Source organism: Limnohabitans planktonicus II-D5, assembly GCF_001270065.2.
Classification (GTDB): domain Bacteria; phylum Pseudomonadota; class Gammaproteobacteria; order Burkholderiales; family Burkholderiaceae_C; genus Limnohabitans_A; species Limnohabitans_A planktonicus.
This window is the reverse complement of sequence record NZ_LFYT02000032.1, coordinates 1-48354: the sequence shown is the minus strand read 5'-3', so window position 1 is coordinate 48354 and position 48354 is coordinate 1. Positions and strand designations below refer to the sequence as shown.

Genomic DNA, 48354 nt, shown 5'->3' with positions numbered 1-48354 from the left:
CGGCTTTAGCCCCGACATGCAGCCTGTGCCGGAGCGAACAGATGTCGGAGCTAAAGCTACCGACCTACAAGGCAAGGCCTGTGGTTTTCCGTAGGTCGGCGGCTTCAGCCCCGACATGCAGCCTGTGCCGGAGCGAACAGATGTCGGAGCTAAAGCTACCGACCTACAAGGCAAGGCCTGTGATTATTCGTAGGTCGGCGGCTTTAGCCCCGACATTGACTCTATGCCGGAGCCCACAAATGTCGGAGCTGAAGCTACCGACCTACAGGGCGCGGCCTGTGATTATTCGTAGGTCGGAGGCTTTAGCCCGACATGCAGCCTGTGCCGCAGCGAACAGATGTCGGAGCTGAAGCTACCGACCTACAAGGCAAGGCCTGTGGTTTTTCGTAGGTCGGCGGCTTTAGCCCCGACATGCAGCCTATGCCGGAGCCCACAAACGTCGGAGCTGAAGCTACCGACCTACATGGCCAGGCCTGTGGTTTTCCGTAGGTCGGCGGCTTTAGCCCCGACATGCAGCCTGTGCCGGAGCGAACAGATGTCGGAGCTAAAGCTACCGACCTACAAGGCAAGGCCTGTGGTTTTCCGTAGGTCGGCGGCTTTAGCCCCGACATTGACTCTATGCCGGAGCCCACAAACGTCGGAGCTAAAGCTTCCGACCTACATGGCCAGGCCTGCGGTTTTCCGTAGGTCGGCGGCTTTAGCCCCGACATGCAGCCTGTGCCACAGCGAACAGATGTCGGAGCTGAAGCTACCGACCTACAGGGCGCGGCCTTTGGTTTTTCGTAGGTCGGCGGCTTTAGCCCCGACATGCAGCCTGTGCCGGAGCGAACAGATGTCGGAGCTGAAGCTTCCGACCTACAGGGCGCGGCCTGTGGTTTTCCGTAGGTCGGCGGCAACAGAGCCGACAGGGATCAGCCAAGCCATTTGATACAGAACACAAGGAGACAGTCATGACAAACAACACGACATCCAACACCGCCCAACTCGCCGCCTTCGCATCCGCGCTGCGTTTCGACGACATCCCAGAGCCGGTGGTCCGCAAGATCGAAGACCTGTTGGTGGATTGGTTCGGCTCGGCCGTGGCCGGGCACGGATCGCGCCCGGTGGAGAGCATCACCCGCTTTGCGCAAGCCATGGGGCAGGCCCAAGGCCCGTCTGAAGTCATCATCAACGGCGCACGCACCACGCCGTATTTGGCGGCCATGGCCAACGCTGCGGCCTCGCATGTGGCCGAGCAAGACGATGTGCACAACGGTTCGGTGTTCCACCCGGCCACGGTGGTGTTTTCGCCTGCCGTGGCGGTGGCACAAGCTCTGGGCGCGAGCGGCAAGCAACTGCTGGCCGCATCGGTGGTGGGCTACGAAGTCGGTATCCGTGTGGGTGAATTTTTGGGGCGCTCGCACTACCGTGTGTTCCACACCACCGGCACCGCAGGCACCTTGGCAGCGGGCGCTGCTGTGGGCCATTTGTTGGGTCTGAACGCGCAGCAAATGCAGCACGCGCTGGGCTCGGCCGGCACGCAGTCGGCAGGCCTGTGGGAGTTCTTGCGCACGGCGGCCGACAGCAAGCAGCTGCACACCGCGCACGCCGCCGCAGCGGGCCTCATGTCCGCCTACTTGGCCCAAGACGGCTTCACGGGCGCAGCAGAAATTCTGGAAGGCCCGCAAGGCATGGCCGCAGGCATGTCGAGCGACGCCGACCCGAGCCGCCTGGTGGACGGCCTGGGCACGCGCTGGGCTACGGCCGAGACCTCGTTCAAGTACCACGCCAGCTGCCGCCACACCCACCCGGCGGCCGATGCGCTGCTGCACGTCATGCAGACCCATGGCCTGAAAATCGAAGACCTGGCCCAAGTGGTGACGCATGTGCACCAAGGTGCGATCGATGTGCTGGGACCGGTGGTGCGGCCCGTCACGGTGCACCAGAGCAAGTTCTCGATGGGAACGGTGCTGGCGCTGGTGGCGCAACACGGCCACGCGGGACTGACCGAATTCGACCGCGACTTTTTGAGTGCACCCACCCAGGCCTTGCGCGACAAAGTCAGCATGGTTCTGGACGCCGAAGTGGACAGCGCCTACCCCAAACGCTGGATCGGCAAAGTGATCGTCACCACCACCGACGGCCGCGTGCTGCACGGCCGCGTGGACGAGCCCAAGGGCGATCCGGGCAACACGCTCTCGCGCCAGGAGATCACCGACAAAGCCCTGCGCCTGGCCGCCTTCAGCGGCGGTGCCACACCCGAAGCCATGCGCCAAAGCGTGGACGCGCTCTGGCAAGTGGCCACTTGGCCCAAGGTGGGCGCTTTACTGGTCAATTGAAAGCCCCATGTCGGACTCTGCGAGTGCCGACCTACGGGCGAACCACAAGACCCTTGTAGGTCGATGGTCGAAGACCCCGACAGGTGGGAGTTCACCCCGTGGCAATTTTGATGCGGCTGATGCGCTATGGGCAAATGTCGGACTCTGCGAGTGCCGACCTACGGGCGAACCACAAGACCCCTTGTAGGTCGGTGGTCGAAGACCCCAACAGGTGGGAGTTCACCCCGTGGCAAGTTGGATGCGGCTGAAGAGCAATGGGCAAATGTCGGACTCTGCGAGTGCCGACCTACGGGCGAACCACAAGACCCCATGGAGGTCGTTGGTCGAAGACCCCAACAGGTGGGAGTTCACCCCGTGGCGAGTTGGATGCGGCTGAAGAGCAATGGGCAAATGTCGGACTCTGCGAGTGCCGACCTACGGGCAAACCACAAGACACTTGTAGGTCGGTGGTCGAAGACCCCGACGTGAGCCTTTGCCAGAGCAAGCGGCTGGCACAATCCCCCCATGTCTGTTCATTTCGATCTGGTGGATTTGCGACTCATGGTGCGGGTGGCTGAAGCCAACAGCCTCACCAAAGGAGCCGAGGCCTCGCACATTTCGCTGCCTGCGGCCAGCACGCGCATCAAAAACCTCGAAGAAAGCATTGGCGCCAAGCTGCTGAACCGCCACAGCCAGGGCGTGACCCTCACGCCACCGGGGCAAGCCTTTGTGCACCGGGCGCGGCTGGTGCTGGGCCAGATCGAACACCTGCGCGGCGACCTGCAGGAATACGCCAGCGGCATCAAAGGCCACCTGCGCGTGTATGCCAACACCACGGCCCTGGGCGAGTTCTTGCCCGAAGTGCTCAAGCGCTACCTGGCCACGCACCCCGATGTGAACATCGACCTGCAGGAAAAGCCGTCGAATGAAATCGTGCGTGCCGTGATGGACGGCAAGACCGACATCGGCATCGTGGCCGGTTCGGTGCGCACTGAAAACCTGCAAACCCTGCCTTACCGGTCTGACAGCCTGGTGTTGGTGGTGCACGATGGCCACCCCGTGGCCGACATGCCCAGCATGCCCTTGATCGACGCACTCGAATTTGACCATGTGGGCCTGCACGAAGCCAGCGCCTTGCACGCCTTCCTCAACCGCGAATGCGAACAGCTCAACAAGCCGCTCAAGCTGCGCATCCAGGTGAGCAACTTCGAGTCGGCCTGCCGCATGATTGAAGCCGGTGTGGGCGTGGGCGTGCTGCCCGAATCGGCCGCCCGCCGCCACGCCCGCAGCATGGCCATCCGCCTAGTGCCGCTGTCCGACGCCTGGGCGATTCGTTCCATGCAGATTTGCGTGCGCAACTTCGACGAACTGCCGGGCTTTGCGCGGGACTTGATTGATTTGCTGGCGGAGGATGCAAGGCTGGCGAGGGGTTGAATGGTCTGAGTGTTCAGACATCAGATGAAGCTATCGCTTGGAAGGCTTCCTTACAACTGCAGGCAGCCTTACATGAAGGCTGCCTGCAGGACTCATGACACATTCACTTAACTTGCTTGGTGGTCAGGACCAAGCTGTTATCCGTCTTGGGTAGAAAGGTATAAATCCTGCTGCCTGATAGTTGAATCTGACTGTCTGAAGAAATCCGTGCCACAAAGGTTCCTCCGATCAACGCGCTGGGGGACATCGGCCCTGTGAAAACACGATTGCCAGCAGTTCCACCCAAATCGGTGGCTGATGGAAGAGTGCCTACGGTGTGCATGGCATTGTTTGCTACATCCCACCTCTGCAGTGTTCCGCCTGTTCCTGTTGTACCTAATGTCTGTGGCACAACATAAACGCTGTCACCCCTGAAAGTGTTGTTGGACGCATCGTAGACTGTTTGATTGGAACCATAGACCATGGCGTTACCAGCGTCGTAAAGTAAGTTGTCGGTTTGGTTCAGAAAATTCAGGGACCAGCTGCCGTTGTTAGAGGAAATTCCCGTCACGGCCAATTCGCCAGAAAAGGATGAGGCCATATAAATCGTGGACGATGGTGCTTTTAAGACGGTTTGAGTACCTGTTGTCGTGTCCACTTTGATCAATGACCCTGTGCTGCCCGAGCAGACCGAGGCGTACACAGCGCCATTGAGTGTGGTCGCTGCGATCAAACTTCCGGTGCCTGTAGCCAAAGTATTGGCTGATGCGGCAGATCTCGAAACAGAGGTGATTCGCCAAGTGCCTGTGCATGAGGTGCTGGCACCAGAACTGAAATAAGCATAAGCATTCGACGCATCGTTACCCGCCAGTTTCCAGCCGGAAGTGCCTGATAACGCGGGAACGTTTGAAATACTGGGCGTCCCGTTGACCATTCGCATGGCTTTGAGCAGTCCGTTTTGTGTGTAAAGAATCAAATCCGACAAGTTGGCAACACTGGAAAATTGAGAGGTGTTTGTAGAAAAACCGGATTCAATGGCGGTTGTACCAGGCTGGTCAATAGACCATAAGTCAATTTGGCCGCCTTCTTTCCAGGTGACAAGCCAATGGGTGGGTTGTCCCGTTGTGGGTGAGCGCAAGTAACCCAAATATCGATTTTTAGATGACACAGTGGAGATGTACGGTACGCCAGTATCTGAAAACGTGATCAGCATTTGTCCGTCATCGCTGGTGTTGCACAAGCCGTCTGTGCCAGCAGTATCGACAATCATTTGACTGGCAAAAGGTTTGGAAAAGTTTCTCGCCAGTTGGCTTGTGCTGCACAAGTCGGCTGCAGGGGCAGTCGATTGGACAGGACGTGCACCATTGGCGAGCAACGACGTGACGCGCACAGTGCCATTGCGATGGTCAACATAGGCCGCATTCTGCAAATCAGTGAACTGTCCCTTGGTTGGGTTCCATTGACCTTGACTCAAAGAGACCCCCAACTGCGTTGCTGCAGCCGATGTGTCGATTTGGTATTCGGTATCTGGTGTGGATGCATGCACCAGTGAAAGTGAAGTTTGCAAGGGTGATGCTGTTGTGAAGCCGGAGGGCTTCAAGACCACTTCATAACTCCCTGATTTAGGCCATGAACTCGTGTTTGTGTCAGGTGTGTTGGGTGCACCACCACCGCCACCACAGGCGGAGATCAACAAGAAGGCCATGCTCATGGCCGACAGCTTGACAGCGGGCGTTGATGGCAAATGGAATTTGGTCATTTTTTTCCTTTACAGCAATTTTTACAGGTGCCGAAGGAAATCTTAACTCAATAAAATGCAAATAAAGTACTAATAAATTTATCATTTTAATTGTTTAATAGCAAAATTATCAAACTCTTTATGCTGAATTGACGTGTTTGAACCGCGAATGCGAACAGCTCAACAAGCCACTCAAGCTGCGCATCTAGGTGAGCAACTTCGAGTCGGCCTGCCGCATGATTGAAGCCGGTGTTGGCGTGGGCGTGCTGCCCGAATCCGCCGCCCGTCGCCACGCCCGCAGCATGGCCATTCGCCTGGTGCCCTTGTCTGACGCCTGGGCTTTGCGCGGGACTTGATTGATTTGCTGGCAGAGGATGCGCGCTTGGCGATGGCTTGAGGGCAGGCCTCAAGCAGCCAACCATTCATCCCGCAAAAGATAAGGCTGGATCAAGACTTCCGCAGGCAACTGAAGCTGGGCGACCAAGCGACGGATCATCTCCAGTGTCAGCGGGCGTGTTCTGTTCAGGATGTCGGCAACACGGCCACGAGGCCCAATCATGGGCTCCAGGTCTTTGCGAGTCAGACCACGACTTTCCATGACGTGCTCGATGAATTCAATGGGGTCAGGGTCGGCAATGGGATAGTGTGTTTTCTCGTAATGCTCGACAAGCAGCGTGAGCACATCCAGTCGCTCGGCTTGCGCGGATTTGGCGGGGGCAGACCAGAGCTGCTCGATTTGATCCAATGCAGCTTTGTATTCTTTTTTGTTGTGAATGGTGCGGATTTCCATGGGGCTTTCCTTTAAACAGTGAGCACATCAATCTTGTCGTATTGCGCATGTGTGCCGACAAACTTCACGAACAACAAGCCTTTGTCATCACGCACCAGCACCACCAATCGGTAGTCATTGCCATTGATGTTGAACACCACGCGGTTGTTGGCTGTAAAGCTTGCATGTCGATAGGCCTCTTGGATGTCAGCTGGCGACTTCCATTGCGCTCTGCTGGACAGCGCGTACCAGGCCATTAACGGTGTTTGTGCATCCGGATGTTTTGCCCAAAAAGCACGGAGCGTTGATATCGCAATGATTCGCATGCTGCATCATGATACCAATATGGTATCTTTTCAAAACAGCGAGACACCATGCGGGCCGCTGGGCTCAAAGCTCAAAGCTCAAAGCTCAAAGCTCAAAGCTCAAAGCTCAAATCAACGGTCAAGTATTACTCAAGTAAAATCAAGTAAGAATTTCAGGAGTTCGCATGAGCACCACCCTCACCGTCAAAGGCCAGGTAACCATCCCCAAACCCATCCGCGATGCCATGGGTTTGACCCCTGGCACCTCGATTGACTTTGCCGTCAACCGCAGCGGCGAAGTGGTGCTGCACAAAGCCGACAGCGGCAAGGCCACCCGCAAGGCCAAGCCCCAGCCCGACCGCTTCGAAGCCGCCCGAGGCAAAGCCGACGTGGCCTGGAAAACGCAAGACCTGATGGCCTTGCTGCGTGGCTGAGCTGAGCCATGTCGCTTCAAACAGATTTGAAAGTCATCATCATTGCCGGTCCCAACGGCGCTGGTAAAACCACATTCGCACGCGAATTTTTGCCTAACGAGGCGGCGTGTCCGACTTTCGTGAATGCCGACCTCATTGCCGCAGGGTTGGCACCTTTTGCGCCAGAGACAGCAGCGCTACAAGCCGGGCGACTGATGTTGACAGAACTGAAGCGGCACTTTTCACAAAGGCAAAGTTTCGCTTTTGAAACCACCCTTTCTGGCCGTGCTTATGCGAATGCCATCCGTCGCTGGCAAGCTGCAGGCTACAAAGTCGAGTTGATTTTCTTAAAACTGCACGACGCACAAGAGGCCATAGCGCGTGTGACCCAACGCGTATTGCAAGGCGGGCACCACATCCCTGATGAGGTGATTCGTCGTCGCTTTGAGCAAGGACTGAAAAACCTTGCACAAATTTACCAACCGCTGGTCAATGTCTGGGCGGTTTATGACAACTCCGGCGAAGTGCCAAAGTTGATCGAATGGAGTGAAGAATGAAGCCACAACTTCCTATTGAACAAGCTCGAAACAGCGATTTACGCGGCTCGGCTGCTGCGCTTTTACGCGCTGCGCAACGGGCACGCGAAGTGGCCATGCGCACACAAACAGCCTTGGTGGTGAGGCGCAATGGGGTGCTGGTTCATGACCGCATCAGCGAAATTGCAGGCACGCCAGTGACACAGGGTAAAGCCTGACGCATGCTGGTCGACACCAACGTCCTGGTGGACGTGCTTGAAAACGATCCCACATGGGCCGACTGGTCCATCGCGCAACTGCGCGCCCAAGCGCAAATCCACCGCCTGGTCATCAACCCTGTGATCTACGCCGAACTGTCGCTGACCTTCAGCAACGTGGAAGCGCTGGACGCCACGCTGGCCGACTTGCAAATCCCGGTGGTCGAGACGCCCAAGCCCGCGCTGTTTTTAGCGGGTAAAGCCTTTGTGCAATACCGCAGGCAAGGCGGAACCAAAAGCAACGTGCTGGCCGATTTCTTCATTGGTGCACATGCTGCGGTGGCGGGCTTGCCCGTGCTGACGCGGGATGTGCGTCGCTATGCGAGCTACTTTCCTACGGTGCGATTGATCGCGCCTGACATCAACTGAACAAATCGCGGAATCGATCAGTGACTCGTGGACGAACTCTGAGCGAAAGCGCCTTCGAGCACCTGGCGTTCGTTGAAAGTCAAAAACCCATCCAGCTTTTCGGCCCAGTCTTTCAAAAACACCTCTTTACGTCGCAGGGCTTGGTCTTCTGCGTAATCCAGCCACATCGTCACGATGCGGTTGAGTGATTGAATTTCAGGCTCATGAAGGTAGTTTTTGGCCACTGTGACATCTGCTTTTTGTACGCTGCCCGATTTCCAAGTGGTCAAGCCCATGTGTGGCTGGGTGCTGTCGGCACGCTCAGCGATCAATTCGGCGGCCGTTTTGCCTGTGACGGCGAAATGCAGCTTGTTTTGTATGAAGCGGGAAAAACGTGTGGTCTCGGGCAGCGACGGTGAATAGTCCGCTGCCATGGCAAAAATTTCCCGTACCCGCAGATACATGCGCCGTTCGCTGGCGCGAATGTCGCGGATGCGCTCCAGCAACACGTTGAAACGGTCGGGCGCCGCCGAATCCCCCACAGGCGGGTTCTTCAGGCGCTCGTCATCCAGCAAAAAGCCGTTGACCAGATAGTCCCGCAAGCGTTCGGTGGCCCAGCGGCGAAACTGCGTGCCCCGTGCCGAGCGAACACGGTAGCCCACCGCCAGGATGGCGTCGAGGTTGTAGTGGTCAATGTTCCGGTTGACGGTTCGCTCACCCTCTTGCCGAACTATTAGGAATTTCCTAATGGTTGCCGAAGATTCAATCTCGCCATCGGCATAAAGCGTTTTCAGATGCTCGTTGATGGTGGGCACCTTGACCTGAAAAAAATCGGCCATCAAGGCTTGCGTTAGCCAGAGCGAATCCTCGATGAACCGACACTCCACACGGGTGCGGCCATCCTCGGTCTCGTAGAGCAGGAATTCGCCGGGCATCACTGGACCGTTTCTTAGGGTGTTCACGATGTGGCCTTTATCGTAAAAAGCCCAGGCTAAACACCTGCGGGCGCAACTTGTCGGTCAGGGCTTGGTAGGCCGACTCAAAGGGGGTGAAGTTGACGGGGGCGGTGTCGCCGCTTTTGTTGCGCTCGGCCAGGGCGTTGCGGATTTGGTACCAGCCTACCTCTGAGCGGTTTGGTAGATTTGGCCGCACGTTAATTGCAGGACTCTTACTCTCATCTTTTGATGTGCGAAAGTCCAATACACTTACGCTAAGTAGGTTCAAATAATTACTTTTTCCAATGATGAATCAAGTATTGGTCAGCTGACGATCAGCACTCTAAGAACGTTGCCTTTAGTAGATATTGACGTCAAGCAGAGTTGCCAAATTCCTCGACAAGACAGGGATAGGGAGAAAATTTTCAAGGGAGTGATTTATTGAGCGCAAACGTATTTTTTGAAGCCGAACGGCAGAGGTTTTTCCGGCCTTTAAGCAGTTCCCGACGGGAGCTGGTTTCAGCCTGTTTACGTGCACTGTTCGAGCGGCTGCACGGCCCTGCTGCAGACTATGTCCACAACCTGAATCGAGAAGCCCTCAAGGAGCTTATTGCTCCTGTGGTGCGCGAGCACCAAAGCGAACTCGATACCGATGCTGAGCAGGACGAATTCAACACAACGGACGCGGTCGATCCCCAGCAGCTCACCGTCACGGTCATTCGTGCGCTACTACGGGACGGGTGGCTGGAGCAGTATCCGGACCGCAATGGCTTAGTCACCGCATTCCGATTCTCGAGGCCTGGCAAATTGTTCGCCGAGGCCTTCTGGGCGCTCCACCGTCCCAGTCGCAGCCGGCAACGCAATATGCGCGGCTGCCGTAATGCCCTTGAAGCCGCACTGAGCGAACGTGGCGACGCGCATGACCTGGTAGACGCCTATGAGTACGCAGAAAAGGTCATCGAAGACCTGACCGAGGGCATCGACTACCTGCAGGAACGAATCCGCCACCTCATGCAGGAAGCCACTGTGCACTCCCAGTGGGATGACTTCGTAGAATTCTTGGACCGGTTTCAACGGGACTACTCCAAGCAACTGACTGCTGACAGCGCCACGCTTAATCGACAGGGTATTCGGCAAAAGATTGAAATGCTTCGGGTCAGTTTAGACAGCCAAAAATACAAGCGCGTTGAAGAGCAGCTTCAAGACATTGCTCAGTGGGCTGTCAAAGAACATACTGGTTCTTCGGTGTTCGAATGGCTGCTGGACCGCATTGATGACATCGTCAATGCCGCCTGCGACACCAAGCAGCCCACGTTCGTGCGTGCCATGGACACCTACATTCGACGTATCACGGGCCTTGTGCAGCAGTCCATGATGCTGCGTACCGGGCAAAACCGCCATGCCTACCTCAATGCCATCTCCAAGCTCGCCGAACGCGACAAAGCCGGGCAAGACAAGCTATTGCAGACCATTGGGGAACAAATTTCTTGCGTAGAAATCCGCCTTTTGGACCCATCCAGCTTCAAGTTGCGGTCTGCTACACAACGACGCAAAGCCGCCACCATTTCCATACAACCTCGCGCCAGCCGCGCCGCGCGCCTTGAATCGTTCATGAAGCGCGCCGAATCTGAAGCCTTTGCGGTGGCTAACGAAGAGCTTGCGAGCAAGTTGCGGGGTGACCTTCGATTGTTTCAGCATCCAATTCACCTGTCGTCATTGCCTCCAGAGACGGCGCGGGACCTCATCAGCAACATGCAAGCCGTTGAAGCCGTGCGCAATACCAAAGGACGTGACCTGGCGGCCACAAGGCTCCCAGGCCGCGTTGAGAATGAGTTCTACAGCGGCTACGACTACGAATTTGATTTCAAGAGAGATTTATGAGCCTCACAACCGAATTGCGCGAGAAGCTGGCGAAAACCACTGTCACGATGGAACGGTTTCGTGAAATCGCAACCCGTTTGCTGTCATACGGCGTGCTGGTGCGAGATGAAGATCGTACAGAACAGGCGCTGTACGACGAAACTCGTCAGGTGGAATCGTTGTTGTCAGAGTACTTCGAGGTAGTCGGGATGTACCTGCATCACGACGTCAACGCCCAGTTCTTTCGCCTCTACGCTCCCGGCGCTGTTGTTGACGGGATCCGGGAGGACACCTTTTCTCCGGTACCTTCGTTGAAGGCACGGGTGTCTACCGACTTCGTTGCTGCGGCCATAGCACTGCGGTTCCTCTATCAAGAAAAGTTGAACCAAGGGCTCATCGACACCCAGGCCGAGGCACTTATCAGCGTTGACGACCTTGCATTGACGCTGATAACCCAGCTCAAGCGGCAACTTCCGGAGCGCGATGGTGAGCGCATGGGGCTTCTGGCAGAGCTGAAAAGACACCGCCTTCTCAGGTACTCATCCACGTTCAGCGTGAGCGATGAAGACGCCTACCTCGCGATACGACCAACCATCTTGGGCGTTGTCAGTAACGAAGCTTTAGCTGTTGCAATGGATGCCGACGGTGAAATCGAACCTGTCATGCAGGTTGAGGAGCCACAAGAATGAAATTAGACCGATTGATTCTCGTAAATTGGGGACAGCTGCGCCCTGGCAACTTTGAAATGGGTGACATGACGCTGTTGACCGGCGAAACCGGTTCTGGCAAATCGACGATGCTCGACGCCCTGCAGACTGTGATGACCGCTGCGAACAAAGGCGTCATGAATTACAACCCCGGCCAAGACGAAGTGACTCAGGGCCAGCGCCGTGGCAAAACCAAGCGCACGCTGGAATCCTACGTTGTCGGCGCCGAGTACAACAACTTCTCCCGCAAGGACGGCGCACAAGGCTACATGGCTGCAGTTTTCCGGCAAAGCAAGGGTGAAGAACACTTGAAGCCCTTCACGGCCCTCGTTGCGGCATCTGCACGGGTGGAAGGCTCCACCGCTGATACGCGCCAAGCGAAGTTGGAAAGCCTGCAGCTCGTCATCGTGGATGACGCCGCTTTGACTTTCGAAGATTTCATGAAGGACGTTGAGACCAATGAGTGCATTGCTGTGGACCGCATCGCGCGGCACCTTCAGTCCAAATTCAGCCGAGTCCATGATTTCAATGAGAAGAAGATGGACTACTTGTGCGCGCTGTACGGGCGCTTTCGGGGCAAGTCCAGCGTAACCAAGGATGAGGCGACCAATGCAGCCAAGGCTTGGGTTCAGTCCATTGCTTACCGCCCTATTGGCTCTGTCCATGAATTGGTACGAGACGAGATTCTGGATTTCGACGAGAGGCAGCTCCAGCAAGACATTGAGCGCATCAGTGGGCTCATGAAGCAGGTCAGTAATCTGCGGCAGGAAGGCGTGCGTCTAAAGGATAGCGTTGTACGGCTCGCAACTTTGCAGGCAGCCATTGACCAAACCGCCAAGGCCCACGAAGCCCACGTGATGCAAGGCATGTTGGTCGCAAAACTCCAGCTGAGCAACGACGATGTCGCCATAGAAGCCAAGAAGAAGCTGATAAGCAAGGCAGACGAAGCCATCAAGGAAGAGAACGGGAAAATCACTTCGTGGAACGCGCGACTGGCAGTCATTGACGACCAGCGTGTGCAATTGACTGCCCAGCTTCAGGGCATCCCGGTGCACAACCAAAAGATGGAGCTTGATAGCAATCTGGCCAAGGCTACGGCCACTGCACGAGCTAGTCTGGATGAGCTGTCACTTTCCCTGATAGCTGCCGGCCTGTTGGAACAGCGCTCAAAAGAGTTGATTTCAAAGCCGATTCCGGAGTCCTTCAAGGAATTGCAGAAAGCCGTAGACCGGGTTGCCAAGGCTTATGGGCAAGTCGACTTCCCCCGTCTGGCAGCTTGCCGTGACAGCGTGGCAGAAGCGACAAAGGGTGAAGAGTTGAACGTCTGGAAGTTGTACAGCGTGGTTTCGGCGCTGTCCGGAATCAACCAAGGCATCGACAATTTGCACGTAGCACTAGTTGGCACGGACGAAAGCGTGGCCATGGCGATTTCAGCGGAGGCGACTACGGTTTCACAGATTAAAACCAAGGCCGACGATAAGGTGCGCGATTTGGGCAGTCAGAAGTCCCGACTTTTACAAGGTAAGGTCTCGTATCCCCCCTATGTTCAGCGGGGGCTGGACTTGCTCCATGAACAGTTCCGGGATGCCAATGCACAAGTCTTGTGTGACTTGGTCGAGCCCAAGTCGGAAACGTGGCAGACGGCTATCGAGGGGTACTTGGGGAACGCGCGCTTCAACATCATTGTTTCTCCAGAGTGGGAGCGCAGGTGCGTGGACTTTCTCAAGTCACGCGCCATCTCTGCAAAAATCATCCAGGGTGCAATGTGCCTGAAGGACGCAGAGGGCAAGGTACTGCCAACCGACTCCATCGTAAGGGAGCTGACGGCTGCCAACCCCATCGCATGGGCGTACTTGGTCGAGCAGTACGGTGGCGTTGTCAAGGTCGCCGATACCGAAGCTTTGCGATATACCAAGCGCGGTATCACCTTGGACGGCATCGGCTCTGGAAGCCGCTCCATGTTCACTGCTGAGAAAAAGTCGAACAATGTCTTTGGTATCAAGGCGCGTGAACAAGCACTTGTCAAGGTAACGAAAGAATTGGAAATCGCTGAAGCTGAGGCTCTTGCATTGGGAAACACCCAGGCGTTCTTGGATTCGATAAAGTCCGCGTTGCTAGGTCTCAAGGCACCACGTTTCGACGCCAATGCGTTGCGAGATGCGGCCAATTTGATTGAAAAGACGCGAGCGTCCCTGGAAACCCTCGACATCACAGAACTCAATGTGATGCAAGAGACGCTATTGCGGATTCAGGGCGAAATTCGCGACTTCTATTTAAGCATTTCGGCTGCGAACCAGCGGGTCGGCGAGCACAACAGCGCCATGGCTAACGCGGAAGCTGCCATCAAAGGGATTCAAGCGAGTAAGCAGGACCATTTGAAGGCGCTGGAGGGGCAAATCCAAAAGCTCAAGAAGTTAGTTGCGTCCAACCCCGCATTCACCTATCCGGCGCTGGTGGCCGGGATTGACGAAAGGCTTTCTCAAGCACCGGTAACCCTGGAAGTAGCAAAGAATGCGCTTGGGGACCTGGCAGTTAAGCCCGGTAACTTGTTGGTGGACGCCCGAGAGGCGCTGACCCACTACAACAGTCAGGCCAAGCCAGACGAGCGGTTTGTCGTCACACTTACCGCCTGGCATGACACCCAGTCGTTTGACGCCACCTACTATGCATTGATCGAAATGGCTAAGGTGGTTGTCAAGACATTGGACGGACTGCGTAGTATTGGCTTGTACAACAACAGCCGCGAGCTGGATAAGGCCGAAAAATCTTTCCATGATGTTTTCACAAAACAGTTCTGTGTGGAAATCAAGAGCCGTGTGGACGACGGTATCCGCACCTTGCGCCAGATGAATGGTGAGCTCAAAAACTTGAAGTTCGGCTCCGACAGCTTCAGCATTGACTGGTCGCGTTGGGAACCTGAATTCGAGGATTACCTCAGTTTTTTCGGCGAGGTGACGAAGCTTGCCGATTCGGCCGAGTCGATGGACCTGTTTGGAGACGGCACTTTCAGCGAGCGGCACGCCAACATCCGTGACAAGCTGGTCAAGCTGCTGCTGGATGACAACCAAGAGCGCGCGACAAAGGATCTCATGCGCATTGCCGACTACCGCAATTACCGGCACTACGACATCATCAACGACACCTCGAGCGGTGGGCGCGTAAAGCTCTCTGAGTGGGGCACCGGATCCGGCGGCCAGCTAGAAACCCCTGCGTATATCGTTCGCGCGGCGGTCGTCACGAACCGGTTGAAGCTCTTTGAGAAGAGCCCCAGCCTGAAACTGCTGGTGAACGATGAGTCGTTTGCCAAGATGGACGAGCCACGTGCACGTGCGGTCTTGAGTTTCTTGCGCGACAAGCTGGACTTACAAATCATCAGTGCTATGCCGACAATGAAAGCTGGCGCTCTTAAGGACGAATTCAATCGCGAGTACAGCTTCACGCGACTGGCTGTTCCCAATGGGGAGCTCGACTTCATTTCCGAATGTGACGAACGCATTTTCAAGGAAGACAAGATGCGTGACCTGTGGGAGCGGCAGCGAGTGCTGGCCCGTGAAAAGGCAAAGCAACTCTTTGACCTCGCTAACCCAGAGGAAGACACTGATGACGCCCCTGACGAAGTGGCCGTGGTGGGCAAATGACTGAACCGCTTTGGCTACATAGCCAGCCCATTCAAGCACTGCTCAACCACCTTGTTGATAAATTGGATAGTGCCGAACAGCGTGGGAGTGCCACCGCGCAGACGATACCGCTGACTTCAACTACATGGCCAGCGCTATATCGGGCCCCGATGGAGTCCGACAAGGAATTTTATTGGGAACAATTGCTGGTGCTGGTGAAGCTGGGATGGTTTCAAGTTACCCCAGTTACCGCCAGTCGCTCAGTCGCTGGCTATGACGAAAATCCCCGTATTAAAGTGCTGGACATCGAGGCAGTCCGCAAGGCCACTGGCCGTATGGCGCGCCAGAAGACTGCGTTAGAGCGCTGGCGGGAGGCACTGTCCCTGCACCTGGACGCAACCGATGAGGTCAAGAAGGTTGCTGGGGATTACTGCATCGACATGCCTGACCGTGAAATGGCTGAAGTCGTGGAGCGGTTAAATGGGCTCAGGGCCTTGGCTGACACGCACATGCTGCTGCGGGAAGTGTCCGCAAAACTCTTCTGGGGTATGTCCAAGGTGCTGGACAACAGGACCGGCCTAGTAGCTGCTTTGTTGGGTGTGGAGGAATGCCCCTTTTCGGAGTCTCCTGTTCAGCTGCAGGTCTACTTGCCGATTGGTGGCTTCAGTGGGGTTCTGTTCGTCGAGAACTTGATGAGCTTTGAGCAGGCAATGCGCTCCAAGGGCCAGGCCTTCTCCAAGCTGGCTCTGGTGTATGCCTCGGGGTTCAAGGGCAGCGCGGCGCGTCTGCGTACCCCGGAAGCGGTATCGCTGTTCTTTTCCCACAGAGGGGAGCTTGGAGGCGACCGGATTGACTACTTTGATAGTTGGCTGTTTGGAAAGGACATCGCCCTTCCCGTTTCGTTTTGGGGCGACCTGGACTGGTCAGGCATGAGGATTCTGGCGGCCATGCGAAATAATTTTCCAGTAATGCAAGCCTGGGAGCCCGGCTATCAGCCCATGCTTCAAAGCCTCTTGGCTGGTCAGGGGCACTCGCCGGAGGCTTCGGACAAAAAGGGACAGCGACCGATGGTGGCTTTTGGCTGCCCGTATGCCGACGCCCATTTGGTGCCCGCACTTACTGCCCATGGCCGATTTGTAGACCAGGAGCAATTCACGCTTTAGGCGCCCTACCTCACGCCAATGCTGTACAAACACAAAGCAATTAAGTGAGATGATTGAACATGCTGACTATCCGGAGCATTCAGCGTTTTACTTTTCGCGGGTGCTGAAAGGGCCTTGCCACTAAGTTGGCAATTGCAACAGCTCCCATTGACGCAGCAACTCGACCTGTCTGTGAAGTTGACCCGTCGTCATGGTTTGGGAACCCCAAACCGGCACGCGTCCTGCGAACTCGCCCAGCAACCAGAATTGCCGCACTGCCATGAAGCGTGCGATGGCAGCAAGGTCGGCATCTGCGACCGGCCGCCTGTCCCGGTAAGCCGCGATGAAATTTTTCCACCGCATTTGCACCCTGGTGCTCGCCTCCTCGTCTGGCATGCGTGGGTAAAGGTTCCATGGGTAGACCGCAAGCTCATACGCCAGATAGCCCGGCCCTGCTTCGTCAAAATCGAAGAATAGGGCCTGGCGTTCGCCTTCGCTGTTGGTGATGATGAAGTTGTTCTGACCATGCGCGTCGCCATGACACAGCACATGGCTGAGTTCTCCCATGGCAAGAATTTCATCGTGTAGCCGCAAGCCCAGTTTCTCGAATTTCGGGCGCAATTCGCCGGTCATGGAAGGCGCGCGAAGAAATCCCTCCAGCGGTTTAAGGAGCAGGTAGTTGAGGTCAAGTACATAGGCGCTCTTTGGCCCTTGGTAGCTTTTGCCGCCGGTGTGCAAGGCGGCCAATCCTTGTGCAAAGGCCTGTATGTCAGCGGTTTCTGGACCGGTCATCTCCCCGTCCAGATATTCGAACAGCATCAGTGTTCGGGTGCCTTCAGGCAGCGGCACCTGTATGGCTATATCACCGGCCACCGTTGTGACGCAGCGAGAGACTGGGCAGCCAAGCTGTGCCCAGTGCTCCAGCGCTGCAGCCTCAAACAAGGCATTGGGACCCCCCCTCGGTCGGTCAGCACACAGACGTGCCACAACGCGGCGTCCGTTGGCAAATTCAAGTCGATAGACCTGGTTGAAGCTTCGCCTTAAAAACTCACTCTCAACGACCTCGCCAAGCCCATAGTGGGCCTGCACAAAGGCTGCGACGCTGTTGGCCGTTGGCGTTGATTGCGCGATTTCCAGTGGCATGTTAATTCCGCAAAAAAGGGCGTGATTGTGTCACAGCAGAAGTGAGCACAACAAGCTACATCCGGCCTGCTAAAGGACTTCTGGCCGACTTTCACCCTAACCGTCTTTCACCGGATGTAAATGAAAATTTTTGAATCAAGCCATTGACGAGTCGTTGTGTTAGTTCCCCCTCAAACCACCCCCCGCGCCACCAGCCCCGCCACTTGCGCATCACTCAGCCCCAGCTCTTCGCGCAAGGCTTGCAGGCTGTGTTCACCCAGCCGTGGCGGTGCTTGGTGTGTCACGGGTGATGCAGAAAAATTCAGCGGGCTGCGCACCAGGCGCACGGTTTGGCCTGATCTGTGGGGCAGTTCCACCACCATTTGGCGGTGTTGGGTTTGGGGGTTGGCAAAGACTTGCGCCATGTTGTTGAACGCTCCCGCATCGTCCCTGAAGCAGACGCATGCGGTCTGCTTGGCCCGTGCTTCTTGACTCGACCAATATCTCAGCTCATCAGTTTCAAGGGACTGCGGCCCAGGACCTTTCTGGGTGCTTTCGCGTCGGCTACCTTGGCCAGTGCATCATCGCCATACAGGTGGTCCAGGTTCGGCAGGCTCCAGCCTTTTTGCAGACGAAGGCTGTTCATGCCCTCGTTCCAGGCTCTCAGCATGCGCACGCCTACTTCGGTGAAATGCTTGTTGTCACGCGTGGCGCGCAACACTTCTGGTGATACCTCCACGATGGCCTCGCACACGCGCTCCACTTTGGCATGGACCCCAGCCAAACCAATGCCACAGTAGTGCTGCAAGAACAGGGTCAGTGCCTTACCCGGGTTCCATGTCTGGAGGCCTTGGATGGACATGCCTGGCGGATTGTTGCAATAGTCGTCGTAGACGGTGATGCTGAGCATGTCGTAGACGGGCGCCAGTCGCACATCCTGCCTGCTCGAATAGAGCAGGGCAATGTTCTTGGTGTGGCAGTCCGCGTTGCGCAGCGCATAGGTCAGCAGCAAAAGGTTGCCCAAGTCCGAGAGTGCGGTGGCCTGGCATCCCACAGGGGTCACGTCCTTGATGCGCTTGGCCACTCGCTCCCAGGTGGCGTCGTATTTCTGTTCAGGTCGCAGCGAAAGCAGGCTGCAAAGGTCTTCCATGCCCAGACGGGTCCGGCCGTCTTCTTCGTAGTCAAAGCGGTGCACGACCAGGGCCTGTGCGTCGTCGGAGACCTCGGTCTTTGCGGCGTTGCCAAAGGCGCGCTGCGCCACTTGCATGCAGAAATGCTCGTTCAGGGCCACCCCGGGCAGGGAAGCGGGCGTGCCTTTGACGATGAATTTTTCGGTGGCCAGTGTGGTCTTCCCGGGCAGCTTGTTGGCATCCTGGCCAGCAGCCGCAGCCGCAGCCGCAGCCGCTGGCGCAAGGAATTTGGGCACCACGCCGCTGACCCCGCTGACGGCGAACTCCCGCACCAGGCCCATGAAGGCCTGCTCCGAGTTGTCACCGCGCAAGATGTGTCGTACCTCGAATGCCACCGGTGGCGACTTGGGGTCCGCGCCTTCAGGAGCGACCTTCACGCGCCCGATGGCATTGCGTCCGACCACGCTCAGCAGGTTCAGGGGTGAAGAGCCGACATGGGGACCCAGGCGCTCCTGCAGCACCGAGAGCAGGAAGCCCTCTGGCAGGTTCATCCGAAAGAGCGGGTGCAGCTCCGGGTAGTCGTAGGACTGGGTGCGCACGGGCATGAGCAATGAGGTGAATTGCTCGGGCTTGGCCGTAGGGTAGTAGGAGAGCACATGCCCAAAACCATCGGGCGAGTCCAGCGTGGCCACGGGGGTGTCATGGACAAAGACGGTCAGTCTCATGGTTATCCCCTGGCCCGTTGAGTCATCGGGTGTTGGGCTTCAAATTCAACCTGTGCTCGGCGTTCGGCCAGCGCGTCATCCAGGGTAAAGCTGGCCCCTGACCTACGCAATGGGGTGACGCTCAGGCCCGCCCCCAATACCTCCAGCAGACGTAGGAGTTTTCGGGAGCCAAATTCGCTGAGTTGGCCCGTCTCCAGCCGGGCCAGCGTGGACTGGGCAAGGCCAGAAAGCTTGCCCAACTCGCGTTGGGAGAGGCCCTGATCACGTCGCAGACGCGCAACCTCCAATCCCAGCTCGGGCAAGTTCGACAGGTGCATAGACATGAGGGCTCCTCCAGGGCGGTTCAGCAGAGGACAAGTTGTGCGTTATTTGTCATCAACTGAGGTGGTTCATCGAAGGGTTTAGCACTCTCAGTGCGGCCAATCAGATGGCAAATATATCATCACTTCTAAGATCAATGTTTTGACCGGTAGCTTAGCATTTACCTTGAAATCCATTAATAAAGTGATGCTGTAGCAATGGGCAGCCAATTTTTTTTGATCGATCCATTTGAACAATTGATGCTGAATACAGTATCACGTATTGAATCACTCCATCACCTATTTGATGATAAATAAAGCATCAAAATAACCATAAGCTGTTGAACACCCCATCTCTCCCTCAAACCACCCCCCGCGCCACCAGCCCCGCCACTTGCGCTTCACTCAGCCCCAGCTCGTCGCGCAGTGCCTGCAAACTGTGCTCACCCAGCCGTGGCGGCGCTTGGTGTGTCACGGGTGATGCAGAGAAGTTCAGCGGGCTGCGCACCAGGCGCACGGTTTGGCCTGAGCTGTGGGGCAGTTCCACCACCATCTGGCGGTGTTGGGTTTGCGGGTCCGCAAAGACTTGGGCCATGTTGTTGATCGGTCCGGCCGGGACGTTGGCAGCGCTCAGTTGTTCCAGCAACTGGGCGCGGGGCTTAGCGCGCACCAGGGCCTGCAAAGCAGTTTGCAGTTCGCTGCGGTGGGCGATGCGTTGCATGTTGGTGGCAAAGCGGGGGTCGGCGGGCATGTGGGGTGCGCCCAGCACGGTGCACAGTTGGCCAAATTGCGTGTTGTTGCCTGCCGCGATGATGATCAGCCCGTCGGCGCAGTCAAACACTTCGGACGGTGATGCAATCGGGTTGGTGTTGCCCACGCGCTGCGGTGCTTTGCCGCTCATCAAATAACCCACGGCCAAGTGGCCGTTGAAGGCAACGGTGGCGTCCAGCATGGCCGCGTCGATGGCCTGGCCTTGGCCGGTTTTTTGCCGGTGCATCAGTGCGCCCAGGATGCCGATGGTGGCGTACAGGCCCGTCACCATGTCGGTCATCGGAATTGAAGTGCGCATGGGGCCGCCGCCGGGCTGATCGTCGGGCAGGCCACAGGTGCTCATGGGTCCGGCAAGGCCTTGCAAGATGAAGTCGTAAGCGGGCTTGGGCGCATACGGGCCGGTCTGCCCGAAGCCGGTGACCGAGCAGTAAATCAGCTCGGGTTTCAGGCCTCGCAGGCTGTCGGCGTCCAGACCGTATTTGGCCAGGGACCCGACTTTGTAGTTCTCCACCACCACGTCGCAGCGCAGCGCCAGATCGCGCACGATTTGCGCGCCTTCTTCGCTGGCAATGTCCACCGTGATGGATTGCTTGCCCCGGTTGTAGGCCAGGTACAGGGCCGAGTCGTTGCTGGGTTGGCCCGTGGACGGGTCTTTCAGGAACGGTCCCATGCGCCGCGTGTCGTCGCCTTCGCCGGGCTTTTCGATTTTGTAGACCGTGGCCCCCATGTCGGCCAAGATTTGCGTGCACATGGGGCCTGCGATCACGCGGGTCAGGTCCAGGACCTTGATGCCTTCGAGGATGGCGCTCATGGCTTGTCTCCAGAGGTGGGTGCGGCCAGCACCGAGGTGGGCACGCGCAGCGGCATGTCCAGCAGCATTTGAGCAAACGATTTGCCCAGCGGGTCCGAGCGCAGGCTGCACACGCCGCCGCCGCCCAGTGCATGGTGCAACACAAAGTTCAGGGCTTGCAAGCCCGGCACTTCGTAGCGCAACACCGGCCCTTGCACCAGGTGGCAGAAATAGGCATGCACCTGATCGGCTTGCAGCTGTGCGCGCAGCCAAGCCCAGGCCTTGGGGTGCCGTGCAATCACACCGATGTTTTCGTCATCGCCCTTGTCGCCACTGCGCGCCCAGGCCAGGTCGATCAGGCGGCAGTCGTGCAGGGGTTCGTGTGTGTCGGTGCTGGCGCTGGATTCAGAAGAAGTGATCTCGGCGGTTGTCGTCCATGGCGCGGGGTTTGGCATGTGGTCACTGGCATCCGTGACTCGGTCGTCCAGCCTCATCTGCAAGTGCACCTGTGTTTTGGGCACCATGAAGGCGCACAGTTTGATGACGGGCTGGATATCGGCACGCCCCGAAAACGAAGACCGCGTGCCCGGCCCCATCGAGGTGCCGCTGCTCGCGCATTCGCGTTGCAGCACCGCCAGGGCCTTGGCTTGTGCGTGTCGCACTGCGATGCGCAGCACCACCTCGCGTGCGGTGTGCGCCTGTGCGTGCGGGCCGTAATGCGACTCGCCGCCCAGCAGTTCCACACAGGTCTCGCTGTAATCACCAAAGCCTTGTTCGGCCATCATGGCGCGTGAGCGGGTCAATAGGGCTTGCGCGGTGCGCTCGGCCTTGAGCGGCGCGTCGATGCCGCGAATCGCCAGCATCAACTGCAGCTGATAGCCGTCTTGCCAAGTGGCGTTGGCTTTGTAGTGCGTGGGGGCGGGCAGGCCGCGTGCGCCGCTGACTTTCACGGTGTCGTGACCCGTGCGTTCCACCTGCACCTGCCGCCAGTCGCAGCACACATCGGGCATGAGGTAGTTCGCCGGATCGCCCACTTCGTAAAGAATTTGCTCAGCCACCGCGCCGGGGTGGATCAGGCCGCCTGTGCCTTCGGGCTTGCTCAGTTCCAGGCTGCCATCTGGGGCCACGTCGATCACCGGGTAGCCCATGTTTGCCCAGTCCGGCACGTCTTGCCAGTCGGTGAACAACCCGCCCGTGGCCTGCGCGCCGCACTCGATCAGATGGCCCGCGAGCGTGCCAGCAGACAGGCGGTCCCAGTCCTGCCAGGACCAACCGAACTCATGTACCAACGCGCCCAGCACCACCGCGCTGTCCACGCAGCGGCCGGTGATGACCACGTCGGCCCCGGCCGCCAGCGCCTGGGCAATGCCGCGTGCGCCCACATAGGCGTTGGCCGACAGGGGGCGTTCGGGCAAGGGGGCGTCCGCCGTGGTGCGTACGCCTTGCGTTTGCAGTGCGTTCATCTGCGGCATCAGGTCGTCGCCGGTCATCACCGCAACGCGCAGGGCGATGCCTTGCTTTTCAGCGACCTGCATCAGCGCATCGCGGCAGCCTTCGGGGTTGAGGCCGCCCGCGTTGGCAATCACCTTGATGCCGCGTTCGTGGATGGCTAAGAGGTGCGGGGTCATGACGGCCTGCACAAAGTCGGTGGCGTAACCCAGCGCCGGGTCTTTGGTCCGCGCCTTGGCCAAAATGGCCATGGTGGTTTCGGCCAGGTAGTCATAGACCAAATACTGCAGGCCCGGCACCTGCATCAGCTGCGGCGTGGCCATGGCCGAGTCGCCCCAAAAGCCGCAGGCCCCGCCGATGCGCACGCGACGCTCTGTTAATCCCGCTTCCCTGTTCGTAGGCGTTTCACCCATGGCACTGCTCCCGTAGGAGCCCACCCTGTGGGCGATTGGGCGTGGCACACGCCCACAAAACCATCGCCCACAGGAGTGGGCTCCTGCGCCAAGAGGCACTGCCCAGATTCGCCTTCATGCCGCCTCCGCTTCGATCTGCAGCAGCAGCGCGCCTTTGAGGGCCTGCCCTCCCGACTGCACGCGCAGCTCGCGCACCACGCCGGTGATCGGCGCGGTCAGCGTGTGTTCCATCTTCATGGCTTCGAGCATCAGCAGGCGCTCGCCCGCCTGCACGCTTTGGCCTGGCGACACCATCACCTGCAGCACGCGGGCGGTGAGGGGGGCAAGCACAGCGCCGCTGCCTGCGGCCTGTTCGGTTTGGCCGTGGGCGGCGGGGCATTCAAAAACCCAAGCGCGGCCTGCATGAAAAATCTGCACCCCGCTGTCGGTGCGGGCGCTGCAAATCTGCTCGCGCAGACCTTGGCACTCCAGCGACAGTTCGGTGTGTGCAGCGTCTTGCCACTGCACATGCGTCAGCGTTGTGGTGTGGGTGTAGAGCGTCAGGACATGGCGGTCAGAAATTGCGGCAGATGTTGAGGCAGTTCCAACACCACCCAGCGCTGTGCATTGCACCTCCCAAGCTGTGCTTTGGCCCGTGCCGGTATCGGGCGCTTGCGGGCAGCTTGTCGGGCGGATGCGGTAACGCCAGCGCTGCCCGCCGCATTGCAGCAGGCCTTGCGCTTGGCCTTGTCCCAGCGCACCCGCGTGCACATGGCCGTGGTCATTGGTGGGCAAGCTGTGCACTTGCGCGGCCAAGGCCGCCAGCGCCACGGTGTGCGCACTGGGCACGGGCGCGGCCGGTGGCAGGCCCATGCGTTCGGCCACAAAGCCGGTGTCCACGCGTGCGCCCTGCACAAACACCGTGTCGGCCAGGCAGTCGGCCAAAAAGCCCTGGTTGCTGGGCAGGCCCAGCAGCACGCAGTGGCACACGGCTGAAAGCAGTTTGCGGCGGGCCTCTTCGCGGTCGCGGCCGTGCGCCACGATCTTGGCCACCATGGAGTCGTAATGCGGGCTGACCTCGCCGCCTTCTACCAGTGCGGAGTCAATGCGCACGTCATGCGCCACGGGTGGACGCCAACGCAGCACAGGACCGGTTTGCGGCAAGAAACCCGCAGGCACGTCTTCGGCCGTGAGCCGCACTTCGATGGCGTGGCCTTTGAGTTGGATGTCGGCCTGCTGCCAAGGCAGGGCCTGGCCGCTGGCCACACGCAGCTGCCACTCGACAAGGTCAAGCCCTGTGATGGCTTCGGTCACCGCGTGTTCGACCTGCAGCCGCGTGTTCATCTCCATGAAATAGAACTGCCCATCGGCGTCGAGCAGAAATTCCATGGTGCCCGCGCCGACATAGCCCATGGCGCGGGCGCTGTCCACCGCCACCTGGCCCATGCGTGTACGCAGCTCGGCGTTCACGGCGGGTGAGGGCGCTTCTTCGATCAGCTTTTGGTGACGCCGCTGCACCGAGCAGTCGCGCTCGCCCAGGTGCACCACATGCCCGTGGCTGTCGGCCAGCAGCTGGATTTCGACATGGCGCGGGTCGATGAGGGCGCGCTCCAAAATCAGCTCGTCCGACCCAAAAGCCGTGCGCGCTTCCGAGCGGGCCGAGGCCAGCGCCGCAGGCAGTGAATCGGGCGTGTCCACCCGCCGCATGCCGCGCCCGCCGCCACCGGCAGCGGCCTTGCACATGATCGGAAAGCCGATGCGCGCTGCTTCGCGCACAAACGCTTCGTCGCTTTGATCCTGACCTTCGTAGCCGGGTATGCAGGGCATGCCCCAGCCTTGCATCAGGCGCTTGGCCCCGGCCTTGTTGCCCATGGCGCGGATGTTCTCGCCCGAGGGGCCGATGAACACCAGGCCCGCTGCATCGACCGCGTCGGCAAAGGCATCGTTTTCGGACAAAAAGCCATAGCCCGGGTGCACCGCGTCGGCCCCGGACATCTGGGCCGCCTTGATGATGGCCTCGATGTTCAGGTAGGACTGCGCGGGTGCGGCCGGGCCGATGCACACCGCGCGGTCGGCGGCCTGCACATGCAGGCTGTGCCGGTCGGCTTCGGAAAAAATGGCCACACAGCCGTAGCCCATGCGGCGCACGGTGCGCATCACGCGCAGCGCGATCTCGCCGCGGTTGGCCACCAGCACGGTGTGAAAGGGGCGTATGTTTTTGCTCACAGGCATGGCGGGTTCAATGATGGCCGGTTCAATGGCAAATGTGGGGCATTCGGTCGCAGCCCAGGTCATGCAGCCGAGCCACATCGGCACCTTGCAGCGTGAAGGACCCGCTTGGGGCACGCCGCACGCGCAAGGCGGGGAGGCCTTTTGCGCCTTCGCGGTGCATGCATTGCGCAAAGCGCTGCGGGGCATCGACCCGCTGGGGGCCGAGTGAAGGGGCACCGGCCACGTCTTGCGAGAGCTGGGCTTTGAGCGAGTGGTTGGCCTGCGGTCTGTAAGCCAGGATGCGGCTGAGCCATTGCGCCTGCAAGGCGTCGAGCGCCTCGCTGTCAGCGGCCAGCGCGTCCACCAGGCCCAGCGATTGCGCCAGCGTGCCGCTCACGCGCTCGCCGCTCAGGCCCAGGCGCAGCGCCTCACGGTGCCCTACGCGGGCTTGCACAAAGGGCGCAATCTGCGCCGGGATCAGACCCAGGCCGGTTTCGCTCAGGGCAAAGCGTGCGTCCTCAGTGGCCAGCACGATGTCGGCGCAGCACGCCAGCCCCAGGCCGCCGCCCATGGCTGCGCCTTCGACCACTGCCAGCACCGGCATGGGCAGGGCGGTGATGGCCTGCAGCAAATGGCCAAAGGCCAGGTTGCGATGGACCGCCGGGTCGCCTTCGGCGTGATCGATGGCCTGCAGGCGCGAATGGAAGTTGCCCACATGGCCATCCGCAGTGAAAAAGCCTGCACTGAAAAAGCCCGCGCTGCCGCGCAGCACGACAGCACGCAGTGCACTGTCTAAAGCAGCCCGGATGACCACATGGGCCAGCTCGGCCACCATCTCGGTCGACAGGGCGTTGTGCGTTTCGGGCCGGTGCAGCGTGACCCAGTAGATGTGGTGGGCGCGTTGCACCCGCAGGTGTTCGTAGTTCATGGGGTCTCCTTCAGGCGGCAGGGTCCATCAAGCCCATCTTGCGGGCAATCACCATAAGCATCACTTCGTCGGCGCCGCCGCCAATCGAGCCGAGCCGGTAGTCGCGGTAAGCGCGTGACACGCGGTTGTCCCAGGTGTAGCCCATGCCGCCCTGAAACTGCATGCACCAGTCGGCCACGTCGCGGCCCAGGCGTCCGGCCTTGAGCTTGGCCATCGAGGCCAGCTCGGTCACATCCTGCCCTTGCACAAAGGCGTGCGTGGCCATGTAGATCAGGCCGCGCAGGGCTTCGATCTCGGTCTTGAGTTCGGCCAGCTTGTACTGGATGAACTGGTTGTCCAGCAGCGGTTTGCCAAAGGCCACGCGCTGGCGCAGGTAGTCGGCAGTCTCCTCAATCAGCTCGATGCTGGCCAGGCGGCGTGCCGCGCCGTCCAGGCGCTCTTCCTGAAACTGCTTCATCTGGTAGATGAAACCCATGCCTTCTTCGCCAATGCGGTGGCGCACGGGCACGCGCACTTCGTCAAAAAAGATCTGCGCGGTGTCCGAGCTCCACATGCCGAACTTTTTGATCTTTTGCACCTCGATGCCCTTGGCGCGGCGGCCAGCCGCGTCTTTGAGCGGCACGATGATGAGCGACTTGTTTTTGTGCGAAGGGCCGTCCGAGGTGTTGCACAGCAGGCAAATCCAGTCGGCCTGGGTGCCGTTGGTGATCCACATCTTGGAGCCGCTGATGACGTAGTCGTCGCCATCGCGCCGCGCCCGAGTTTTGAGCGAAGACACGTCCGAGCCCGCGCCTTGCTCGCTCACGCCGATGCTGCACACCACCTCGCCCGCAATCGCCGGGGCCAAAAATTCGCGCTTGAGTTCGTCCGAGCCAAAACTGGCCAGCGCCGGTGTGGCCATGTTGGCCTGCACGCCAATGCCCATGCCCACGCCCTGGGCCTTGACGTAGCCAATGGCCTCGGCTGCAGCCAGCGCGTAGCTGAAGTCCAGCCCCATGCCGCCATAGGCCTCGGGTTTGGTGATGCCTAAAAAGCCGAGCTGCCCCATCTTGCGAAACACCTCGTGGGCGGGAAAGATTTCGGCGGCTTCCCATTCATCCACAAAGGGGTCGATTTCGGCGCTAACGAAGCGGCGGATGCTGGCCATCAGTTCGTGGTGTTCGGGTGTGTAGATCATGGTCAGGGACTTTCCTCAGAAATTCAGAAACGGGGCACGGCGAACTGCATCGCGTGCGGGCTGCGGGCAGCGGCTTCGCGCAAGGTGGCCAGCAAGAGCGATAGCACCTCGCGTGTCTGGCGTGGGTCGATGATGCCGTCGTCCAGCAAATGGCCGCTGGTGTAGAAGGCGCTGGCCTGGCTTTCAAACAGGGCCACGATTTCAGACTTTTGCGCTTGCAGCCGCGCCTCGTCGACCGGCTTGCCGCTGCGCTCGGCTTGTTGGCGCGCCACGATGTCGAGCGTGGTGGCTGCCTGCTCGCCGCCCATCACAGCCGATCGGGCGTTGGGCCACGAGAAACAAAAGCGCGGGTGAAAGGCGCGCCCGCACATGCCGTAATTGCCCGCGCCAAACGACGCGCCGCAGTGCAGAGTGATGTGGGGCACTTGCGAGTTGCTCAGCGCCTGGATCATCTTGGCCCCGTGCTTGATCATGCCGGCCTCTTCGGAGGCGCGGCCCACGATGAAGCCGGTGGTGTTTTGCAAAAACACAATGGGCGTGCCCGACTGGTTGCACAGGTGGATGAACTGCGCCGCCTTGGTCGCGCCTGCCGGGTCGATGGGGCCGTTGTTGCTGATGAAAGCCACCGCATAACCGTCGATGCGGGCGTGGCCGCAAACGGTGGCGCTGCCGTAGTCGGGCTTGAAGTCGAGCCAGGCCGAGTCGTCCACCAAACGGGCAATGACTTCGCGCATGTCGATCGGCTGGCGTTGCGCCAGCACCATCACTCCTGCGAGTTCGTCGGGGTTCAGACGTGGCGGGCGCGGGGCTTGGTTCGGCGGGGGCACTTGCGCCCGGGGCCAGTCGATGGCGGCCAGCACCTCGCGGGCCAGGGCAATTGCGTGGGCGTCGTCTTGCGCCACGTATTCGGCCAGGCCGCTGACGGTGGCGTGCATGTCGGTGCCGCCCAGGGCCTCGTCGGTGGCGATCTCGCCGGTGGCGGCTTTGAGCAAAGGCGGCCCCGCCAAAAAGGCCTTGGCCTGGCCACGCACCATGATCACGTAGTCCGACAGGCCCGGCATGTAGGCCCCGCCTGCGGTGGACGAGCCGTGCACCACCGTGAGCACGGGCAGCCCGGCCGCTGACAGGCGCGCCAGGTTGTAGAACATGCCGCCGCCCCGGATGAATTTCTCAACCCGGTATTTGCGCAGGTTGGAGCCTGCAGACTCGACCAGGTGCACAAAGGGCAGCTTGTTTTGCAGCGCGATCTCCTGGCAGCGCATGAGTTTTTGGTTGCCCGCTTCGGTCAAGGCCCCGGCGTCGATGCCCGAGTCGGTCACCACCACCATGCAGCGCACGCCGCTGACCTGGCCAATGCCCGCCAGCTGCGAACCGCCGGGCACGCAACGCGCCAGGTCCGGGTCGTCCATGCCGTAACCGGCCAGCGTGGCCAAAGGCAAAAACGGTGCGCCGGGGTCCAGCAGCTGCGCCAGCCGCTCGCGGGGCAGCAAAGCGCCACGTTTGGCAAAACGCTCGGCCGATTTCGCCGAGGCATCACTGGCGCGCTGCTCCAGCGCATGCCAGTCGGCAATCAGTTCGAGCATGCCTTGTCGCTGCGCGGCAAAGGCGTCCGACGACGGGTCGATGCGGGTTTGAAAAGGTGTCATGTCGTTTGGAAAAAGTGACAGCGCCCCCTGTGGGCAGGGCATGGCCTATTGCACCGCAGCAGCTGGGCAGAAGCCAGCGTGTCAGGGCAGGCTGTGCATAATGTGCACATGGTGCTTTCCCTGATGTGTCCCCCATGAACGACCCTGCCAAAGCTACGCCTCGCTCTGGCGCGCAGAGCCTCGAGCGGGCCATGGGCCTGGTCAACCTCGTGGCCCGCCACCACGATCAGGGCATCAGCCTGCAGGACTTGGTGCATGCCAGCGGCCTAGACCGCACCACCGCCTGGCGCATGCTGGGCAGCCTGCAGCACGCGGGCCTGGTCGAACGCGATGAGGGCAGCGGCCTGTACCGCTTGGGTGTACAGGCGACGGCCTGGGGCGCTGCCAGCCTGGGGCAGGCGGCCCTGGTCCGCCAGTGCCAACCCACCATGAAAACCCTGGCTCGCCTGAGCGGCGACAACGTGTTTTTGGTGCTGCGCTTGGGCGACTACAGCCACTGCCTGCACCTGGAGCAAGGCCAACACGCTGTGCCCTCGTTCCGCCAGACCGTGGGCGAAACCCGTTTGCTGGGCCTGGGCGTGGCCAGCATCGCCATGCTGGCGGTGCTGGACGACGCCGCCATTCAAGCCCACCACACCCGCCACGCAGCGCAGTACGAAGTCGAAGGTGTGGCTCATGCCCAGCTGCAGCGCTGGGTGCAAGCCACACGCCAACGCGGCCACGCTTACCGCAGCACAGCAGGCATCGCGGCGGTGGGCCTGCATTGGCCGCTGGGCCAGGCGGCGATCGCGGCCCTGTCCATCGGCGCTTCACGCACCCGCCTGCCCTTGGGCCGGGCGGCCGAGCTGGCTGCGCTGATGCGCAAGCACTGGCCCCAGCTGGCCGCACCCCTTGTCTGAGCGGTGCCCCCACCGTGATGAACCGTTGGGGACCCGGTGATCATGCTGAAGCACCGATCCCGGCCACCGAGCGGGCGCTAAAAAAAGCGGGCATGAAGATCGACGACATCGACCTGAACGAGGTCAAAGAAGCCTTGGCCTCGGTGCCGCTGGCCTGGCTCAAGGCGCTGGGGGCCGACCGGGCACGCTTTTATGTGAACGGCGGCGCGATTGCGCTGGGTCTGCGTGACTGATCATTGATCGGCTATAAAGTCATGGTCGAAGAATCGCCTATTGTTTGGGCCCGATGAAGTCTGAACCCTGTGTTGCCCGTTGGTAGGATTTTGTGGGAACTTCCAGCCAAGCGAAAAGCCTGTGGTCCACAATCGTCTGATCGCCAGCAGGGCTAGCTCCCACAAGGTGCAAGATTGAAGTCTCACTGCAAACTTCACAGGGCCGGATCAACAGGTTCGAAGTGACTGATGGGGCGTCAATCGCGCCAGACAGGAAAGAAACGCCATGGATGAAACGCCCATTTTGATTGACCGCCAAGGCGATGTGGCTTGGTTGCGCTTGAACATTGCTCAGCGGCTGAACCCATTAGCGCAGCCGCTGCAGCAGGCGATGCGTGAACAGTTGGCCGTTTTGCGCGAAGACCGCTCGGTGCGGGCACTTGTCATCACAGGCCAGGGAAAAGCTTTTTGCGTGGGTGCCGATCTGGGCAGCATGCAAGAGCCTTCGGGCCAAAGTTTGGGGCAGCAAACAGCCGATGTGATGGAGAGCCTGTCCAATCCACTGATTGAAGACATTCGAAGTCTGCCTTTTCCAGTGGTCAGTGCTGTCAACGGGCCATGCGCAGGCGCTGGTGTGGGCTTGGCGCTTGCCGCAGACTTGGTGGTGGCGGCGCAGTCGGCTTACTTTTATTTGCCTTTCATGCCGCGCCTGGGCATCGTGCCGGATTTGGGCAGCACCTGGTTCTTGCTGCGCTCAGTGGGTCGGGCGCGGGCTGTGGGGCTGAGCCTTCTGGGTGAACGCTTGTCAGCTCAGCAAGCGCAGGACTGGGGGTTGATCTGGCGCTGTGTCGAAGACACGCAATTGACAGAGTTGGCCCAAACGCTGGCGGTGCGATTGGCGCAGTTACCCGCGCATGCGGCGCAGGAAATTCGGCGCAGCTTCGACCATGCAGAAAGCGCCCCATTGCCAGAGCAGCTCAGTTATGAAGCCTCACGTCAGCGTGAATTGATTGACCGCCCCGAGTTTGCCGAAGGCGTTCGCGCCTTTTTGGAGAAACGTGATCCAAAGTTTGCGCCGCGTTGAAGCTCGGTGCAAGCTGGGTGCAAAAACTGCACAGCTTTCAGGGCGAGTCCGCTGATGCAACTTATTCAAAACGTACAGGAGACCCACATGCTACAAGGCCTGATGCAAGACCGCCCACTGCTCATTTCTTCACTGATCGAGCACGCGGCCACCTTCCACCCCGACACCGAAATCGTGTCGCGCCTGCCCGAAGGGCATGTGCACCGCACCACCTGGAAAGGCATCGCACAGATGTCCCGTCAAGTGGCCCAGGCCATGCAGGCGCTGGGTGTTCAGCAGGGCGACCGTGTTGGCACGCTGGCCTGGAACTCCTACCGCCATCTGGCGCTGTACTACGGCGTGTCGGGCTGCGGTGCGGTGCTGCACACGGTCAACCCGCGCTTGTTTCCGGAGCAGATCGACTACATCGTCAACCATGCCGAAGACCAGGTGCTGTTTTTTGACCTGAGCTTTGCGCCATTGGTGGCGCAGTTGGCCCCGTCGCTCAAGACCGTCAAGACTTTTGTAGCCATGACCGACAAGGCGCACATGCCCGACATCGGGGTGCCCCATGTGCTGTGCTTTGACGACTTGCTGGCTTCGCACAGCAGCGAATACACCTGGCCCGAATTTGACGAGCGCAGCGCGTCTTCGCTGTGCTACACCTCAGGCACCACCGGCAACCCCAAAGGCGTGCTGTATTCGCACCGCTCCACGCTGCTGCACACCTTGATGGAGTTGGCACCGGACACCTTTGGCATCAGTTCGGCCGAGACGCTGATGCTGATCGTGCCCATGTTCCATGCCAATGCCTGGGGCGCACCCTATGCCGCTGCCATGGTGGGGGCCAAGCTGGTGCTGCCTGGCCCGCATCTGGATGGCGAAAGCGTGTTCAATCTGATGAACCAGGAACGGGTGACCTTCTCGCAAGGCGTGCCCACGGTCTGGATGATGCTGTTCCAGTACCTGGACGCCAACCCGCATCTGGACCCCAAGGCCCTGGGTGTCAAACGTGTGGGCATCGGTGGTGCGGCGGTCGGTCGTGGCATGCTCGAGCGCTTCGAAAACCAGTTCGGCGCTGAAGTGGTGCAAGGCTGGGGCATGACCGAGACCAGCCCGATTGGCGTGATCAGCAAGCTGCTGCCCAAACACGCCAAGGTGCCTGCCGAAGACCTGATCAAGACCAAGCTCAAGCAAGGCCGGGGCGTCTGGGGTGTAGACCTGAAGATCGTCGATGCAAACGGCCAGGCCCTGCCCTGGGACGGCGTGGCGTTTGGCCACCTGCATGTGCGTGGTCCGTGGATTGCCAGCGGCTACTTCCGCCGCGAAGGCGGTGAAGTGCTCGACGACGAGGGCTACTTTCCCACGGGCGATGTGGCCACCATCGACCCCGATGGTTACCTGCAACTGGTGGACCGTGCCAAGGACGTGATCAAGTCGGGCGGCGAGTGGATCTCGTCCATTGATGTGGAAAACACCACCAATTCGCACCCGGGCGTGGCCGAATCGGCCGTGATCGGCGTGGCGCATCCCAAGTGGCAAGAACGCCCACTCTTGCTGGTGGTGCGCCGTGCAGGCACGCAAGTCGAGGCCAAAGAACTGCTGGATTATTTGTCCTCACGCATCGCCAAATGGTGGCTGCCCGACGACATCGTGTTTGTGGACGCTTTGCCACACACAGCCACGGGCAAACTGCTCAAGACCAAGCTCCGCGAACAGTACCGCGACCACCGTTTGCCCACGGCTTGATGCGCAAGATGGACACCCCGCACGGCGCTTGATCGAGCGCCTGGGTTCTTTCAAGATCGTCGTTCACGCATTTGCACGGCATGCGCCAGTCGTTCATGCGTGCGGCTGCAGGCCCTTAATCGGGCTCAGCCCATGCGGTGTTGGGCGGCAAGCCTTGGGTCGTTGGCAAAGCGCATCTGCCCAACGCACAGGGGCGTTGGTGGACTATTGATCTGGCCCGATGATGTTTGAGCCGTGTGTTGCCAATTGGGAAGATTTTGTGGGAGCTTGCCAGCCAAGCGAAAAGCCTGTGGTCCACAAGCGTCAGATCGCCAGCAGGGCTAGCTCCCACAAGCTGCAAGATTGAAGTCACTGTGCAGACTTCACAGGGCCGGATCAATAAGCCTTGTGAACGGCCTTGGACACTTTACGGTCCCAAGGCGCCTGGCACAAACTTCAGCAGTTCACATTCACTACCACCCGACCGCGCACCTGGCCCGCCAGAATCTCGCTGCCCAGCGCCACAGCATCGGCCAGTCCCACTTCGCGGGTCATGCGCTCCAGCTGCGCGGTGTCCAGGTCTTGGGCCAACCGCGCCCAAGCCGCTTCGCGCAAGGCTCTCGGAGCCATCACGCTGTCGATACCCACCAACGTCACGCCGCGCAAGATGAAGGGGGCCACGCTGGACGGAAAGTCCATGCCTTGCGCCAAACCGCAGGCGGTGACCACGCCGCCGTATTTGGTGCTGGCGCAGGCGTTGGCCAGGGTGTGGCTGCCCACGGTGTCGACCACGCCCGCCCAGCGCTCTTTGGCCAGCGGTTTGCCGGGCGCTGACAGTTCGGCCCGGTCCATCACGTCGGCCGCGCCCAGCTGGCGCAGATAGTCGGCTTCTTGCAGGCGACCTGTGCTGGCCACCACGCGATAACCCAGCTTGGCCAGCAGCGCAATCGCCACGCTGCCCACGCCGCCGCCTGCACCGGTGACCAAAATGTCACCGCTGGCAGGCGTGACGCCGTGCTTTTGCAGCGCCATCACGCACAGCATGGCGGTGTAGCCTGCCGTGCCAATGGCCATGGCCTGGCGCGGGGTGAAGGCGGCAGGCAGTTTCACCAGCCAGTCGCCTTTCAGGCGCGCCTTTTGTGCCAGACCGCCGCTGTGGCTCTCGCCCACGCCCCAGCCGTTCAACACCACTTTGTCGCCTGCTTTGAACAGTGGGTGTTGGCTGTCGGTCACGGTCCCGGCCAGGTCAATGCCGGGTGTGAGCGGAAATTTGCGCACCACTGGACTTTTGCCGGTGATGGCCAGGCCGTCTTTGTAGTTGAGGGTGGAATAGTCCACCTGCACCGTCACATCGCCTTCGGGCAAGGCGCTGTCTTCCAGCGTTTTCAAGCTGCAGCGGTAACCGGCATCGTCTTTTTCAATTTGAAGGGCTTGGTAGGTCATGGGGGTCTTTCTATCAAAGGGGTGAATGGTCTTTTGTGGGAGCTCTCCCCGTGGGCGATGGGCGAGGCAAACGCGCTCAAAACCATCGTCAACGGGGTGGGTTCCTACAGTGGATGGTGATGGTGTGAAGGCTTCATTGGCGGTTGACCAAGACGATGCCCACGGCCACCAGAGCCAAGGACAAGGCCAGGGTCAAGGTCACGCTTTCGCCTAGCCAGAGCATGCCAAACAGTAGCGCGAAAAGCGGTGTCAAAAAAACAAAGGCCGAAATTTGGGTAGACGGGTAGCGGCCGAGCATCCACATCCAGGCCAGATAACTGGCGAAGGCGCCCACCACGGTTTGCACGGCCACCGAGCCGATTGCAAAACCGCTCCAGTGGCCGCCCCAGGATTCGCCCAGCAGCAGTGACAGCAGGGCCAGCACCAAAGAGCTGATGCCCAGTTGGTAAAACAGCAGTTTTTCGGGGGCCAGGCGCGTGAGGTTGGCTGCCCGGATGGCCACGGTGGTCAGGCCCCACAAGGCACCCGCCGCCAGGCCCATCAGGTCGCCGGTGGCACCGCCGCCGCCAAAGCCTTCGCGCAGGGCGAACACCACCGCCGCAAAAGCGCAGGCCATGCCCAGCCATTGCAAGGGGCGCAGGCGCTCGGTGTGGATGAACAAAGGCACCAAGGCCGCCACCCAAAAGGGCGAGGTATACAAAAACACCGTCAGGCGCGAGGCCGAGGTGTGCTTGAGCCCGATGTAAATGAAGGCAAATTCGGCGGCAAACAGGCAACCCACCAGCAAGCCCGCCCACAAGCTGCCATCGCGCTCAAACAGGCGCACCCCGCGACATTGGCACCAGAGCCACAGCAGCAGCGTGGCCCCGACACCGCGCACCGCCGACTGAAACACCGGCGGCAATTCGTCCACGGTGGCTTTCACCAGGACCTGCTGAAAGCCCCAGAACATGCAGCACACCAGCAATATGCCCACAGCCAAGGCGTCCAGGTGGTCTTTGCGGATTTTTGTGGGCATGGTCATGCAGGCCATTGTGCCGCCGTCTTTCGTGCAAGGCTGTCACCAGCAGGCGCTGCATCCCTGGGGCAGTGAAAGGGCCGGGTTAATATGGAAGTTGGACCTTTTTGCCATGCTGACCCGAAAGCTTTGCTGACATGAACCGATCTCTTTTGACCCGCCGAGATGTGCACCGTCGGGCCATGGCGCTGGCTTTGATGCCTTGGCTGGGCGCGGCAGCACAGGCGCAGGCCTTGTCGGGTTCAGCCACTGCCGCTCAAGGGCCACGCTGGCAGGTAGATCCCTTCAGTTTGGGTGTGGCCAGCGGCCAGCCACAGCCGGGCAGCGTGGTGTTGTGGACACGTCTTCGCATCAACGAGGCCGATGCGGCCCTCAAGGCCCAAACGATCAGCGTGGTGTGTGAGGTGTTTGCCGATGCCGCCTTGCGCCAGCCGGTGCGCCAATGGCGTGTGCAGACCGATGCGACCCGCGCCCACAGCGTGCATGTGCTGGCCCAGGGGCTGCAGCCCGGGCGGCATTACTGGTACCGCTTTGTTTGCGGCAACGCCACCAGCCCGGTAGGCCATGCGCGCACCAGCCCGGGCGTCAACGATGCGGTGGACCGCCTGCGCATCGCCTTGGCCTCTTGCCAGCATTACGAGCAGGGCTTTTATGTGGCTCACCGCGAGATGGCCCAGCGCGATCTGGACCTGGTGCTGTTTGTGGGCGACTACATCTACGAAAGTTCCAACCCCCAACACATCTTGCGCAAGCATCAGGGGGGCGTGCCCCGGCAGCTCGATGAATACCGCGAACGCCATGCGCAATACAAAACCGACGCCGATCTGCAAGCCTGCCATGCGGCGCACAGCTGGGTCATGACCTGGGATGACCATGAAGTGGTCAACGATTACGCCAACGACCTGGACCGTGACTACACCGATCCACAGGTGTTTTTGCGCCGCAGGGCGGCGGCTTATCAGGCTTACTTTGAGCACATGCCGGTGCGCCTGGGGCCAGACCCGGCCAACGCCAGCCAGATGCGCATCCACGACCGCATGGCGTGGGGGCGCCTGGCGGATCTGTGGACGCTGGACTGCCGCCAGTACCGTGACCACCAGGCCTGCCCGGACCCCAACCGGGGCGGTGGCCGTGTGGTGATGGGTTGCGAAGCGCTGGCCGATCCCTCCCGCACCATGCTGGGCACCGCGCAAGAGCAATGGTTCACCGAAGGCCTGAGCAGCAGCACCAAACGCTGGAAGCTGGTGGCCCAGTCCACGCAAATGAGTTCGAGCGGCGTCAACACGCCCATGGGCCGCAGTGCCTTCACCGATGGTTGGGATGGCTACCCGCAGGCGCGGGCCCGGCTGCTCAACACCGTCGCAAAGGCGCGTGTGCAAAACGTGCTGATGTTGGGGGGTGATGTGCACATGAACGTGGCTGCCCAATTGCGTGTGCAGGCGGGCGACGAGCGCTCGCCCGTGGTGGCCAGCGAGTTGGTGACCACCTCCATCACCTCGCGGGGGCTGGGCGAAAAACTGCTGGCGCAAATTCGCGACAGCAATCCCGACATCCTGCATGCGCGTTCGGATGAGCGGGGCTACACCCTGATCGACGTGAAGCCCGAAGGCGTCAGCGCCCAGTTTCGAACCACCACCAATCCCGCGCAGGCCGACGGGGTGCTCAAAACGCAGGCACGGTTTCAGGTGCAGTCAGGCGTGGCGGGCATCTTGCCAAATTAAGTTCTGGCATTTCAAAAGGTGACTGATGAGTCATCTTTTAGCCTTGGGCGCTAGAATGAAAGCATGAACCCAGAAGAAACAAAACCGCAAAAAAAATCATTCAAAGTCCAAATGCTGGCAGCCCGCGAATCGGCCATCATTGAATCTGTCAACCGCTTGCTGGCCGACAAAGGTTTTGATGCGATGACCGTGGACGAAGTGGCCGCTGAGGTGGGCATTGCCAAGGCCAGTCTTTACAAGCATTTCCCCAGCAAGGAAGAACTCGCTTGTGCCGCCATGGTCATGGCCATGCAACGCGCCCAGGCTTTCATCGCGCAAGTGCCCGCAGAGCAAGCACCCTTGGACAAACTCAAGGCCGTCACGCGCTGGACCATGACGCTCAAGTTGCAAGGCCAGATGCCCTCTTTGCCCAGCCAAAACTCCAGTCTGCGCGCCACTTTGATGGGCAGCAAGGCATACATGGACGGCCTCATGGAAGTCAGTGACGCACTGGGCGGCTGGATCGAACAAGCCCAGGCTCAGGGCAGTGTCAACCCGTCATTGCCTGCTGTGGCGGTGCTCTACACCTTGTTTGCCCGCGCCTGTGACCCGGTGCTGGAGTTCCTCAAAATGGGCGAACAACACAGCGACGAACAAATCCTGGACATGGTCATGAGCACCTGCTTTGACGGCTTGAACGCCCGTTAAGCAGACGTCCGTTTCACACGGGGCTTGTTGTGCTCAGCGCTCCATCCCCTGCCCAACCACCCGCGCCATCTCCAGGCACTTGTTCGAATATCCCCACTCGTTGTCGTACCAGGCCACCACCTTGATGAAGGTGCTGTCCAGCGCAATGCCCGCGTCGGCATCAAACACGCTGGTGCAAACCTCGCCACGGAAGTCAGTCGACACCACTTTGTCGGTGGTGTAACCCAGCACGCCCTTCAAAGCGCCTTCGCTTTGCGCCTTCATCTCGGCGCAAATTTCGGCATACGTGGCCGGGGTTTGCAGCTCAGCCGTCAGGTCCACCACCGACACATCCGAGGTGGGCACGCGAAACGACATGCCCGTGAGCTTGCCTTTGATGGCCGGGATCACCACGCCCACCGCCTTGGCCGCGCCCGTGCTGCTAGGGATGATGTTTTCCAAAATGCCGCGACCGCCGCGCCAGTCTTTGTTGCTGGGGCTGTCCACGGTTTTTTGGGTGGCCGTGGCCGCATGCACCGTGGTCATCAAGCCGCGCTTGATGCCCCATTTGTCGTTGAGCACCTTGGTGATGGGGGCCAGGCAGTTGGTGGTGCAGCTGGCGTTGCTGATGATGGCTTGGCCCGCATAGGTGTCGTGGTTCACGCCGTACACAAACATGGGCGTGTCGTCCTTCGACGGGGCCGACATGACGACCTTTTTGGCCCCGGCAGCCAGGTGCTTGCTTGCGCTGTCCTTGTCCAGAAACAGGCCGGTGGCTTCGATCACCACATCGGCACCGACCTCGTTCCACTTCAGGTTGGCCGGGTCGCGCTCTTGCGTCAGGCGAATGCGCTGGCCGTTCACCACCAGGGTGTTGCCCTCCACGGCGATGGTGCCTTTGAAGCGGCCATGCACGCTGTCGTATTGCAGCATGTAGGCCAGGTAGTCGGGCTCGAGTAAATCGTTGATGCCGACGATCTCGATGTCGTTGAAGTTCTGCACCGCTGCACGCAGCACCATGCGGCCAATGCGGCCAAATCCGTTGATACCGATCCTTGTGGTCATGACAGTCTCACTTTCGCGGGTAAGTGGGTAGAGGGTGGTGGGTTGAAAACCGTCAGCAAGTTTTGCAACGGTTCATGTAACCATCGTATGCGAATTCATGAAACTTTGTTACATATCGAAGGGTTAATCGAAGTTTGTTCTGGGTTTGTAACCGCCACTGATCCGTATATCGTCCAACAGACAAATGGTGAAATCTTCAAGGGTGATGTTGGTTGGTGGTCGAAGACCCCGACGTTTGTGCGCCAAGCGCCAATGCAGACAGCGGGCGATGGTGGTGGATCGGTCAGATGTCGGACTCTGCGAGTACCGACCTACGAGATGGTGGTGTTGCTGTAGGTCGGCGGTCGAAGACTCCGACGTTTGTGCGCCAAGCGCCAATGCAGATGACGGGCGATGGTGGTGGATCGGTCAGATGTCGGACTCTGCGAGTACCGACCTACGAGATGGTGGTGTTTTGTAGGTCGGCGGTCGAAGACCCCGACGTTTGTGCGCCAAGCGCCAATGCAGAGGGCGGGCGCTGGTGCTGGATCGGTCAGATGTCGGACTCTGCGAGTGCCGACCTACGGGGCAACTGTTGTTGTAGGTCGGCGGTCGAAGACTCCGACGTTTGTGCGCCAAGCGCCAATGCAGACGGCGGGCGCTGGTGGTGGATCGGTCAGATGTCGGACTCTGCGAGTGCCGACCTACGAGATGGTGGTGTTGTTGTAGGTCGGCGGTCGAAGACTCCGACGTTTGTGCGCCAAGCGCCAATGCAGATGACGGGCGATGGTGGTGGATCGGTCAGATGTCGGACTCTGCGAGTACCGACCTACGGGGCAGCTGTTGTTGTAGGTCGGCGGTCGAAGACCCCGACGTTTGTGGGCCAAGCGCCAATGCAGACGTCGGGCGATGTTGGTGGATCGGTCAGATGTCGGACTCTGCGAGTGCCGACCTACGGGGCAGCTGTTGTTGTAGGTCGGCGGTCGAAGACCCCGACGTGTGTGGGCCAAGCGCCAATGCAGATGGCGGGCGATGTTGGTGGATCGGTCAGATGTCGGACTCTGCGAGTACCGACCTACGGGGCAGCTGTTGTTGTAGGTCGGCGGTCGAAGACTCCGACGTTTGTGCGCCAAGCGCCAATGCAGATGACGGGCGATGGTGGTGGTGTAGGTCGGCGGTCAAAGACCCCGACATGGGCCTGTGCCTTGGGCTGAAAACGTCGGATTCTGCGAGTGCCGACCTGCGAGATGGCATGTCGCACACATTTCAAACCTCAGCGTGCCGGATCCATACATGGATTCAGTCCAGCAAAGTCTGCGCGCCTTCAAACCGCTGGGCGTAGTAGCGGTTGCTCAGCGCATCCATGCGCACGCCGGTGCGGGGATTGCTGGCGTGGACAAATTTGTTGTTGCCCACGTACACGCCCACATGCGAGTGGCGGGTGCCCAGGGTGTTGAAAAAAACCAAATCACCGGGCTGCAGTTGAGAACGGTCAATGGGCCGTGATTGACGCCCCAGTTCGGCCGACGTGCCCTTGACCGGGATGCCCACCGCCTCGCGGTATACATGCGAGACCAGCCCGGAGCAGTCAAAGCCAGTGGCCGGGCCGCGTCCGCCCCAGGTGTAGCGGGTGTCCAGCAGCGACATGGCAAACAAGGCCAGATCGTTGCGCTGACTTTGGGTGCGGCTGGGCTCAGCCGTTCGAGTTGGGGGGGTAGCCCTGGGTGCGTTGGGGGGGAGGTTGGAAGCCTGCCGCGTGGAAGAGCATCCCGCCAAAATCACCCCCACACATCCGGCCAATGGACCCATGATCCGCCAAGTGCGCGCAAGTGGATGGGGGGCATGAACAGACATGGGTAAATTGTAGGGCGGCGCGCGCAGCGACCCATCTGCGTCTTCAGCATTCAGTCCAGGGCGCGCAGCAAATTGGCCAGTTCCACCGCCGATTTGACTTCCATCTTGTCTAAAACACGGGAGCGGTGCACTTCGACGGTGCGCACGCTGATGTCCAGCTGGTCGGCGATCAATTTATTGGGCAGTCCTTCGACCACCAGGCGCATCACGTCGCGTTCGCGGTCGGTCAGTTCGCCAAGCCGTGATTGCAGCAGTTGCTGCTGGTGGCGGGCCATCAGGCGCTCATGTGACAGGTTCAGCGCCTGCTCGATTCGGTCCACCAGTGCGTTGTCCGAAAACGGTTTTTCACAAAAATCAAAGGCACCACGTTTGACACTGTCGACCGCTGTGGGCACATCGGCGTGCCCCGTCAAAAAAATCACAGGCCAGGCTTTGGCGATGCCGCTGGCCATCAATTGCTCAAACAGGGCCAGGCCACTCAGGCCAGGCATGCGCACATCCAGCAGGATGCAGCCCACTTGCTCTGGCAAGGCCTTGCCCGTTTTGTCCAGCATTTGCAAAAAAGCCTCTGCGCTTGCAAACGATTCGCTCATTAAACGCCGCGTGCGCAGCAGCCAGGCCATGCCTTCGCGCACGCTGATGTCGTCATCAACGATGTAAACCATGCTGTCGAGTGGGGAGTGCATGCAGGCATTTTAGGGCGCACCGATGGCCTGACCCATGGCCAATGCAGCGGCCATTCGGACTTGGGCAGAGGCTCTCAAAGCTTCAGAAATTGCAGCAAGGCCTCGTTGAACGCTTGGGCGTGCGACACGTTCAGCCCATGGGGGGCACCGCTGACCCGCACCATTTGGCTGTGTGGCACGGCATGGTGCGTGCGCTCACCCGAGCCCGCGATGGGCACGATCGCATCCGCATCGCCGTGAATCACCAGCGTGGGCACGGTCAGCTTTTTCAGATCCTGCCGAAAGTCGGTGGTGTGGAAGGCATCCATGCAGGCCAGCGCCGCATGCTGCGCCGATTGGCGGCACAGGGCGACGGCCTCCTGGCGCGCCTCTTCGCTGACCTGCAGCACGCCGTTGGCCGAGAAAAAGTTGTGCGTAAAGGTCTCAAAGAATGCTTCGCGGTCTTGTTCCAGTGCTTGCCTGAAGGCGTGGGCTTTTTCGGGCGTCAAGGGGCCTTCGGGGTTGCCTGGCGACTGCATCAGGCAAGGCGGCACGGCAGCAGCAAACACCACGCTGTGCACGCGTGACTCTCCATAGCGTTCGATGTAGCGCGCCACTTCGCCCCCGCCCATGGAAAAGCCGACCAGCGTCACTTGCTGGAGTCCGCGCTCAAGAATGACCTGACGCAGGTCGTCGGCCAGGGTGTTGTAGCTGTAGTCCGAATCGGGTTTGTCCGAGCGGCCAAAGCCTCTGCGGTCATACGTGACCACGCGGTAGCCAGCCGCTTGCAGCACCGGCACCTGGGCTTGCCAAGCCTGTCCCGACAAGGGCCAGCCATGGATCAGCAGCACTGCGCGGCCGTCACCGCCTGTGTCTTCGATGTGCAGGTGCACGGAGGGCGTGGGGGTCGAAACTGGCGCGGCCATCGGGTCAGACGGTGGCCATGGGGCAGGCGAAGGCCCAAAAGCCGAGGGCGCGCTGCTGGTGTCTTCGGCGATGAGTGTGGCAGCCGTGCCACCCAAGGCACCCACCACGGCTCCCACACCAGCACCCACCATCACACCCACGGGGCCAGCCACCATGCCACCCACAGTGGCCCCTGTGGCGGCACCGGCCGCCATGACGCTGCCGGTCACGACCGATGCGGTCTCGCGTTGTGATTCTGCTTCGGTGAGCGCAAATTGCGCAGAGGTGTTCGGGTCCTGTGACGGCACGCCGTGGCCAGGGCGCGCCTGAGCGGCCAGGTCATCGTCTTGCGGCGGGATGTTCGATGGCAGACGGGTCATGGGCATCTCCGGTGGGTTGGGTTGCACGATCAGGCAGACTGCTGGCGCAGCACCCGAAACAAGACACACCATAGGTCCGGGGCTGTGCGTGCGTCTGTGTGACAACGTACGACCTTGGCAAACCGCATCCGGTAGACGGCATGAATGATTCGGCCCAGTGAAGTTTTCAATGCCAAAAGAAGATGTAGGTCGGCGGTCGAAGACCCCGACGTTTGCATGCAAAGCTCCAACGCAGATGACGGGCGATGGTGGTGGATCGGTCAGATGTCGGACTCTGCGAGTACCGACCTACGGGGCAGCTGTTGTTGTAGGTCGGCGGTCGAAGACCCCGACGTGTTTGCGTCAAGCGCCAGTGCAGACGGCGGGCGATGTTGGTGGGTCGGTCAGATGTAGGACTCTGCGAGTACCGACCTACGGGGCAGCTGTTGTTGTAGGTCGGCGGTCGAAGACCCCGACGTTTGTGCGCCTGTTGTTGTAGGTCGGCGGTCAAAGACCCCGACGTGTGTGCGCCAAGCGCCAATGCAGACGGCGGGCGATGGTGGTGGGTCGGTCAGATGTCGGACTCTGCGAGTACCGACCTACGGGGCAGCTGTTGTTGTAGGTCGGCGGTCGAAGCCCCCGACGTTTATGGGCCAAGCGCCAATGCAGATGGCGGGCGATGGTGGTGGGTCGGTCAGATGTCGGACTCTGCGAGTACCGACCTACGGGGCAGCTGTTGTTGTAGGTCGGTGGTCGAAAACCCCGCCGTTTGTGGGCCAAGCGCCAATGCAGATGACGGGCGATGGTGGTGTATCGGTCAGATGTCGGACTCTGCGAGTACCGACCTACGGGGCAGCTGTTGTTGTAGGTCGGCGGTCGAAGACCCCGACGTATGTGCGCCAAGCGCCAATGCAGATGGCGGGCGATGGTGGTGGATTGGTCATATGTCGGACTCTGCGAGTGCCGCCCTACGGGGCGGCTGTTGTTGTAGGTCGGTGGTCGAAGACCCCGACGTTTGTGCGCCAAGCGCCAATGCAGATGGCGGGCGATGGTGGTGGATCGGTCAGATGTCGGACTCTGCGAGTGCCGACCTGCGGGGCAGCTGTTGTTGTAGGTCGGCGGTCAAAGACCCCGACGTTTGTGCGCCTGTTGTTGTAGGTCGGTGGTCGAAAACCCCGACGTGTGTGCGCCAAGCGCCAATGCAGATGACGGGCGATGATGGTGGATCGGTCAGATGTCGGACTCTGCGAGTACCGACCTACGGGAAAAAATGCATCACACATTTCAAAATTCACATGCCGAATCAACAGGCAGACCTCAAGCCTTCGTCATGCAGGGCCAGTGCAACAACCTCAAGGCTTGGTTTTCAGGGCCTGCCTTTGTGCCATCCACAAGGCGGCAGTGGCCAACAAGCTGGCCAGCAGCAGCCACCACAAGGCCATGCCATAACCGTGCTCGGGTGACCAGAGCACACCCATGGTCAGGGGTGCAGCTGCCCGGGCCAAGGCGATGGGCAGGCCCAGCAAGCCATTGAGCTGCCCCACATGTTCGCGGCTGACGTATTGCGCCATGGCCGTTCCTTTGACGATGGTGTTCATGCCATTGCCCAGACCATAGAGCAGGACAAACACCATGGCGGGCAGCGCCTGCAGACCAAAGACGATCAGCACCAGCAAGCCCGAGGGAATCAGCATCGGAATCCAGCGGTTGGCGGTGTGCACGTCCCAGTAACGCTCAAACACAAACAGCACAAAACGGCCAATCACCTGGATCACACCAATCGCCGCCGGGATGGCGATCACCCAGGCCGGTGGCAACTTGGCTTCTTCAAGCAAGGCGATCATGTGGGCAGGCAGGGCCGAGGTGACCGCCATCATGAGCAAGCTAAATGCTGCCAGCAGCCAAAAAGGCGTTTGCCGCAAATGTGCTTTCAACGAAACGCGGCGCTCACGCTGGCCCTCGTCTTGACGCACAGGCTCAGGCGCGCCTTGCAACAACCAAGCATGCAGCGGCGCGCACAGCAAAAGCTGCAATGCCGCCAAAGCCCACAGCGCTTGACGCCAGCCCCACAGCGCTATCCACCAGCTCGACAGCGGAATGAACACGGTGCTGGCCAGGCCCCCTAAAAATGTCAGGGTGATGATGGCGCGGCGAAAGTCCTGACCAAAACGCCGCGTGACCACGGCGAATGCGGGCGAATAAAGCGTGGCTGCCAGGCCCAGACCCAGCCACACCCAAACGGCATAAAAGCCGCTGACAGTCTGCACCTGACTGTGCGCGAGCAAGCCCACCCCCACCCAGACCGAGCCCAGCGTCATCACCCAGCGCTCGTGGCCATGGTCGATCCAGCGGCCAATCAGATAAGCCATCAGGCCCTCGGCCAGCAAGGCCAGGCTGAAGGCCAGCGACGATTCGGCCCGGCTCATGCCTAACTCGGCTTCGAGCGGCGTCATGAGCAATGAGAAGGTGTAGAACACGCTGCCCCAGGTGATGAGCTGAGGCAAGGACAGCCAGACACTGAATGGCCCCAAAGCCAGCGAAGCGGGACGACGGAAAAAATGCATCCGACGATTATCGTGAAGTCAACAAGAAAGCCCCGCCGGGTCGTCAGCTTGAGCTGCGACGATCGGCGGGGTTCTCATCTTGGCGATGACGTGTGGGTTCGGCGTCAGCGACCTGCATACAAACTGCGGGCCGGGGCTCTTGCCCGATGAAGGCCTTGGCTAGCGCCTGGTAGACCCACCGCGTTCAGATGTGGCGACCGTAGCGTTGTGGGTAGACCTGGTTCAGCATGAGGCCAGTTTCACCATGGTCGGGCATGTTGCCGGTGCGGATGGCCTCAGCCAATTCGGCTTTGACTTCTGCGCGGGTCTTGGCCTGAAGGACAGGCTTGGCGGGATACAGACCTGGATTCACTTCATTGGCTTTTTGCTGGGTTTCGCCGTTGGCGACAATGTCGCCGGTGCGGATGGCCTCGGCCAGTTCGGCCTTCACTTCATCGCGGGTCTTGCCTTGCACAACAGGCTTGGCGGGATACAGGCCTGGGTTCACTTCATTGGCTTTTTGCTGGGTTTCACCGTTGACGACAATGTCGCCCGTGCGGATGGCTTCGGCCAGTTCAGCTTTCACTTGCTCGCGGGTTTTGGGGGCTGAGGCGTCTGTGGCCATGGCATTGCCAGCGGCTAAGACGGCAACAGCGAGGGTGATGGCGGAGAGGATAGAGCGGTTCATGATCAGGTTTCCTTGAAAGTTTGAAAAACGGTCTGCCTGTCGGATTGACGGGGCTTTGACCTGATCGGTGAAGCGTTGGTTGAAAGCGCTGCATCGATGGGTTGAACTGTAAAATTTCTGAATCAATAGAAAAACAATCAAAAATACATTGGGTCATTTCTAAATAAGAAACAATGGAGGGCTTGCAATACAGTTTTTGGAGAGCCTCATGGACCGTTTGTTGTCTATGCGCGTGTTTGAGCGTGTGGTGGACGAGGGGGGCTTTGCAGCCGCTGCAAGGGCGCTGGACATGTCCGCGCCTGTGGTGACACGTCTGGTGGCCGATCTGGAAGAGCACCTGGGCACGCGTTTGCTGCAGCGCTCAACACGCCGACTGTCGCTGACCGAGGCGGGTCAGCAGTACCTTGGCCGTGTGCGCAACATCTTGCAGGACATTGATGAAGCCGACGCGGTGGTCAGCGCGCAAACCACCGATCTGGCGGGCCTGCTGCGCCTTCATGCGCCACCGGTGCTGGCCACCTACGTGATTGCGCCCTTGCTGGCGGAGTTTCGCAGGCGCTATCCCAAGATCCTGATCGAGCTGGAGGTGGAAAGCCTGCGCGAGCCGCCCATTGAAGACTTCGACATCACCTTGTTGGGCACCGATGACAGCTTTGACGGCGATGTGATAGCACGCAAGGTGCTGGAGTCCGAAGCCATTTTGGTGGCCTCGCCTGAATACTTGCGCCGACGCGGCACGCCCCGGCAGCCGCAGGAATTGATGCAGCACGATTGCTTGCGCCTGAAAATGCCGCACATCAGGCCCCGCGTGTGGCAAATGTGGTGTCCGGACAACCCGGCGCACCCCACCGAGGTCGACATCCAGCCCGTGCTGCTGGGCAACCACACCGACAGCTTGTTGCGCGCGGCCATCGATGGGGCGGGCATCATCTCGGTGGCGGTGGACCTGGTGGCGCCTTATCTGACACGCGGTGAATTGGTGCGCGTGCTGGCCCCCTGGATCACAGGCCGATTGAGCATGTATGCAGCCGTGCCAACCCGCAAATTCATGCCAAAACGCACCCGGGTTTTTCTCGACTTTCTGCTCGAGGAGACGCGCCTGCAAACCGCCAAATCCATGCAAGCTTGCGCCGCTTGCTGAACACTCATTGCTTCTGATACGCCACGCTGAAGTTAGAAATAAGTGAGAAATGCCCTCTCGTAGGTCGGCACTCGCAGAGTCCGACGTTTGTGAGCTTAGGCGCTGAACCCGATTCAACTTGGGCGGGTTTCAGCAGCCCCATGTCGGGGTCTTCGACCGCCGACCTACGAAGTCATGGCTCCCGTAGGTCGGCACTCGCAGAGTCCGACGTTTGTGAGCTTGGGCGTTGAACCTGATTCAACTTTGGCGGGCTTCAGCAGCCCAATGTCGGGGTCTTCGACCACCGACCTACGAAGTCATGGCTCCCGTAGGTCGGCACTCGCAGAGTCCGACGTTTGTGAGCATAGGCGCTGAACCTGATTCAACTTTGGCGGGCTTCAGCAGCCCCATGTCGGGGTCTCCGACCGCCGACCTACAAAGTCATTGCTCCCGTAGGTCGGCACTCGAAGAGTCCGACGTTTGTGAGCATGGGCGCTGAACCTGATTCAACGTTGGCGGGCTTCAGCAGCCCAATGTCGGGGTCTCCGACCGCCGACCTACGAAGTCGGCTCCCGTAGGTCGGTACTCGCAGAGTCCGACGTCTGCGCGCTTGGGCGCTGATCCTGATTCAACTTTGGCGGGCTTCAGCAGCCCCATGTCGGGGTCTTCGACCACCGACCTACGAAGTCATGGCTCCCGTAGGTCGGTACTCGCAGAGTCCGACGTTTGTGAGCTTGGGCGCTGAACCTGATTCAACTTTGGTGGGCCTCAGCAGGCCCATGTCGGGGTCTTCGACCACCGACCTACGAAGTCATGGCTCCCGTAGGTCGGCACTCGCAGAGTCCGACGTTTGTGAGCTTGGGCGCTGAACCTGATTCAACTTTGGCGGGCTTCAGCAGGCTCATGTCGGGGTCTTCTACCACCGACCTACGAAGTCATGGCTCGCGTAGGTCGGCACTCGCAGAGTCCGACGTTTGTGAGCTTAGGCGCTGAACCCGATTCAACTTTGGTGGATTTCAGCAGGCCCATGTCGGGGTCTTCGACCACCGACCTACGAAGTCATGGCTCCCGTAGGTCGGCACTCGCAGAGTCCGACGTTTGTGAGCTTGGGCGCTGAACCTGATTCAACTTTGGTGGGCTTCAGCAGCCCCATGTCGGGGTCTTCGACCACCGACCTACGAAGTCATGGCTCCCGTAGGTCGGCACTCGAAGAGTCCGACGCTTGTGAGCTTGGGCGCTGAACCCGATTCAACTTTGGCGGGCTTCAGCAGCCCAATGTCGGGGTCTTCGACCACCGACCTACGAAGTCGGCTCCCGTAGGTCGGCACTTGCAGAGTCCGACGTTTGTGAGCATGGGCGCAGAACCTGATTCAACTTGGGCGGGCTTCAGCAGGTCCATGTCGGGGTCTTCGACCACCGACCTACGAAGTCATGGCTCCCGTAGGTCG

General features: G+C 60.1%; 39 protein-coding genes and 2 pseudogenes. 18 read left to right on the top strand and 23 right to left on the bottom strand.

All coding sequences use genetic code 11. The features are described from left to right. Nucleotides 1-950 precede the first annotated feature (950 nt). A complete protein-coding gene (locus H663_RS38260) occupies nt 951-2318 on the top strand; it encodes an MmgE/PrpD family protein (protein WP_053173252.1) in 1368 nt (455 codons plus the stop codon). Nucleotides 2319-2822: 504 nt separating this feature from the next. Further along, nucleotides 2823-3731: a LysR substrate-binding domain-containing protein gene (locus H663_RS38255; protein ID WP_053173254.1), complete on the top strand. Its 909-nt coding sequence runs from the start codon at nt 2823-2825 to the stop codon at nt 3729-3731. Nucleotides 3732-3834: 103 nt separating this feature from the next. On the opposite strand, the gene H663_RS41390 is transcribed toward H663_RS38255, so the two are convergent. Continuing rightward, the gene (locus H663_RS41390; RefSeq protein WP_133240063.1) at nt 3835-5469 is read right to left on the bottom strand and encodes a hypothetical protein; all 1635 of its coding nucleotides are present in this window, start codon (nt 5467-5469) and stop codon (nt 3835-3837) included. 155 nt (nt 5470-5624) lie between these two features. On the opposite strand from H663_RS41390, the pseudogene H663_RS42555 reads away from it, so the two are divergent. Beyond that, a pseudogene (locus H663_RS42555) lies at nt 5625-5795 on the top strand (LysR substrate-binding domain-containing protein); the annotation flags it as partial. Between the two features lie 59 nt (nt 5796-5854). Here the strand turns inward: H663_RS42555 and H663_RS38240 are convergent. Together H663_RS38240 and H663_RS38235 are read right to left on the bottom strand one after the other, a co-directional pair. Continuing rightward, nucleotides 5855-6238: a helix-turn-helix domain-containing protein gene (locus tag H663_RS38240; RefSeq protein ID WP_053173259.1), complete on the bottom strand. Its 384-nt coding sequence runs from the start codon at nt 6236-6238 to the stop codon at nt 5855-5857. A gap of 11 nt (nt 6239-6249) precedes the next feature. After that, on the bottom strand, nt 6250-6543 hold the full coding sequence (locus H663_RS38235) for a type II toxin-antitoxin system HigB family toxin (protein ID WP_053173262.1): 294 nt from the start codon (nt 6541-6543) through the stop codon (nt 6250-6252). A gap of 164 nt (nt 6544-6707) precedes the next feature. Between H663_RS38235 and H663_RS38230 the strand changes: the two genes are divergently transcribed. The 4 genes from H663_RS38230 to H663_RS38215 are packed head-to-tail and all read left to right on the top strand — an operon-like array spanning nt 6708 to nt 8097. Continuing rightward, entirely contained in the window at nt 6708-6956 is a 249-nt protein-coding gene (locus H663_RS38230) for an AbrB/MazE/SpoVT family DNA-binding domain-containing protein (protein WP_053173264.1), read from the top strand. Between the two features lie 8 nt (nt 6957-6964). Then, complete coding sequence (locus tag H663_RS38225; RefSeq protein WP_053173265.1) at nt 6965-7492, top strand: ATPase; 528 nt, start codon at nt 6965-6967, stop codon at nt 7490-7492. After that, complete coding sequence (locus tag H663_RS38220) at nt 7489-7689, top strand: hypothetical protein (protein WP_053173267.1); 201 nt, start codon at nt 7489-7491, stop codon at nt 7687-7689. Before H663_RS38225 ends, H663_RS38220 begins: the two co-directional genes overlap by 4 nt. A gap of 3 nt (nt 7690-7692) precedes the next feature. Next, entirely contained in the window at nt 7693-8097 is a 405-nt protein-coding gene (locus H663_RS38215) for a type II toxin-antitoxin system VapC family toxin (RefSeq protein ID WP_053173269.1), read from the top strand. 17 nt (nt 8098-8114) lie between these two features. On the opposite strand, the gene H663_RS38210 is transcribed toward H663_RS38215, so the two are convergent. Next, nucleotides 8115-9038: a virulence RhuM family protein gene (locus tag H663_RS38210; protein WP_240620573.1), complete on the bottom strand. Its 924-nt coding sequence runs from the start codon at nt 9036-9038 to the stop codon at nt 8115-8117. 10 nt (nt 9039-9048) lie between these two features. Then, on the bottom strand, nt 9049-9228 hold the full coding sequence (locus tag H663_RS38205) for a hypothetical protein (RefSeq protein ID WP_116695929.1): 180 nt from the start codon (nt 9226-9228) through the stop codon (nt 9049-9051). A gap of 224 nt (nt 9229-9452) precedes the next feature. Between H663_RS38205 and H663_RS38200 the strand changes: the two genes are divergently transcribed. Genes H663_RS38200 through H663_RS42255 form a run of 4 tightly spaced genes read left to right on the top strand, consistent with a single transcriptional unit; the run spans nt 9453 to nt 16358 of the window. Then, nucleotides 9453-10892, top strand: a complete 1440-nt coding sequence (locus H663_RS38200) for a Wadjet anti-phage system protein JetA family protein (protein ID WP_083451202.1) — start codon at nt 9453-9455, stop codon at nt 10890-10892. Continuing rightward, entirely contained in the window at nt 10889-11560 is a 672-nt protein-coding gene (locus H663_RS38195; RefSeq protein ID WP_053173273.1) for a DUF4194 domain-containing protein, read from the top strand. The genes H663_RS38200 and H663_RS38195 overlap by 4 nt, the downstream gene beginning before the upstream one ends. Further along, entirely contained in the window at nt 11557-15216 is a 3660-nt protein-coding gene (locus H663_RS38190) for an SbcC/MukB-like Walker B domain-containing protein (RefSeq protein ID WP_053173276.1), read from the top strand. The genes H663_RS38195 and H663_RS38190 overlap by 4 nt, the downstream gene beginning before the upstream one ends. Beyond that, entirely contained in the window at nt 15213-16358 is a 1146-nt protein-coding gene (locus H663_RS42255; RefSeq protein WP_240620572.1) for a Wadjet anti-phage system protein JetD domain-containing protein, read from the top strand. Before H663_RS38190 ends, H663_RS42255 begins: the two co-directional genes overlap by 4 nt. 120 nt (nt 16359-16478) lie before the next feature. Here the strand turns inward: H663_RS42255 and H663_RS38180 are convergent, their stop codons facing one another. The 10 genes from H663_RS38180 to H663_RS38135 form a co-directional block, all read right to left on the bottom strand. Next, the gene (locus H663_RS38180; RefSeq protein ID WP_053173278.1) at nt 16479-17480 is read right to left on the bottom strand and encodes a phosphotransferase enzyme family protein; all 1002 of its coding nucleotides are present in this window, start codon (nt 17478-17480) and stop codon (nt 16479-16481) included. A gap of 170 nt (nt 17481-17650) precedes the next feature. After that, nucleotides 17651-17968 (bottom strand): CoA transferase, encoded by a 318-nt coding sequence (locus H663_RS38175; RefSeq protein WP_276309853.1) that lies wholly within the window; start codon nt 17966-17968, stop codon nt 17651-17653. Beyond that, the gene (locus H663_RS38170; protein WP_053173282.1) at nt 17965-19314 is read right to left on the bottom strand and encodes a type II toxin-antitoxin system HipA family toxin; all 1350 of its coding nucleotides are present in this window, start codon (nt 19312-19314) and stop codon (nt 17965-17967) included. Before H663_RS38170 ends, H663_RS38175 begins: the two co-directional genes overlap by 4 nt. Nucleotides 19315-19316: 2 nt before the next feature. Continuing rightward, the gene (locus tag H663_RS38165; protein WP_053173284.1) at nt 19317-19637 is read right to left on the bottom strand and encodes a helix-turn-helix domain-containing protein; all 321 of its coding nucleotides are present in this window, start codon (nt 19635-19637) and stop codon (nt 19317-19319) included. Between the two features lie 337 nt (nt 19638-19974). Further along, a complete protein-coding gene (locus H663_RS38160) occupies nt 19975-21195 on the bottom strand; it encodes a CaiB/BaiF CoA transferase family protein (RefSeq protein WP_053173286.1) in 1221 nt (406 codons plus the stop codon). Further along, complete coding sequence (locus tag H663_RS38155) at nt 21192-23036, bottom strand: acyclic terpene utilization AtuA family protein (protein ID WP_053173638.1); 1845 nt, start codon at nt 23034-23036, stop codon at nt 21192-21194. The genes H663_RS38160 and H663_RS38155 overlap by 4 nt, the downstream gene beginning before the upstream one ends. Before the next feature lie 114 nt (nt 23037-23150). Further along, a complete protein-coding gene (locus H663_RS38150; RefSeq protein ID WP_053173640.1) occupies nt 23151-25247 on the bottom strand; it encodes an acetyl/propionyl/methylcrotonyl-CoA carboxylase subunit alpha in 2097 nt (698 codons plus the stop codon). 22 nt (nt 25248-25269) lie between these two features. Next, entirely contained in the window at nt 25270-26154 is an 885-nt protein-coding gene (locus tag H663_RS38145; RefSeq protein ID WP_053173289.1) for an enoyl-CoA hydratase/isomerase family protein, read from the bottom strand. Between the two features lie 10 nt (nt 26155-26164). Then, nucleotides 26165-27331, bottom strand: coding sequence for an acyl-CoA dehydrogenase family protein (locus H663_RS38140; RefSeq protein ID WP_053173290.1), 1167 nt, complete (start codon nt 27329-27331; stop codon nt 26165-26167). 23 nt (nt 27332-27354) lie between these two features. After that, a complete protein-coding gene (locus H663_RS38135) occupies nt 27355-28977 on the bottom strand; it encodes an acyl-CoA carboxylase subunit beta (RefSeq protein WP_053173292.1) in 1623 nt (540 codons plus the stop codon). A gap of 134 nt (nt 28978-29111) precedes the next feature. Here H663_RS38135 and H663_RS38130 point away from each other — a divergent pair, with 134 nt between their 5' ends. The 4 genes and pseudogenes from H663_RS38130 (at nt 29112) to H663_RS38115 (ending at nt 32900) form a co-directional block, all read left to right on the top strand. Next, on the top strand, nt 29112-29876 hold the full coding sequence (locus H663_RS38130; protein WP_053173295.1) for an IclR family transcriptional regulator: 765 nt from the start codon (nt 29112-29114) through the stop codon (nt 29874-29876). Nucleotides 29877-29906: 30 nt separating this feature from the next. Beyond that, nucleotides 29907-30097 (top strand): annotated as a pseudogene (locus tag H663_RS38125) (acetyl-CoA C-acetyltransferase); the annotation flags it as partial. 277 nt (nt 30098-30374) lie between these two features. After that, nucleotides 30375-31172, top strand: coding sequence for an enoyl-CoA hydratase-related protein (locus H663_RS38120; protein ID WP_053173299.1), 798 nt, complete (start codon nt 30375-30377; stop codon nt 31170-31172). Nucleotides 31173-31259: 87 nt separating this feature from the next. Next, the gene (locus H663_RS38115; RefSeq protein ID WP_053173302.1) at nt 31260-32900 is read left to right on the top strand and encodes a 3-(methylthio)propionyl-CoA ligase; all 1641 of its coding nucleotides are present in this window, start codon (nt 31260-31262) and stop codon (nt 32898-32900) included. Nucleotides 32901-33335: 435 nt separating this feature from the next. Here H663_RS38115 and acuI read toward each other — a convergent pair whose 3' ends face one another. After that, nucleotides 33336-34322, bottom strand: coding sequence for an acrylyl-CoA reductase (NADPH) (gene acuI, locus H663_RS38110; RefSeq protein WP_053173304.1), 987 nt, complete (start codon nt 34320-34322; stop codon nt 33336-33338). 133 nt (nt 34323-34455) lie between these two features. Then, nucleotides 34456-35340, bottom strand: a complete 885-nt coding sequence (locus H663_RS38105; RefSeq protein ID WP_053173642.1) for a DMT family transporter — start codon at nt 35338-35340, stop codon at nt 34456-34458. A gap of 137 nt (nt 35341-35477) precedes the next feature. Here H663_RS38105 and H663_RS38100 point away from each other — a divergent pair, with 137 nt between their 5' ends. Both H663_RS38100 and H663_RS38095 read left to right on the top strand, forming a co-directional pair. Continuing rightward, nucleotides 35478-37061 carry an alkaline phosphatase D family protein gene (locus H663_RS38100; protein WP_053173306.1) on the top strand — a complete coding sequence of 528 codons (1584 nt, stop codon included), beginning with the start codon at nt 35478-35480 and terminating at the stop codon, nt 37059-37061. 63 nt (nt 37062-37124) lie between these two features. Next, nucleotides 37125-37748, top strand: a complete 624-nt coding sequence (locus tag H663_RS38095; RefSeq protein ID WP_053173307.1) for a TetR/AcrR family transcriptional regulator — start codon at nt 37125-37127, stop codon at nt 37746-37748. Between the two features lie 33 nt (nt 37749-37781). Here H663_RS38095 and gap read toward each other — a convergent pair whose 3' ends face one another. From gap to H663_RS38065, 6 genes are all read right to left on the bottom strand, one after another. Then, a complete protein-coding gene (gene gap / locus H663_RS38090) occupies nt 37782-38792 on the bottom strand; it encodes a type I glyceraldehyde-3-phosphate dehydrogenase (RefSeq protein WP_053173309.1) in 1011 nt (336 codons plus the stop codon). Nucleotides 38793-40070: 1278 nt separating this feature from the next. Further along, nucleotides 40071-40625, bottom strand: coding sequence for a C40 family peptidase (locus H663_RS38085; RefSeq protein WP_053173311.1), 555 nt, complete (start codon nt 40623-40625; stop codon nt 40071-40073). Nucleotides 40626-40675: 50 nt separating this feature from the next. Next, nucleotides 40676-41311: a response regulator transcription factor gene (locus H663_RS38080; protein WP_053173313.1), complete on the bottom strand. Its 636-nt coding sequence runs from the start codon at nt 41309-41311 to the stop codon at nt 40676-40678. 74 nt (nt 41312-41385) lie between these two features. Then, nucleotides 41386-42576, bottom strand: a complete 1191-nt coding sequence (locus tag H663_RS38075) for an alpha/beta fold hydrolase (protein WP_240620571.1) — start codon at nt 42574-42576, stop codon at nt 41386-41388. Between the two features lie 1331 nt (nt 42577-43907). Continuing rightward, the gene (locus H663_RS38070; RefSeq protein WP_053173315.1) at nt 43908-45119 is read right to left on the bottom strand and encodes an MFS transporter; all 1212 of its coding nucleotides are present in this window, start codon (nt 45117-45119) and stop codon (nt 43908-43910) included. Nucleotides 45120-45303: 184 nt separating this feature from the next. Beyond that, nucleotides 45304-45786 (bottom strand): DUF4148 domain-containing protein, encoded by a 483-nt coding sequence (locus tag H663_RS38065; RefSeq protein WP_053173646.1) that lies wholly within the window; start codon nt 45784-45786, stop codon nt 45304-45306. A gap of 208 nt (nt 45787-45994) precedes the next feature. Between H663_RS38065 and H663_RS38060 the strand changes: the two genes are divergently transcribed. Beyond that, complete coding sequence (locus H663_RS38060) at nt 45995-46927, top strand: LysR family transcriptional regulator (protein ID WP_053173317.1); 933 nt, start codon at nt 45995-45997, stop codon at nt 46925-46927. Nucleotides 46928-48354 lie beyond the last annotated feature (1427 nt).

Bases quoted from the DNA above. Each gene is read 5' to 3' on its own strand.
- H663_RS38075 (WP_240620571.1), bottom strand. From the start codon at position 42,576: ATGACCCGTCTGCCATCGAACATCCCGCCGCAAGACGATGACCTGGCC.
- H663_RS38070 (WP_053173315.1), bottom strand. From the start codon at position 45,119: ATGCATTTTTTCCGTCGTCCCGCTTCGCTGGCTTTGGGGCCATTCAGT.
- H663_RS38190 (WP_053173276.1), top strand. From the start codon at position 11,557: ATGAAATTAGACCGATTGATTCTCGTAAATTGGGGACAGCTGCGCCCT.
- H663_RS38115 (WP_053173302.1), top strand. From the start codon at position 31,260: ATGCTACAAGGCCTGATGCAAGACCGCCCACTGCTCATTTCTTCACTG.
- H663_RS38170 (WP_053173282.1), bottom strand. From the start codon at position 19,314: ATGAGACTGACCGTCTTTGTCCATGACACCCCCGTGGCCACGCTGGAC.
- H663_RS38130 (WP_053173295.1), top strand. From the start codon at position 29,112: ATGAACGACCCTGCCAAAGCTACGCCTCGCTCTGGCGCGCAGAGCCTC.
- H663_RS38095 (WP_053173307.1), top strand. From the start codon at position 37,125: ATGAACCCAGAAGAAACAAAACCGCAAAAAAAATCATTCAAAGTCCAA.
- gap (WP_053173309.1), bottom strand. From the start codon at position 38,792: ATGACCACAAGGATCGGTATCAACGGATTTGGCCGCATTGGCCGCATG.
- H663_RS38145 (WP_053173289.1), bottom strand. From the start codon at position 26,154: ATGAACTACGAACACCTGCGGGTGCAACGCGCCCACCACATCTACTGG.
- H663_RS38195 (WP_053173273.1), top strand. From the start codon at position 10,889: ATGAGCCTCACAACCGAATTGCGCGAGAAGCTGGCGAAAACCACTGTC.
- H663_RS38135 (WP_053173292.1), bottom strand. From the start codon at position 28,977: ATGACACCTTTTCAAACCCGCATCGACCCGTCGTCGGACGCCTTTGCC.
- H663_RS38085 (WP_053173311.1), bottom strand. From the start codon at position 40,625: ATGTCTGTTCATGCCCCCCATCCACTTGCGCGCACTTGGCGGATCATG.
- H663_RS38060 (WP_053173317.1), top strand. From the start codon at position 45,995: ATGGACCGTTTGTTGTCTATGCGCGTGTTTGAGCGTGTGGTGGACGAG.
- H663_RS38150 (WP_053173640.1), bottom strand. From the start codon at position 25,247: ATGCCTGTGAGCAAAAACATACGCCCCTTTCACACCGTGCTGGTGGCC.
- H663_RS38155 (WP_053173638.1), bottom strand. From the start codon at position 23,036: ATGGGTGAAACGCCTACGAACAGGGAAGCGGGATTAACAGAGCGTCGC.
- H663_RS41390 (WP_133240063.1), bottom strand. From the start codon at position 5,469: ATGACCAAATTCCATTTGCCATCAACGCCCGCTGTCAAGCTGTCGGCC.
- H663_RS38240 (WP_053173259.1), bottom strand. From the start codon at position 6,238: ATGGAAATCCGCACCATTCACAACAAAAAAGAATACAAAGCTGCATTG.
- H663_RS38260 (WP_053173252.1), top strand. From the start codon at position 951: ATGACAAACAACACGACATCCAACACCGCCCAACTCGCCGCCTTCGCA.
- H663_RS38140 (WP_053173290.1), bottom strand. From the start codon at position 27,331: ATGATCTACACACCCGAACACCACGAACTGATGGCCAGCATCCGCCGC.
- H663_RS38105 (WP_053173642.1), bottom strand. From the start codon at position 35,340: ATGCCCACAAAAATCCGCAAAGACCACCTGGACGCCTTGGCTGTGGGC.
- H663_RS38065 (WP_053173646.1), bottom strand. From the start codon at position 45,786: ATGAACCGCTCTATCCTCTCCGCCATCACCCTCGCTGTTGCCGTCTTA.
- H663_RS38225 (WP_053173265.1), top strand. From the start codon at position 6,965: ATGTCGCTTCAAACAGATTTGAAAGTCATCATCATTGCCGGTCCCAAC.
- H663_RS38215 (WP_053173269.1), top strand. From the start codon at position 7,693: ATGCTGGTCGACACCAACGTCCTGGTGGACGTGCTTGAAAACGATCCC.
- H663_RS38165 (WP_053173284.1), bottom strand. From the start codon at position 19,637: ATGTCTATGCACCTGTCGAACTTGCCCGAGCTGGGATTGGAGGTTGCG.
- H663_RS38100 (WP_053173306.1), top strand. From the start codon at position 35,478: ATGAACCGATCTCTTTTGACCCGCCGAGATGTGCACCGTCGGGCCATG.
- H663_RS38235 (WP_053173262.1), bottom strand. From the start codon at position 6,543: ATGCGAATCATTGCGATATCAACGCTCCGTGCTTTTTGGGCAAAACAT.
- H663_RS38160 (WP_053173286.1), bottom strand. From the start codon at position 21,195: ATGAGCGCCATCCTCGAAGGCATCAAGGTCCTGGACCTGACCCGCGTG.
- H663_RS38080 (WP_053173313.1), bottom strand. From the start codon at position 41,311: ATGCACTCCCCACTCGACAGCATGGTTTACATCGTTGATGACGACATC.
- H663_RS38230 (WP_053173264.1), top strand. From the start codon at position 6,708: ATGAGCACCACCCTCACCGTCAAAGGCCAGGTAACCATCCCCAAACCC.
- H663_RS38220 (WP_053173267.1), top strand. From the start codon at position 7,489: ATGAAGCCACAACTTCCTATTGAACAAGCTCGAAACAGCGATTTACGC.
- H663_RS42255 (WP_240620572.1), top strand. From the start codon at position 15,213: ATGACTGAACCGCTTTGGCTACATAGCCAGCCCATTCAAGCACTGCTC.
- acuI (WP_053173304.1), bottom strand. From the start codon at position 34,322: ATGACCTACCAAGCCCTTCAAATTGAAAAAGACGATGCCGGTTACCGC.
- H663_RS38255 (WP_053173254.1), top strand. From the start codon at position 2,823: ATGTCTGTTCATTTCGATCTGGTGGATTTGCGACTCATGGTGCGGGTG.
- H663_RS38120 (WP_053173299.1), top strand. From the start codon at position 30,375: ATGGATGAAACGCCCATTTTGATTGACCGCCAAGGCGATGTGGCTTGG.
- H663_RS38180 (WP_053173278.1), bottom strand. From the start codon at position 17,480: ATGCCACTGGAAATCGCGCAATCAACGCCAACGGCCAACAGCGTCGCA.